48 protein-coding genes and 1 pseudogene (2 of these 49 running past the window's edge) are annotated in these 57,671 nt (G+C 68.9%); 26 read left to right on the top strand and 23 right to left on the bottom strand.

From position 1 onward, the window contains the following. The 4 genes from K2L43_RS00730 to K2L43_RS00715 all read right to left on the bottom strand — a co-directional run. Positions 1–776: the 5' portion of an acetyl-CoA hydrolase/transferase family protein gene (locus tag K2L43_RS00730; protein ID WP_220638298.1), read on the bottom strand. The gene continues 505 nt to the left of window position 1, outside the view; only the first 776 of its 1,281 coding nucleotides appear in the window; its start codon is at positions 774–776; its stop codon lies off the left edge, out of view. A 171-nt stretch (positions 777–947) separates the two neighbouring features. After that, positions 948–1,742 (bottom strand): enoyl-CoA hydratase/isomerase family protein, encoded by a 795-nt coding sequence (locus K2L43_RS00725; RefSeq protein ID WP_220638297.1) that lies wholly within the window; start codon positions 1,740–1,742, stop codon positions 948–950. A 78-nt stretch (positions 1,743–1,820) separates the two neighbouring features. Beyond that, the gene (locus K2L43_RS00720) at positions 1,821–2,714 is read right to left on the bottom strand and encodes a MaoC/PaaZ C-terminal domain-containing protein (RefSeq protein WP_220638296.1); all 894 of its coding nucleotides are present in this window, start codon (positions 2,712–2,714) and stop codon (positions 1,821–1,823) included. A gap of 182 nt (positions 2,715–2,896) precedes the next feature. Beyond that, positions 2,897–3,814 carry an SDR family NAD(P)-dependent oxidoreductase gene (locus K2L43_RS00715; RefSeq protein ID WP_011803589.1) on the bottom strand — a complete coding sequence of 306 codons (918 nt, stop codon included), beginning with the start codon at positions 3,812–3,814 and terminating at the stop codon, positions 2,897–2,899. 193 nt (positions 3,815–4,007) lie between these two features. Here K2L43_RS00715 and K2L43_RS00710 point away from each other — a divergent pair, with 193 nt between their 5' ends. The 8 genes from K2L43_RS00710 (at position 4,008) to K2L43_RS00675 (ending at position 12,686) form a co-directional block, all read left to right on the top strand. Further along, positions 4,008–4,913 (top strand): MaoC family dehydratase N-terminal domain-containing protein, encoded by a 906-nt coding sequence (locus K2L43_RS00710; RefSeq protein WP_088887931.1) that lies wholly within the window; start codon positions 4,008–4,010, stop codon positions 4,911–4,913. 71 nt (positions 4,914–4,984) lie between these two features. Then, positions 4,985–6,145 (top strand): acyl-CoA dehydrogenase family protein, encoded by a 1,161-nt coding sequence (locus K2L43_RS00705; protein ID WP_172209116.1) that lies wholly within the window; start codon positions 4,985–4,987, stop codon positions 6,143–6,145. A gap of 193 nt (positions 6,146–6,338) precedes the next feature. After that, a complete protein-coding gene (locus tag K2L43_RS00700; protein WP_220638295.1) occupies positions 6,339–7,529 on the top strand; it encodes a CaiB/BaiF CoA-transferase family protein in 1,191 nt (396 codons plus the stop codon). A 50-nt stretch (positions 7,530–7,579) separates the two neighbouring features. Continuing rightward, positions 7,580–8,944, top strand: coding sequence for an MmgE/PrpD family protein (locus K2L43_RS00695; RefSeq protein ID WP_220638294.1), 1,365 nt, complete (start codon positions 7,580–7,582; stop codon positions 8,942–8,944). A gap of 88 nt (positions 8,945–9,032) precedes the next feature. After that, complete coding sequence (locus K2L43_RS00690; protein WP_220638293.1) at positions 9,033–10,040, top strand: tripartite tricarboxylate transporter substrate-binding protein; 1,008 nt, start codon at positions 9,033–9,035, stop codon at positions 10,038–10,040. A gap of 63 nt (positions 10,041–10,103) precedes the next feature. Next, a complete protein-coding gene (locus tag K2L43_RS00685) occupies positions 10,104–10,481 on the top strand; it encodes a VOC family protein (protein ID WP_220638292.1) in 378 nt (125 codons plus the stop codon). Between the two features lie 29 nt (positions 10,482–10,510). Further along, on the top strand, positions 10,511–11,380 hold the full coding sequence (locus tag K2L43_RS00680; RefSeq protein ID WP_220638291.1) for a CoA ester lyase: 870 nt from the start codon (positions 10,511–10,513) through the stop codon (positions 11,378–11,380). Between the two features lie 82 nt (positions 11,381–11,462). After that, positions 11,463–12,686, top strand: a complete 1,224-nt coding sequence (locus K2L43_RS00675; RefSeq protein ID WP_220638290.1) for an MFS transporter — start codon at positions 11,463–11,465, stop codon at positions 12,684–12,686. A gap of 36 nt (positions 12,687–12,722) precedes the next feature. Here the strand turns inward: K2L43_RS00675 and K2L43_RS00670 are convergent, their stop codons facing one another. The 8 genes from K2L43_RS00670 to K2L43_RS00635 all read right to left on the bottom strand — a co-directional run bounded on the left by K2L43_RS00670 (position 12,723) and on the right by K2L43_RS00635 (position 20,464). Continuing rightward, on the bottom strand, positions 12,723–13,835 hold the full coding sequence (locus tag K2L43_RS00670; protein ID WP_220638289.1) for a CaiB/BaiF CoA-transferase family protein: 1,113 nt from the start codon (positions 13,833–13,835) through the stop codon (positions 12,723–12,725). 43 nt (positions 13,836–13,878) lie between these two features. After that, positions 13,879–14,661, bottom strand: a complete 783-nt coding sequence (locus K2L43_RS00665; protein ID WP_220638288.1) for an IclR family transcriptional regulator — start codon at positions 14,659–14,661, stop codon at positions 13,879–13,881. Positions 14,662–14,707: 46 nt separating this feature from the next. Then, positions 14,708–15,502: an enoyl-CoA hydratase/isomerase family protein gene (locus K2L43_RS00660; RefSeq protein WP_220638287.1), complete on the bottom strand. Its 795-nt coding sequence runs from the start codon at positions 15,500–15,502 to the stop codon at positions 14,708–14,710. Then, complete coding sequence (locus tag K2L43_RS00655; RefSeq protein WP_220638286.1) at positions 15,499–16,314, bottom strand: SDR family oxidoreductase; 816 nt, start codon at positions 16,312–16,314, stop codon at positions 15,499–15,501. Before K2L43_RS00655 ends, K2L43_RS00660 begins: the two co-directional genes overlap by 4 nt. Before the next feature lie 12 nt (positions 16,315–16,326). After that, entirely contained in the window at positions 16,327–17,325 is a 999-nt protein-coding gene (locus K2L43_RS00650) for a tripartite tricarboxylate transporter substrate binding protein (RefSeq protein ID WP_220638285.1), read from the bottom strand. Positions 17,326–17,425: 100 nt separating this feature from the next. Then, positions 17,426–18,190, bottom strand: coding sequence for a crotonase/enoyl-CoA hydratase family protein (locus tag K2L43_RS00645; RefSeq protein WP_220638284.1), 765 nt, complete (start codon positions 18,188–18,190; stop codon positions 17,426–17,428). Between the two features lie 262 nt (positions 18,191–18,452). Next, positions 18,453–19,220: an SDR family NAD(P)-dependent oxidoreductase gene (locus K2L43_RS00640; protein ID WP_220638283.1), complete on the bottom strand. Its 768-nt coding sequence runs from the start codon at positions 19,218–19,220 to the stop codon at positions 18,453–18,455. A 65-nt stretch (positions 19,221–19,285) separates the two neighbouring features. Next, positions 19,286–20,464 (bottom strand): thiolase family protein, encoded by a 1,179-nt coding sequence (locus K2L43_RS00635; protein ID WP_220638282.1) that lies wholly within the window; start codon positions 20,462–20,464, stop codon positions 19,286–19,288. A 205-nt stretch (positions 20,465–20,669) separates the two neighbouring features. Here K2L43_RS00635 and K2L43_RS00630 point away from each other — a divergent pair, with 205 nt between their 5' ends. From K2L43_RS00630 to K2L43_RS00615, 4 genes are all read left to right on the top strand, one after another. Then, complete coding sequence (locus tag K2L43_RS00630; RefSeq protein WP_220638281.1) at positions 20,670–22,217, top strand: AMP-binding protein; 1,548 nt, start codon at positions 20,670–20,672, stop codon at positions 22,215–22,217. A gap of 76 nt (positions 22,218–22,293) precedes the next feature. After that, positions 22,294–23,436 carry an acyl-CoA dehydrogenase family protein gene (locus tag K2L43_RS00625; RefSeq protein WP_220638280.1) on the top strand — a complete coding sequence of 381 codons (1,143 nt, stop codon included), beginning with the start codon at positions 22,294–22,296 and terminating at the stop codon, positions 23,434–23,436. Positions 23,437–23,480: 44 nt separating this feature from the next. Further along, a complete protein-coding gene (locus K2L43_RS00620; protein ID WP_012655225.1) occupies positions 23,481–24,467 on the top strand; it encodes a tripartite tricarboxylate transporter substrate binding protein in 987 nt (328 codons plus the stop codon). Positions 24,468–24,700: 233 nt separating this feature from the next. Beyond that, entirely contained in the window at positions 24,701–25,720 is a 1,020-nt protein-coding gene (locus K2L43_RS00615) for a tripartite tricarboxylate transporter substrate binding protein (protein ID WP_220638279.1), read from the top strand. A 16-nt stretch (positions 25,721–25,736) separates the two neighbouring features. Here the strand turns inward: K2L43_RS00615 and K2L43_RS00610 are convergent, their stop codons facing one another. The 8 genes from K2L43_RS00610 to norR form a co-directional block, all read right to left on the bottom strand. Next, entirely contained in the window at positions 25,737–26,204 is a 468-nt protein-coding gene (locus K2L43_RS00610; RefSeq protein ID WP_220638278.1) for a PaaI family thioesterase, read from the bottom strand. Positions 26,205–26,341: 137 nt separating this feature from the next. Then, a complete protein-coding gene (locus K2L43_RS00605) occupies positions 26,342–27,337 on the bottom strand; it encodes a tripartite tricarboxylate transporter substrate binding protein (RefSeq protein ID WP_012655222.1) in 996 nt (331 codons plus the stop codon). A 27-nt stretch (positions 27,338–27,364) separates the two neighbouring features. Further along, a complete protein-coding gene (locus tag K2L43_RS00600) occupies positions 27,365–28,933 on the bottom strand; it encodes a class I adenylate-forming enzyme family protein (RefSeq protein WP_220638277.1) in 1,569 nt (522 codons plus the stop codon). Positions 28,934–28,978: 45 nt separating this feature from the next. Continuing rightward, positions 28,979–29,929, bottom strand: a complete 951-nt coding sequence (locus K2L43_RS00595; protein ID WP_047350142.1) for a tripartite tricarboxylate transporter substrate binding protein — start codon at positions 29,927–29,929, stop codon at positions 28,979–28,981. Between the two features lie 179 nt (positions 29,930–30,108). Further along, complete coding sequence (locus K2L43_RS00590; RefSeq protein ID WP_220638276.1) at positions 30,109–31,317, bottom strand: pyridoxal phosphate-dependent aminotransferase; 1,209 nt, start codon at positions 31,315–31,317, stop codon at positions 30,109–30,111. 58 nt (positions 31,318–31,375) lie between these two features. Then, the gene (locus tag K2L43_RS00585) at positions 31,376–32,764 is read right to left on the bottom strand and encodes an L-serine ammonia-lyase (protein WP_172205148.1); all 1,389 of its coding nucleotides are present in this window, start codon (positions 32,762–32,764) and stop codon (positions 31,376–31,378) included. Positions 32,765–32,846: 82 nt separating this feature from the next. Then, positions 32,847–33,896 carry a hypothetical protein gene (locus K2L43_RS00580; protein ID WP_103736914.1) on the bottom strand — a complete coding sequence of 350 codons (1,050 nt, stop codon included), beginning with the start codon at positions 33,894–33,896 and terminating at the stop codon, positions 32,847–32,849. A 144-nt stretch (positions 33,897–34,040) separates the two neighbouring features. Next, on the bottom strand, positions 34,041–35,651 hold the full coding sequence (gene norR / locus K2L43_RS00575) for a nitric oxide reductase transcriptional regulator NorR (protein ID WP_220638275.1): 1,611 nt from the start codon (positions 35,649–35,651) through the stop codon (positions 34,041–34,043). 272 nt (positions 35,652–35,923) lie between these two features. Between norR and K2L43_RS00570 the strand changes: the two genes are divergently transcribed. Beyond that, positions 35,924–38,233 (top strand): nitric-oxide reductase large subunit, encoded by a 2,310-nt coding sequence (locus K2L43_RS00570; protein WP_220638274.1) that lies wholly within the window; start codon positions 35,924–35,926, stop codon positions 38,231–38,233. A 74-nt stretch (positions 38,234–38,307) separates the two neighbouring features. Next, on the top strand, positions 38,308–38,733 hold the full coding sequence (locus K2L43_RS00565) for a hemerythrin domain-containing protein (RefSeq protein WP_047350136.1): 426 nt from the start codon (positions 38,308–38,310) through the stop codon (positions 38,731–38,733). A gap of 232 nt (positions 38,734–38,965) precedes the next feature. On the opposite strand, the gene K2L43_RS00560 is transcribed toward K2L43_RS00565, so the two are convergent. Beyond that, positions 38,966–40,054 (bottom strand): IS5-like element ISDisp1 family transposase, encoded by a 1,089-nt coding sequence (locus K2L43_RS00560; RefSeq protein WP_011803559.1) that lies wholly within the window; start codon positions 40,052–40,054, stop codon positions 38,966–38,968. Between the two features lie 281 nt (positions 40,055–40,335). Here K2L43_RS00560 and K2L43_RS00555 point away from each other — a divergent pair. The 5 genes and pseudogenes from K2L43_RS00555 to K2L43_RS00540 all read left to right on the top strand — a co-directional run. Then, positions 40,336–42,783 (top strand): annotated as a pseudogene (locus K2L43_RS00555) (MASE3 domain-containing protein); the annotation flags it as partial. Between the two features lie 155 nt (positions 42,784–42,938). After that, positions 42,939–43,667, top strand: coding sequence for a bifunctional diguanylate cyclase/phosphodiesterase (locus tag K2L43_RS18920; protein ID WP_255580504.1), 729 nt, complete (start codon positions 42,939–42,941; stop codon positions 43,665–43,667). A 295-nt stretch (positions 43,668–43,962) separates the two neighbouring features. After that, entirely contained in the window at positions 43,963–45,990 is a 2,028-nt protein-coding gene (locus tag K2L43_RS00550) for a ribonucleoside triphosphate reductase (protein ID WP_220638273.1), read from the top strand. A gap of 90 nt (positions 45,991–46,080) precedes the next feature. Further along, a complete protein-coding gene (gene nrdD, locus K2L43_RS00545; RefSeq protein WP_220638272.1) occupies positions 46,081–46,260 on the top strand; it encodes an anaerobic ribonucleoside-triphosphate reductase in 180 nt (59 codons plus the stop codon). Positions 46,261–46,410: 150 nt separating this feature from the next. Continuing rightward, positions 46,411–47,091 (top strand): anaerobic ribonucleoside-triphosphate reductase activating protein, encoded by a 681-nt coding sequence (locus K2L43_RS00540; protein ID WP_220638271.1) that lies wholly within the window; start codon positions 46,411–46,413, stop codon positions 47,089–47,091. Here K2L43_RS00540 and recQ read toward each other — a convergent pair whose 3' ends face one another. Continuing rightward, entirely contained in the window at positions 47,092–48,963 is a 1,872-nt protein-coding gene (gene recQ, locus K2L43_RS00535; RefSeq protein WP_220638270.1) for a DNA helicase RecQ, read from the bottom strand. Between the two features lie 163 nt (positions 48,964–49,126). Here recQ and K2L43_RS00530 point away from each other — a divergent pair, with 163 nt between their 5' ends. The 6 genes from K2L43_RS00530 to K2L43_RS00505 all read left to right on the top strand — a co-directional run bounded on the left by K2L43_RS00530 (position 49,127) and on the right by K2L43_RS00505 (position 56,465). Continuing rightward, on the top strand, positions 49,127–50,161 hold the full coding sequence (locus K2L43_RS00530; protein WP_220638269.1) for a homocysteine S-methyltransferase family protein: 1,035 nt from the start codon (positions 49,127–49,129) through the stop codon (positions 50,159–50,161). A 46-nt stretch (positions 50,162–50,207) separates the two neighbouring features. Beyond that, positions 50,208–50,870, top strand: coding sequence for a glycine zipper family protein (locus K2L43_RS00525; protein ID WP_220638268.1), 663 nt, complete (start codon positions 50,208–50,210; stop codon positions 50,868–50,870). A 152-nt stretch (positions 50,871–51,022) separates the two neighbouring features. Further along, a complete protein-coding gene (locus K2L43_RS00520) occupies positions 51,023–52,678 on the top strand; it encodes an isovaleryl-CoA dehydrogenase (protein ID WP_220638267.1) in 1,656 nt (551 codons plus the stop codon). Positions 52,679–52,789: 111 nt separating this feature from the next. Beyond that, a complete protein-coding gene (locus K2L43_RS00515) occupies positions 52,790–53,989 on the top strand; it encodes a threonine ammonia-lyase (protein WP_011803550.1) in 1,200 nt (399 codons plus the stop codon). Between the two features lie 107 nt (positions 53,990–54,096). Continuing rightward, a complete protein-coding gene (locus K2L43_RS00510; protein WP_012655207.1) occupies positions 54,097–54,258 on the top strand; it encodes a hypothetical protein in 162 nt (53 codons plus the stop codon). Positions 54,259–54,593: 335 nt separating this feature from the next. Next, positions 54,594–56,465: a phosphoenolpyruvate carboxykinase (GTP) gene (locus K2L43_RS00505; RefSeq protein ID WP_220638266.1), complete on the top strand. Its 1,872-nt coding sequence runs from the start codon at positions 54,594–54,596 to the stop codon at positions 56,463–56,465. Between the two features lie 181 nt (positions 56,466–56,646). Here K2L43_RS00505 and K2L43_RS00500 read toward each other — a convergent pair whose 3' ends face one another. Further along, complete coding sequence (locus K2L43_RS00500) at positions 56,647–57,087, bottom strand: hypothetical protein (RefSeq protein WP_088887960.1); 441 nt, start codon at positions 57,085–57,087, stop codon at positions 56,647–56,649. Between the two features lie 123 nt (positions 57,088–57,210). On the opposite strand from K2L43_RS00500, the gene K2L43_RS00495 reads away from it, so the two are divergent. Beyond that, positions 57,211–57,671, top strand: partial view of a LysR family transcriptional regulator gene (locus tag K2L43_RS00495; RefSeq protein ID WP_220638265.1) — the 5' portion only. The gene runs 511 nt beyond the window's last position; the window shows 461 of its 972 coding nt (coding positions 1–461); it begins with the start codon at positions 57,211–57,213; the stop codon falls past the right edge of the window.

The raw sequence follows: 57,671 nt of genomic DNA, 5'->3' as shown, positions 1-57,671 counted from the left end.
CCAATGCCCACGCCGGTGTCCAGGCTCTTCCTGGCGTTGGTGAGCACGCCGGCTTCGGCCAGAGCGGCAATGCCGTCGCCCACTGCACCGCTGTGCAGGCCCAGGTCGCGGTGGCCGTGCAGCGCGGCCAGCACGGCCTCGGGCAGGTTGCCGATGCCCAGCTGCAGCGTGGCGCCGTCCTCCACCCACCCCGTCACATGGCGCGCAATGGCCTGCTCCACCGGGCCGGGCGCGCTGCGGCTCTGGTTCAGCGGCGGGTGCTCGGCGTCGATGAGCAGCGCGAAGTCGCTGGCCTGCAGGTGCAGGCCGCCGTGCGTCCAGGGCACGTCGGGGTGCACCTCGGCGATCACCACACGCGCGCGCTCGATGGCGGCGGGCAGGTATTCCTGCACCAGCCCCAGGCTGTAGCGGCCCTGCGCATCGGGCGGCGACACCTGCAGCAGCACCACGTCGGCCGGCAGCACCCCCGCGCGGATCAGGCCCGGCAGATGGGAATAGTGGCTGGGCAGGATGTCCAGCACGCCGGCCTGGGCCAGGGCGCGGTGCGGCCCGCCCGCGGCATAGCCGAAGAAACCGATGGCGTCGGCCTGCCCGGGCTGCAGCGTGTCCGACGCGCCGATGCCCACGAACACGCGCAGCCGCCCGCCCTGCGCCAGCGCGTGGCGCTGCTGCACCACGGCCCGCGTGAGCGTCAGCGGCTCGGCCGTGGCCTGGCCCCACCACAGGGTGTCGCCAGGGCGGATCAGTGCCTGCAAGCGTTCGGCCAATGCGCCCATATCAGTGCTCCAGGGCGCAGCGCGCCCCCCGCAAGCCATGAAACTGGCGCGCCGGCACCGGTCCGATGGCCGCAGAGCAGGCCATGCCAGCGGACGCCGTGGAGCGGGCTTTGCCCGGCCACTGGCGTCGTCCCCCTGGGGGGATGGCGCCGAAGGCGACACAGGGGGGAGTCATTTCCTGTCCCAGTCGAAGCGCAGCGGCTGCTTGTCCTTGAAGCGTCGCACCGCGTCCTGGTGGTAGTCGGAGCCACGGCACACAGATTGCGCATAGGACTCCAGCTCGGCGATGGTGCGCGCGTCGCTTTCAAAGGACTGGTTCATGATGGTCTTGGCCATGCCGATGGCAGCGGTGGAGGCCTCGCCAAACCGCTGCGCCAGCGCCAACGCGGCCTCGGTCAACGCGGTGTCGTCGTCCACGATGTCAAACACCATGCCCAGTTGCTTGGCTTCCTCGGCATCGACGGTGCGCGCGGTGAAGACCAGCTCCTTGGCCTTTTGCTGGCCCACGATGCGCGGCAGCAGGTGCATCGCGCCCAGGTCGGGGATCAGGCCGATGCGGCCGAACACCGCGCAGAACTTGGCGCGGCGCGTGGCCAGCACGAAGTCGGCTGCCAGCGCCAGGCTCAGGCCCGCGCCGAAGGCCGGGCCGTCCACCGCGGCGATCACGGGCTTTTCCAGGTTCACGAGTTCGGGGAACCACTGGTGCAGCTCGCGCATGCCCTTGCGAAAGGCCAGGCCGGTGCGGCTGGTGTCCAGCATGGCCGAGATGTCGCCGCCCGAGCAGAACGCGCCGCCCGCGCCGGTGAGGATGACCGCGTGCACCTGCGCGTCATCGCGCATCTGCGCGATGGCGGCGGCCAGGGCTGGGCGCATGGCCTGGTTGAGCGCGTTGCGTGCCTCGGGGCGGTTCAGGGTGATGGTGCCGATGCCGTCCTGCACGGCGGTCAACACGGGGGGTGCGCTCATGGCGTGCTCCAGGGTTTTTGATTCAGAACGAGCTCCAGCGCTTACCTATGAAGCGCCGGCAGCTCACTTTTTGATAGCTCACGCCAGTTCGGCGAAGCCGTGGCTCAGCACCACCTTGTCGCGTTCGAGCACACGGGCGCGCAGCTGCACCTGCGTCGGTTGGCCGGGCACGCGCCAGATCTCGGTCACCAACGTCTCCCCTGGGTACACGGGGGCGGCAAAGCGGATGTCCAGCGCCTTGAGGCGCGCGGGATCGCCGCCGCAGCACCGGCGCAACACCGCATGCGCCACCAGGCCGTAACTGGCCAGCCCGTGCAGGATGGGGCGCTCGAAGCCGGCCTTGGCGGCCACGGCCGGGTCGGCGTGCAGCGGGTTGTAGTCGCCCATCAGGCGGTAGAGCAGCGCCGCCTCGGGGCGGGTGGGCTGGGTGTCGGTGAAGTCGGGCGCGCGGTCCTGCGGCGTGGGCTGCAGCGCGGGCAGCGGTGCGTCGCTGGGCTGGCCGTCGCCCTGCTGGCTGTAGCCGCCGTCGCCGCGCAGAAAGGTCACCTGCTGCACGGTGGCCAGCAGCTCGCCGGCGGCGGTTTCCAGGCGCCGCTCCGTCACCATGATGGCGCCCTTGCCCTCGCCCTTGTCGGTCAGGTGCGTGATGCGGTTGTGGCCCACGACCTCGCAGCTCGCGGGTAGCGGGCGGTGCAGGCGCATGCGCTGCTCGCCGTGCAGGAGCTTGACCCAGTCGATGCCCGTGTCCGGCTCGCGCGCCCAGAAGCCCGGGTAGCCCAGCACCACGGCCTGCGACGGCAGGGCGCGCAGGCCGCCTTCCAGCCCCTCGTAGACGAAGGGCAGCGCGCTGGCGTTCAGCGGATCGTTGCCCAGCCCGAGGCTGAGCGCATAAAGCATGGTGTCGCGCTCGGTGTACGTCTGGCGGATCACGCCAAAATCGCGCGCCTTCAGGTGGTGATAGTCAATGGCCATCTCAGTTGTCCATAAGGTTGTGTATTGCCAGCGCGCCATACAACTGGCGCGTCCCCAGGCCAGCGGCCACCGCGCAAGGGCCTGGGCTGGCCGCGCCGCCCCGCCGCGCTGATGGCGTCCCCTTTCCCGTAGCGCGCAGAGAGAAGGGGGAAGGCGCGCAGCGCCTCAGGGGGTTGTCTCTGTCACACAGGATCCCAGGAGAACACGTCGCCCGAGCGCTCCATGGGCACGAACGAGGCCTTGAGCGCGGGCATGCCGTGCTCAGCGATGAACTCGGGCGTCCAGCCTTCGCTGCGGTGCACCGAGCGCAGGGGGCGCGGCTGGCTCATCAGGAAGATTTCGTTGTTGCGCACGGCGAAGACCTGGGCGTTCACGTCCTGGGCCTGGTCCGACAGCAGGTACACGGCCAGCGGGGCGATCTTGTTGGGCGTCATCTGCTGGATCTTGGCCACGCGCGCCTGCTGCTCGGGCGTGTCGGTGGGGATCGAGCCGATCATGCGGCTCCACGCGAAGGGCGCGATGCAGTTGGAGCGCACATGGAACTTCTGCATGTCCAGCGCGATGGACTTGGACAGCGCCACCAGCCCCAGCTTGGCCGCGCTGTAGTTGGCCTGGCCGAAGTTGCCGATCAGGCCCGAGGTGGAGGTCATGTGCACGAAGGCGCCGCTCTCCTGCTCCTTGAAATGGTTGGCGGCCGCGCGGCTCATGTAGTAACTGCCGTACAGGTGCACCTTCAGCACGGCGTCCCACTCGTCCAGGCTCATCTTGTGGAAGAACCGGTCGCGCAGGATGCCCGCGTTGTTGACCACGCCGTCGATACGGCCGAAGTGGTCCAGCGCGCACTGGATGATGCGGCCCGCCGCGGCGGCCTCGGCCACGCTGTCCATGTTGGCCACGGCCTGGCCGCCAGCGGCCTTGATCTCCTCGACCACCTTCTGCGCGGGGCCGGCGTCGGTGCCTTCGCCCGTGGTGGAGGTGCCGATGTCGTTCACCACCACCTTGGCCCCGGCGGCGGCCAGCGCCAGCGCCATGTCGCGCCCGATGCCGCCGCCAGCCCCCGTCACCACCACCACCTTGTCCTGCACCATCTTCTGCGCCATGTCTGTCGTCCTTTGTTTGCGATAGGAAATCAATGGCTGCGAGCATGACGGCAAAGGGCCGCCCGCGCTATTCGGCAATCGCAAGGGCGGGCTTCGGCCCCATGAAAGCGGCGCGAGGACCCCGGGGGCTTCATGGGCGCCGAAGAGGCGCTTTCACAAACGCGGATTGCGCGGGTGTCGGCCAGACCGCACGATGGCGACCATGACCGAACCCACCATCGACACCGCCCAGCTCGCGCACCTGCAGACCTGGCAGGGCCAAAGCGAAACCCTGAGCGACACCCTCACGGCCACGCCCATCGCGGCGTTGTCGGCCACGCTGGACCGCGACGACCCCGCGCCCGCCCCTGGCACCACCGTGCCGCCGCTGTGGCACTGGCTGTACTTCCTGCCGCATGCGCGCCAAAGCGAGATCGGCCCCGACGGGCACCCCAAGCGCGGGGGGTTTCTGCCGCCCGTGCCGCTGCCGCGCCGCATGTGGGCGGGCGGGCGCCTGCGCTGGGAAATGCAGGGGGATGGTGCCAACCCGCTGCAGGTGGGCCAGCAGGTGCAGCGCACCTCCACCATCCAGTCCGTCAAGCACAAGGCGGGGCGCTCGGGTGAGCTGCTCTTCGTGCTGGTGGAGCACCAGTACCGCAACGCGCAGGGCCTGGCGCTCACCGAGGAGCACGACATCGTCTACCGCAGCGCCGCCCAGCCCGGCGACCCGGCGCCCACGCCGCAAAAGCCGCCGCTGGAGGGCCAGGCCGCCTGGTCGCGCACCATCGTGCCCGACGACGTGCTGCTGTTTCGCTACTCCGCGCTCACCTTCAACGGCCACCGCATCCATTACGACCGCAAGTACGTGACCGAGGTCGAGGGCTACCCCGGCCTGATCGTGCACGGCCCGCTGATCGCCACGCTGCTGCTGGACCTGCTGCGCCGCAGCCTGCCCGGCGCGCAGGTGCTCACGTTCGACTTCCGCGCCGTGCGACCGACGTTCGACCTGCACCCGTTCAGCGTGCACGGCAAGCCCTCCAGCGACGGCAAGACCGTGGAGCTGTGGGCCCAGGACCACGAGGGCTGGCTGACCATGCAGGGGACCGCCACGCTGGCCTGAACACTACTAAATTCATAGCTACTAGCGCTTGCTGCATCAGCGCTAAAGAGCAAAAACACTTGAAATCCACCATGATCCACCAGCCCGACCAGTACCAGGAAATCCGCGACGCCGTGCGCGCTCTGTGTGCCCAGTACCCTGACGAATACTTCCGCAAGGTCGATGAGGCCCGCGCCTACCCCGAGGCCTTTGTCGATGCCCTGACCCAGGCCGGCTGGATGGCCGCGCTGATTCCGCAGGAGTACGGCGGCTCGGGCCTGACCATGGCCGAGGCCTCGGTCATCATGGAAGAGATCAACCGCAGCGGCGGCAACTCCGGCGCCTGCCACGGCCAGATGTACGTGATGAACGCCATCGTGCGCAGCGGCAGCGAAGCGCAAAAGCAGAAATACCTGCCCATGATTGCCTCGGGCGAGCTGCGCATCCAGTCCATGGGCGTGACCGAGCCCACCACGGGCAGCGACACCACCAAGCTCAAGACCAGCGCCGTCAGGAAAGACGGCCGCTGGGTCATCAACGGCCAGAAGGTCTGGATCTCGCGCATCCAGCACAGCGATTTGATGATTTTGCTGGCGCGCACCACGCCCGCCGACCAGGTGAAAAAGCGCTCCGACGGCCTGTCGTGCTTCCTGATCGACCTGCACCAGGCGATTGGCAACGGCCTCACCGTGCGCCCCATCCTGAACATGGTCAACCACGAGACCAACGAACTGTTCTTCGACAACCTCGAGATCCCCGAGGACGCGCTGCTGGGCGAAGAAGGCAAGGGCTTCAAGACCCTGCTGGACGGCCTGAACGCCGAGCGCACGCTGATCGCCGCCGAGTGCATTGGCGATGGCTACTGGTTCATCGACCGGGCCAGCAAATACGCCAAGGAGCGCGTGGTGTTCAACCGCCCCATCGGCCAGAACCAGGGCGTGCAGTTCCCGATTGCCGATGCCTTCATCGAGCTGGAAGCCGCCAACCTGATGCGCTGGAAGGCCTGCGAGAAGATTGACGCCCACCAGAACGCGGGCGCCGAGGCCAACATGGCCAAGTACCTGGCGGCCAAGGCCAGCTGGGAAGCGGCCAACGTCTGCCTGCAGACCCACGGCGGCTTTGGCTTCGCGTGCGAGTACGACATCGAGCGCAAATTCCGCGAGACGCGCCTGTACCAGGTGGCGCCGATTTCGACCAACATGATCTACAGCTACGTGGCCGAGCACATCCTGGGCTTGCCCCGTTCGTTCTGACGTGCGACACCCCCCTGTGGCGCTTCGCGCCTTCCCCCCGCTCTCGCAGCGCTACGCGCTGCGGGCAGGGGGACGACGCCCTCGCTGCGGGGCGGCGCGGCCGGCCCAGGCCCTTGCTCGGCGTCCGCTGGTGTGGGTCGCGCCAGTTTCGAACGTCGCGGGCAGCGCCACCGCTCGATAGAAGTCCTGAGATATGAATCCAAACATCCGCCCCCTTGACGGCATCACCGTCGTCTCGCTGGAACACGCGGTGGCCGCGCCGTTCTGCACGCGGCAGCTGGCCGACCTGGGCGCGCGCGTCATCAAGGTGGAGCGGCCCGGCAGCGGCGACTTCGCGCGCGGCTACGACCAGCGCGTGAAGGGCCAGTCGTCGCACTTCACCTGGATCAACCGCAGCAAGGAGAGCCTGGCGCTCGATGTGAAACAGCCGCAGGCCAAGGCCGCGCTGCTGCAACTGCTCAAGACCGCCGACGTGCTGGTGCAGAACCTCGCGCCCGGCGCCGCCGCGCGCATGGGTCTGTCGTACGAAGCCCTGAAGGCGCACAACCCCAAGCTCATCGTGTGCGACATCAGCGGCTACGGCGCCGATGGTCCCTACCGCGACAAGAAGGCCTACGACCTGTTGATCCAGAGCGAGGCGGGGTTCCTGTCCGTCACGGGCACGCCCGAGACGCCATCCAAGTCCGGCATCTCGGTGGCCGACATTGCCGCGGGCATGTATGCCTACACCAACATCCTGTCGGCCCTGCTGCTGCGCGGCAGGACGGGCGAGGGCAGCCACATCGACGTGTCCATGCTCGAAGCCATGGGCGAGTGGATGGGCTATCCGATGTACTACGCCTTCGACGGCGCACCGCCGCCGCCGCGCACCGGCGCATCGCACGCCAGCATCTACCCCTATGGCCCGTTCGTGGCGGGCGATGGCAAGACGGTGATGCTGGGCCTGCAGAACGAGCGCGAATGGAAGGCCTTTTGCGACGCCGTGCTGCAGCGCCCCGAAGTGGCCACGGACGCGCGCTTCTGTTCCAACGGCCAGCGCAACGCCCACCGCGACGCGCTGCAGGCGCTGATCCTGCAAGAGTTCTCCACGCTCAGCGCCGCCCAGGTCGTCGAGCGGCTGGACCAGGCGGGCATCGCCAACGCCCGCGTGAACGACATGGCCGACCTGTGGGCGCACCCGCAGCTGGCCGCACGCCAGCGCTGGAGCGAAGTGGATTCCCCCGTGGGCCGCATCCCGGCGCTGCTGCCGCCCGGCGTGAACAGCGCGTTCGATTACCGCATGGATGCCGTGCCCGCCGTGGGCCAGCACAACGCCGCCATCCTGGCCGAGCTGGGCTGGAGCGCCGAGCAGATCGACGCCCTGCAGGCACCGCAACCTCTTTGACGCAAAAACCATAGCTGCTAGCGCTTGATACGCCTGCCCGGGAGCCCGAAATGAAGCAAGAAACCCAAGTCACCATCCATCCCCTGGCCCAGTTTGCCGCCACGCTGCAGTGGAGCGACGTGCCCGCACCCGTGCAGCGCCGCACCGAAGACCTGTGGGTGGACTGGTTCGGCTCCGTGCTGGCCGGCTGCCGCGCCCGGCCCGTGGCCAGCATCACGCGCTTTGCCCTGTCGCAAGGCCCTGCCAGCGGCCCGGCCGAGGTGATCGGCCACGGCGCCACCAGCAGCCCCATGATGGCCGCGCTGGCCAATGCCGCAGCCAGCCATGTGGCCGAGCAGGACGATGTGCACAACGGCTCGGTGTTCCACCCGGCGGCCGTGGTCTTTCCGCCCGCGCTGGCCGTAGCGCAAAGCATCGGCGCCAGCGGCGCGCAGCTCATGGCGGCCTGCGTGGCGGGCTATGAGGTCGGCATCCGCGTGGGCGAATTCTTGGGCCGCAGCCATTACAAGGTGTTCCACACCACGGCCACGGCCGGCACGCTGGCGGCAGCCGCTGCCGTGGGGCGCCTGCTGAATCTCACGCCCGCGCAGATGCAGCATGCGTTTGGCTCGGCCGGCACGCAGTCGGCGGGGCTGTGGGAATTTTTGCGCACCGCGGCCGACAGCAAGCAGCTGCACACGGCCCACGCCGCCGCGGCCGGCCTGATGGCCGCCTACCTGGCCCAGGACGGCTTCACCGGCGCGCAGGACATCTTCACCGGGCCGCAGGGCCTGGCCGCGGGCATGTCCAGCGATGCCAACCCGGCCAAGCTCACCGAGGGCCTGGGCACCCGCTGGGCCACGGCCGAGACATCGTTCAAGTGGCATGCCTCGTGCCGCCATACGCACCCCGCGGCCGACGCGCTGCAGCAGGTGATGCGCGAGCACGGCCTGGCGCCCGCCGACATCGCACAGGTGACCTGCCATGTGCACCAGGGTGCCATCGACGTGCTGGGGCCGGTGGTCTCGCCCACCACGGTGCACCAGAGCAAGTTCTCCATGGGCACGGTGCTGGCATTGGCCGCACGCTTTGGCCATGCGGGTTTGACCGAATTCGACGAGCAGTTCCTGGCCCCGGACACTGTGACCTTGCGCGAGAAGGTGCGCATGGTGCTGGACCCCGAGGTGGACGCCGCTTACCCGCAGCGCTGGATCGGCAAAGTCACCGTGCAGACGACCGACGGCCGCACGCTGGCCGGGCGCGTGGAAGAGCCCAAGGGCGACCCCGGCAACACCCTCTCGCGCGAGGAACTCACGGCCAAGGCCCTGCGCCTGGCCGCCTACGGCGGCGCGGTGTCCGACGCGCAGGCCCGGGCGGCCGTGCAGCGCCTGTGGCAAGTACAGGAGTGGCCGCGCACGCAGCATCTGCTGGGCTGACCAGTGGTCCCGCCTGCGCCGCGGCCCATGATCCCCCCAGGGGCGCAGAAGACGCCCCTTTCACCACCACCGACAAGGAGACACACGCATGACCGCACGCTTCACCCCGATTTCCCGACGCACCCCCTTCGGCGCCATCGCCGCGGCCTGCGCGGCGGTGGCCTTGGGCGGCCCTGCCGCCGCCAACACCTGGCCTGAAAAGAGCGTCACCCTGGTCGTGCCCTACAGCGCCGGCGGCCCCACCGACGTGGTGGCGCGCCTGCTGGCCGTGCCCATGGGCCAGTCGCTGGGCCAGACGGTGGTGGTGGAGAACACCGTGGGCGCGGGCGGCACGCTGGCTCCCGCGCGCATCGTGCGCTCCAAGCCCGACGGCTACACCATCCTGATCCATCACATGGGCATGGCCACGGCCCCGGCGCTGTACAAGAAGCTGCCCTATGACCCGCTCAAGGACTTCGAGTACATCGGGCAGGTGCTGGATGTGCCCATGACGCTGCTGTCGCGCAAGGACTTCCCGGCCAGCACCTTCCCCGAGCTGCTGGACTACATCAAGCAGAACCAGGACAAGGTGTCGCTGGCCAACGCGGGCGTGGGTGCCGTGTCGCAGCTGTGCGGCATGCTGTTCATGCACCAGGTGGGCGTGAAGCTGACCACCGTGCCCTACAAGGGCGCCGGCCCGGCCATGAACGACCTGATGGGCGGCCAGGTGGACCTGCTGTGCGACCAGACCACGCAGACCGCCCCGGTGATCCAGGATGGCAAGCGCGCCAAGGTGTTCGGCGTGACCACGCCGCAGCGCCTGGCATCCATGCCCAGCATTCCCACGCTGGACGAGCAGGGCCTCAAGGGCTTCGACGTGAAGGTGTGGCACGGCATGTACGCCCCCAAGGGCACGCCCAAGGACGTGATCGAGAAGCTCAACAAGGCATTGAACGTGGCGATCAAGGACGAGAACGTGAAAAAGCGCATCGCCGAGTTGAGCTCTGACCTGGTCTCGCCCGACAAGGCCACGCCCGAAGGCCTGCGCAAGCACCTGGCGGCCGAGGTGGCGCGCTGGGACAAGGTCATCAAGGCCGCCGGCGTGAGCGCCGAGTAATCTCGCCCGTTTTGCCCCGGCTGGCACGCTGCCGGCCAGGGCGCTTGCACCACAAGGCACCCCATGATCGACCGGCTGGACCACCTCGTGCTCACCACCGCCCATGAGGCGCAGTGCGTGCACTTCTACAGCACCGTGCTGGGCATGGCGCTGCAGACCTTTGGCGAAGGCCGCAAGGCCTTTGTGTTCAACGGGCAGAAGATCAACCTGCACATCCAGGGCCGCGAGTTCGAGCCCAAGGCCCAGCACCCCCTGCCGGGCGCGCTGGACCTGTGCTTCATTGCGTCCATCCCGCTGGCGCAGGTGCAGCAGCGCCTGGCCGAGCACGGCATTGCCATCGAGTGCGGCCCGGTGCAGCGCACCGGCGCGCGCGGCCCCATCCTCTCGGTCTACGTGCGCGACCCGGACCACAACCTGATCGAAATCTCGGAATACGCCTGACCCGCGCTGTTCCCGCCTCCCTGCTTCCCATGACCGACTCCGTGCGCCACGCCTGCTCCTTCCTCTTCGTTCCCGCCACCCAGCCCGAGCGGCTGCCCAAGGCCCTGGCCAGCGGCGCCGACCTGGTGATTGCCGACTGGGAGGACGCCGTGGCCCCCGCAGACAAGGAACGCGCCCGCACCGCCCTGGCCGATGCGCTGACCGCCCTGCCGGCCCCGCAGCGCGCACGGCTGCTGGTGCGCATCAACAGCGAGGCAACCCCCTGGTTTGCGGCCGATCTGCAGGCGTTGGCACAACTCACCGCCCAGGGCTTGGTCGGCGCCGTGGTGCCCAAGGCCGAGCGCGCGCAGACCCTGCAGGCCGTGGCCCGGGCCGCCGGGCCGCAGGCTGCGCTGGTGCCGCTGGTGGAAAGCGTGGCGGGCCTGGCGGCCGCCGACGCGCTGGCTGCCGCGCCCCAGGTAGCGCGGCTGGCCTTCGGGCATCTCGACTTCCAGGTGGACGCAGGCATGGCCTGCGCCGAAGACGAGCAGGAGTTGCTGCCCGTGCGCATGGCCCTGGTGCTGGCCTCGCGCCGCGCGGGGCTGGCCGCGCCCATCGACGGCGTGACGGTGGACACGCGCAATCCCGAGCGCATGGGCCGCGATGCCGAGCGCGCGCGGCGCATGGGCTTTGGCGGCAAGCTGTGCATCCACCCGGCGCAGGTGCCAGTGCTGCATGCCGCGTTCGACCCCGATGAGGCTGCCGTGGCCTACGCGCAGCGCGTGCGGCAGGCGCTGGAGCAGGCGGGTGGCGGCGTGTGCGTGCTCGACGGCCGCATGGTCGATGCACCGGTCCTGGCGCAGGCCGAGCAGACCTTGCTGCGCCACGCGCGGGCGCTGCAGCGCCTGGCGAGGGTCTGAAGGCCCGCTCCGGTTTCGTGCCTGCAGCTCTGCCGCGCGCCGGCACAATCACCGGCGTGCCCCTACCGTCATTCTTCCCTCGATGAGACTCTCCCGTACACAACCGCTGTGGGTCATGCTGCTCACGCTGCTGTCGGGCTTTGCGCTGAGCCAGGCTTACCGCACCACCACCGCCATCGTGGCCCAGGGCCTGCAGGCAGATTTCGGCCTGCAGGCTTCCTCGTTGGGGGCGTTTGCCGGACTGTTTGGTTTGTCGTTCGGCATTGCGCAACTGCTGATGGGCATCGCACTGGACCGCTACGGCCTGCGCCGCACGGTGCTGGTGGCTGCGCCCCTGGGCATCGCTGGCGCGGCCCTGTCTGCGCTGGCGCCCAGCTATGGCTGGCTGATGGTCGGTCAGGTGCTGATCGGGGTGGGCTATTCACCCGCCTTCGTGGCCTGCACGCTGTTCATTGCGCGCTATTTCGCGGCCGACCGGTTTGCCTTTTTCTCGGGCCTGAGCATGGGCCTGGGCGGGCTGGGGTTGCTGTTCACCGGCACGCCGCTGGCCTGGGTGGTGCAGCACTGGGGCTGGCGTGCCGGCTTTGGCCTGCTGGCAGGCCTGAGCCTGCTGTCGTGGCTGTTGATTTATGCGCTGGTGCATGAACCGGCACGTGCCGATACCGCACACCGTCCAGCCAGCAGCTGGGGGGAAGCGCTGACGGGCATGGGACGGCTCTTTACCGTGCCACACACCTGGGGCATCGTGATCCTCGGCATGTCGTGCTATGCGGCCTTTTTGTCGCTGCGCGGCCTGTGGCTGGGGCCTCTGCTGATCGACCGCTACGGTTTTTCGCTGGTGGACAGTGGCAACGTGGCGCTGGTGTTGTCGCTGATTGCGCTGTTCACCCCCGCCGCTTTCGGCCGCATGGACCCGGGCCCCGCCCGGCGCCGCACCTGGGTGGGCCGCGCTTCGCTGTCGATGGCCGGCCTGTTCGCCATCATGGCCTGGGTCAACAACGCCCAGGCCATGGTGGCGCTGATGATCGCGATGGGACTGCTGTCAGGCTACAGCATCTTGCAATATGCCGACGTGCGCTCGTCCTACCCCAACGAACAGACGGGACGCGCCCTGTCTCTCTACACCATGGCCATGTTTCTGGGGGTGGCGCTGATGCAATCGCTGACCGGCGCCGTGGCCGCCTGGGCCACCAGCGCCGGGCTGGAGCCCTACCGCGCGGTGTTGCTGTGCATCGCCGCCTGGCTGGCGCTGGCTTCGCTGGCCTTCAGGCTGCTGCCAGCGTCCGCGCTGCTCCAGCAACGGTAACCAGGGCCGCGCGGGAGACTGCCCCGCGCAACGTGCTCAGCGCTGGCGCCACACGGCCCGCGCGCCGGACTGGCCCAGTCCTTCCATGACCGACTGCGTATGCGCGCCGGGCGCGCAGGCCTCGCCCGGCTCGTAGGCTGCACCATCAAAGCGGGGCGCGGGTGCCGCCTGTAGCACCCCCTGGCGTTCGGAATACACACCCCGCGCACGCATGTGCGGGTGCTGCGCCGCCTCGACGGGGCTGAGCACGACGCCAAAACAGGCGTCGGTGGGCTCCAGCAGCGCCTGCCAGTGCGCACGCGGCTGCGCCAGGAACAGCGCGGCCAGCCGCGCGCGCCGCACCGGCCAGGCGGCCTTGTCCCATTGCGACCCGGTGAAATCGGGGTCCTCGGCCAGCCCCAGCACCTGCAGCAGCAGGGTGTAGAACTGCGGCTCGATAGCGCCCACGGTGACGTAATGGCCATCGGCGCAGACATAGGTGTCGTAGAAGGGCGCGCTGTCGTGGATGCTCTGGCCGCGCACATCGGCCACCAGGCCGCTCTGGCGCGCACTCAGCATCAGGTTCAGCATATGGGCCGAGCCGTCCACGATGGCTGCGTCCACCACCGTGCCGCGGCCCGTGGCGCGCGCCTGCACGATGCCCGACAGCAGCCCCGTCATCAGGTACATGGCACCGCCGCCGATGTCGCCGAGCACGGCGAAAGGCGAGACGGGCCGCGCGCCCGCCGGACTGCAGCCCCACAGCGCGCCGCTGACGGCGGCATAGTTCGTGTCGTGCCCCGCACGCGGTGCCAACGGTCCGCTCTGGCCCCAGCCCGTCATGCGCCCGTACACCAGGCGCGGGTTGACCGCCAGGCACTCCTCGGGGCCAAGACCCAGGCGCTCCATCACGCCAGGGCGCATGCCCTCGATGAGGGCATCGGCTTCGGCCACCAGGGCCAGCACCAGCTGGCGACCCTCCTCGGTCTTGAGGTCGGCAAACACCGAGCGCTTGCCGCGATTGAGCAAGGCGCCGGTGGTCTCGCGGCCCTTCGTTTCACGGACTATCGAGATCACGTCTGCACCCAAATCGGCCAGGTGCATCGCACAAAACGGCCCCGGCCCCAGGCCGCCAATCTCCAGTACGCGCACGCTGTCCAGAACCTTCACGATGTCTCCTTGGTAGATGTTGTATGGGTGGCGGGCGCGGGTATCAGGTGAGGCCGGAGGCCCCGAGCACGCTCTCCACCGAGCGCACCAGCGTGCGCAGGCGCGGGCCCAGGTCTGTCTCCAGCCGGGCGTACATGGGGCTGAACACCGGCACCGAGGCGGCGAACACCCAGAGTTCCCCGTCCTGCGGCTGCGACATGGGCACGGCGATGGATTCGATCTCGCGGTGCAGGTCGCCGTGGCTGCGGCAGAAGCCGTGGCGCGCGAAGTCGTCGCGCGCGTCCGTCAGGCGCTGCTCCAGCCACGCGGCGCGCTGCGGGTCGTTGCGCTGCAGGTCCTGCAGGTAGGCCTTGCGCTCATCCTCGGCCATGCCCAGCAGGTAGGCGCGGCCCGTGGCCGTGCGCGACAGCGAGATGGGCACGCCGATTTCCTGGCGGAACACGGTGTTTCCCATGCCGTTGGCCAGCTCCACCATGCACAACCGGCGCTTGTGGCCCACGGCCAGCTGCACCTGCCCCTCGGTCAGGTCGGCCAGCGCCTGCATGTGCGGCCGGGCGAACTGGCGCAGGGCCATGCGCGTGAGCACGGGCGAGGACAACTGCAGCAGGCCCAGGCCCGGCACGTACTTGGACAGCCGCTCCGAATAGCGCAGCAGGCCCAGCTCGCACAGCGTGTCCGTCAGGCGAAACAGCGTGGGCTTGGGCAGGCCGGTCAGGTCCATCAGCTCCTTGGCGCTGAGTTCCTGGCACTTGCTGGAGAAGCACCGCAATATGGAAACGCCACGCACCAGGGCGCTGACCAGTTTGCCGTCCGGATCTGCGTTCACGTTCACATTGACCTCAAAAAGCTTGAGATTTTCACCTGTTTCAAAGTCAGGTCTGCGGCCACTGGAAGGGCATGGGCCTTTTCTCCAGAAAGCAGCGCACCGCCTCGCGGTGCTCGGGCGTGCCCATGGCCAGGGCCTGGGCGTTGGCCTCCTGCTCCAGCAGCGAGGGCAGGTCGCTCGCGGCCAGCGCGAGCGATCGCTTGATCAGGCTCAGCGCCACGGGCGACGCGCCCACAAAGCTGCGCGCAATGGCCTGGGCGCGGGCCTGTAGCGCATCGGGCTCGACCAGCTCGGTGGCAATGCCCAGTTGCAGCGCCTCCTGCGCCGTCACCTCGCGGCCCGACAGCATCAGCTCGCGCGCGCGCTGCACGCCCACCACGCGCGGCAGGGTGTAGAACGCCGCGCAGTCCGGCACCACGCCCACGCGGATGAACGACATGGCAAAGCGCGCGCGGGTGCTGGCAATGATGAAGTCTGCCGCCAGCGCCAGGCTGAAGCCCGCGCCATAGGCCGCGCCATCGACGGCGGCGATCACCGGCTTGTCCAGCAGCATCAAATCTTTGAGCCAGTCGTGCAGGCTGGTCAGGCGCCGGCGCCAGCCGCCGTTGTCCAGCCCGCTGGCGGCGATGTTGCCCAGGTCGCCGCCCGAGCAGAAATGCGTGCCCGCGCCCGTCAGCACCAGCGCGCGGATGGCCGGGTCGGCCTGCACCTGGCGCACCACCTCGGCCATTTCCACGCGCATGGCGGGGTCGAAGGCGTTGCGCTTGGCGGGGTTGTCCAGCACCAGCATGGCCACGCCGTCCTGCACGTCGAAGGCGATGCGCTCAAAAGATTGGCTCATGCCGCGCTCCGGGGCACGTAGGACGCACGCATGTCGCGCCCGCCGCGCAGCGACGAGCCGCCGTCCACGGGGATGACGGCGCCCGTCACATAGCCCGCCTGCGGCGACGACAAAAACAGCGCCATGTGGGCAATGTCTTCCAGCGTGCCCATGCGCTGCAGCGGCACGCTGGCCACGGCATTGGCCAGCGCCTCGGGCGTGGGCGCCAGGCGGCGCATGCCCTCGGTGTCGCCGATCGGGCCGGGCGCAATCGCGTTCACGCGCACACCCACCTCGCCCCATTCCATGGCCAGCACGCGCGTCATCATGTCGATGCCGGCCTTGGCCGCGCAGGCATGCACCTGGTACATGGTGGGGTTGACGCCCTGCGGTGCCGAGATGTTGATGACGCTGGCGCCGGGCTTTTTCAGCAGCGGATAGGCCAGCCGCAGCACGTGGAAGGTGCCGTTCAGGTCGATGTCCACCACGGTCTTGAAACCGTTGGGCGACAGGTCGGCCGCGGGCGCGATGAAGTTGCCCGCTGCGCCGGAGATCAACACGTCGATCTCGCCAAACTGCGCGTGCGACCGGCGCAGCGCGGCCTCCACCGCCGCCGGGTCGCGCACGTCGGCGCTGATGCCCAGCGCCTGCGCGCCCAGCGCGCCCAGCGCGCGCAGCGTGTCTGCCGCCTGCTGCACCTTGTCGGGCGAGCGGCTCATCACCGTCACGTTGGCGCCAGCGCGCGCGAATGCCTGGGCAATGCCCAGGTTGATGCCGCTGGTGCCGCCGGCCACGAAGACGTGGCGGCCAGCGAAGGAGGAGGACTCAGCCATGGCGCTCTCCTTTCAGTCCAGCTGCAGCTTCTGGCTGCGGATCAGCGCGCCCCAGTCCTGCCGGTCGCGCTCCACCATCTGCGAGAACTGCTCGGGCGGCATGCCGCCGGGGCGGCCGCCCAGCTCGCGGTAGCGTTGGACCACGGCCGGGTCCTGCAGCACGGCGATGAGGTTGTCGGTGAGCTTCTTGACGACGGCCGGCGGCGTCTTGGCGGGCACGAAGAAGCCCATCCAGCCCACCTTGTCGAAGTCCTTCATGCCCAGCTCGGTCATGGTAGGCACGTCGGGCAGCTCGGGCTCGCGCGTGGCGCCGGTCACGGCCAGCGCACGCAGCTTGCCATCCTTCACATGGCCCAGCGACCCCGTGAGGTTGTCGAACATGAACTGGGTCTCGCCGGCCACGATGGCCATGGTGGCGGGTGCCGAGCCCTTGTAGGGCACATGCACCACGTCCACCCCCGCACTCTGGCGCAGCAGCTCGCCCATCAGGTGCGTGGTCTGGCCCACGCCCGCGGACGAGAAAGCCAGCTTGCCCGGCTCGCGCTTGGCCGTGGAGACAAGCTCCTTCAGGCTCTTGATGGGCGACTTCACCGGCACGACCAGCACGTTGGCGAACGAGATCATGTCGGTCAGCGCCACGAAGTCCTCGGCCTTGTAGGGGAGCTTCTGGTAGGCGGTGTAGTTGATGGCGTTCGAGCCGGTGTTGCCCACCAGCACGGTGTAGCCGTCCGGCTGCGCGCGCGCTACGAGGCTGCTGCCCAGCGAGCCGCCCGCGCCGGGCTTGTTGTCCACCACGATGGGCTGGCCCAGCCGCTCGCTGAGCTTTTGCGCCATGAAGCGCACGGGCGTGTCGGTGGTGCCGCCGGCCGCGCCGGGCACGACGAAGGTGATGGGGCGTGTGGGCCAGGCGGCGTCGGCCCGTGCGGGGTGCGACGCCGTCAGGGCGGCCAGGCCCAGCAGGGCGGTGGCGCCCGCGAGGCGCAGCGCGTGGCGGCGGGGAGGGAATGGCATGGTGGTGTCTCCTGGGGTCCTTGCGGCACTGTGGCCACTTTTGCTATGAATTAAATAGCTATTAACGCTGGATGGACGGGCGTCAACGCCTCTTTTTCCATCAAACGCCCTTCCAGACCGGCGCGCGCTTCTCGGCAAAGGCCGCAGCGCCCTCGCGCGCGTCCTGCGAGGCGAATACCGGCGCGGTGATGGCGGCCTGGCGCTCGAACATCTCGGCCTGCGACCAGTCGGCCGACTCCTGCGCCACGCGCTTGCTGGCGATCAGGGCCAGCGGGCCGTTGGCGGCCACGGCCTGGGCCAACTCCAGGGCGGCGTCCAGCGCTTGGCCGGTCTCGACCAGGCGGTTGACCAGGCCATGGGCCTGCGCGCGCTCGGCGCTGAACATCTCGCCCGTGAGGATGGCTTCCATCGCCACGTGGTAAGGCAGGCGCCTGGGCAGGCGCAGCAGCCCGCCGGCCGCGGCGGCCAGGCCGCGCTTGACCTCGGGAAGGCCGAATTGGGCCGTCTTGGCGGCGACGATCAGGTCGCAGGCCAGCACGGTCTCAAAGCCGCCGGCCAGGGCATAGCCCTCCACCGCCGCAATCAGCGGCTTGCGCGGGGGCTGCTGCGTGAGGCCCAGGAAGCCCCGCCCCGGCAGGCTGGGGCGCTTGCCCTGCAGAAAGCCCTTCAGGTCCATGCCGGCGCAGAACGTGCCGCCCGCGCCGGTGATGACGCCCACCTGCAGCGCGGGGTTGCGGTCCAACTCGTCCAGCGCCGCCGCCATGGCCTCGGCCATCTCCAGCGTGGCGGCGTTGCGCGCCTCGGGGTTGCTCAGCGTCATGACCAGCACGTTGCCGCGCACTTCGACCCATACCGTGAATGCCATAAAAAAAGTCCTTTCAGTTCTTCACCGCGTTGCCTGACCCGCGCCCCATGAAACTGGCGCCACCCATGCCATGGCAGCCGAGCAAGGGCCTATGCCGGCCGCGCCGCCCCGCAGCGAGGGCTGCGTCCCCCTTCCCGGAGCGCGAAGCGCGCAGAGAGAAGGGGCTGAGGGGCGCGGATCCAAGCCTGCCTGCGCAGGCTTGGACGTCCCCGAAGCGCTGTCGCCTCTGGCGGCTGCACGGAGGGGCGCTCCTCAGGGGTTGTTATCTAGGCGCCATGCGGATGGCCCCATCCAGGCGGATGGTTTCGCCGTTGAGCATGGGGTTCTCGAGGATGTGCAGCGCCGTCATCGCGTACTCGCTGGGGTGGCCCAGGCGCGCGGGGTTGGGCACCGATGCGCCCAGCGACTGGCGCACGGCCTCGGGCAGCTTGGCCAGGATGGGCGTGTCGAACAGGCCTGGTGCGATGGTGCACACGCGGATGAACTTGGAGGCCAGGTCGCGCGCCGCCACGATGGTCATGCCGATCACGCCGGCCTTGGACGAGGCATAGGGAATCTGGCCGATCTGCCCCTCGTAACCCGCCACCGACGCGGTGAGCACGCACACGCCGCGCTCGCCGTCGATCGGCTCGTTCTTGGCCATGGCAACGGCCGCCAGGCGCAGCGTGTTGAAGGTGCCGATCTGGTTCACGCGGATGATGTTGATGTACTTCTCCAGCGAGCCGGGGCTGCCGTCCTTTTCGATCAGGCGCACCGGGCCGCCGATGCCCGCGCAGTGCACCAGCGCGCGGAAGTTGCCGAACGCCTCGGCCGCGGCGATGGCCTGCTGCATCTGGCCTTCGTCGGACACATCGGCCTTCACATAGCGCAGGCGGCCGGCGTATTGCTGTTCCATGGCCTGGCCGCGCTCGTCGTTCAGGTCCACAACCACCACGTTCAGGCCACGCTCCAGCAGCGCGATGGCCGAGGCCTCGCCCAGGCCCGAGACCCCGCCCGTGACGAGGGCGGTCATTCCTTGTTGCAGCTTCATGCTTCTTTCCTCATTATGGCTTGCGACGCCCGTCCATCAAGCGCCAGCAGCTATCAAATCAATAGTTACAGACGTTCGATGATGGTGGCGTTGGCCATGCCACCGGCCTCGCACATGGACTGCAGGCCGTAGCGCTGGCCGCTGTCTTCCAGCGCGTGCAGCATGGTGGTCATCAGGCGCAGGCCCGAGGCGCCCAGCGGGTGGCCCAGGGCGATGGCACCGCCGCGCGGGTTCAGGCGCTCACCGTCGGCCTTCAGCTCCTTCTGCCACGCCAGGGGCACGGAGGCGAAGGCCTCGTTGATCTCGTAGTGGTGGATGTCGTCCAGCTTCATCTTGGCCTTGGCCAGCACGCGCTGGGTGGCGGGGATGGGGGCGGTGAGCATGTACAGCGGGTCGTCGCCCACCACGTCGAAGGCCACGAAGCGCGCGCGCGGGGTCAGGCCGAGCTGCAGCGCACGCTCCTCGCTCATGATCAGCATGGCGGCCGCGCCGTCGGTCATCTGCGAGGCGTTGCCGGCCGTGGTGTTCCACTGGATCTGCGGAAAGCGCGCCGACAGCTCCTCGCTCTCGAACACGGCCTTGAGGCCGGCGAGCTTTTCCACCGTGGTGCCGGCGCGGATGGTCTCGTCCTGCGCCACGCGGCCGGCGGGCGTGTCCATGCCCACGATCTCGCGCGCGAAGCCGCCGCCCGCCTGCGCGGCGTGGGCGCGCTGGTGCGAGCGCGCGGCATAGGTGTCGAGCTCCAGGCGGCTCAGCCCCCACTTGGCGGCCACCAGGTCGGCCGACACGCCCTGGCCCACCAGGCCGGGCGCGTAGAGCGCATCGAAGCGCGCGCCGGTGGTGTTCTTGCCCATGCGCGAGCTGCCCATGGGCACGCGGCTCATCGACTCCACGCCGCAGGCGATGACGATGTCCTGCACGCCGGCCATGATGGCCTGGGCCGCGAAGTGCACGGCCTGCTGGCTGGAGCCGCACTTGCGGTCGATGGTGGTGGAGGGCACGTGCACGGGCAGGCCCGCGGCCAGCCAGGCCAGGCGCCCGGGGGTGTTGGCCTGCTCGCCGGACTGGCTCACGCAGCCGCAGATCACGTCGTCCACGCTGCCGGGATCGATCTTGTTGCGTTCCACCAGTTGCTGCAGCACCTGCGAGAGCAGGTCCACGGGGTGCAGCTGGGCCAGCGCGCCATCGGGCTTGGCCCGGGCCATGGGGCTGCGGATGGCATCGACGATGACGGGATTTTTCATGTTCACTTCATGTGTTTTCTGAAACTTATGATCCATTAAAAGCATTTTTCACGCGTTAGTTTGTGCTGAATACTGCGTTTACCCTATGTTTAATGGGACTCACGCCTGAAAAAATCGCAAAACTCAATTGTTTTGTGAGACTTGCGTTTCGCATTTGACGGCACATCGCCCCTGGCGGTGCGCCTGGAGACCACAGGTGACAGGCATGCAGGATTTCTTTGGCCGCGCACAGGCGGCCCCCGAACGGGTGGTGGTGTTCATGGCCGACCAGGGCCGCAGCTACACCGCCGGCGCGCTGGCGCAGATGGCGCGGCAGATGGCGCAATGGCTCGCGGCGCAGGGGCTGCAGGCGGGCGAGCGCTTCGCCGTGCTGCTGGAGAACCGCGTCGAGATCCTGGCCCTGGTGCTGGCCGCGCGCCAGGCGGGCCTGTATGCGGCCGTGCTCAGCACCCACCTGACGGCGGACGAGGTGGCCTACATCGTGGGCGACAGCGGCGCGCGCCTGGTGGTGGCGTCCGACAAGACGCTGCCCCAGCTCCAGGGCATCGGCCTGCCCTGCTGGACCGTGGACGAGGCCCGGCCGCAGGCCCCGTCGCTGCACGCGGCGCTGGCGGCGCTGCAGGGCCCGCCGGTGGACTTCGCCGACCGGCCGCTGGGGCGCGACCTGCTGTATTCCTCCGGCACCACGGGCCGGCCCAAGGGCGTGCTCAAGCCCCTGTGGCCCGCCGGCCTGCGCGGCCAGGCCGACCCCGAGGCCCAGGGCACGGCGCGCCTCATGGGCATGGGCGAGGACACGGTGTACCTCTCGCCCGCGCCGCTGTACCACGCCGCGCCGCTGCGCTACACGCTGCGCGTGCTGGAGCTGGGCGGGCAGGCTGTGATCATGGAGCGCTTCGACGCGGAAAACGCCCTGGCGCTCATCGAGCGCCACCGCGTCACGCACAGCCAGTGGGTGCCCACCATGTTCGGCCGCCTGCTCAAGCTGCCTGCAGAGGTGCGCCGGCGCCACGACCTGTCGAGCCACCGCATGGCCATCCACGCCGCCGCGCCCTGCCCGGTGGATGTCAAGCGCGCCATGCTCGACTGGTGGGGCGACATCCTGATGGAGTACTACGCCGGCTCCGAGGGCTGCGGCACGACCATGATCGATTCGACCGAGTGGCGCCAGCGCCCCGGCTCGGTGGGCCGGGCCACCACGGGCCGGCTGCACATCGTGGACGACGAAGGCCGGGAGCTGCCCGCGGGCGGGATCGGCCAGGTGTATTTCTCGGGCGGCGGGCAGTTCACCTACCTGAACGACCCGGAGAAGACGCGCCAGGCCATCAACGACCGCGGCTGGGTCACGTACGGCGACATCGGCCACGTGGACGCCGAGGGCTACCTCTTCCTGAGCGACCGGCGCGCCGACCTGATCCTCTCGGGCGGCGTCAACCTCTACCCGCAGGAGATAGAGAACGCCCTGGTCCGCCACCCCGGCGTGCAGGAGGTGGCCGTGGTCGGCGTGCCCCACCCCGACTTCGGCGAGGTGCCGCTGGCGGCCGTGGTGCTGCGCCCGGGCCAGGAGGCCACGCCGGAGACGGCGCGCGCCATCGCCGCGCGGGCCGCCGAGGTGCTGGCCCGGCTCAAGCTGCCGCAGCGCATGGTGTTCGTCGATGCGCTGCCGCGCCTGGAGACCGGCAAGCTGCTGCGGCGCAAGCTCAAGGAACAGTTCCGCGAGCAGCCGCAGGCCGGTTTCGCCCTGCGGGACTCATAAAAAAGTAGCTGCCATCGCTTACCCCATAAGCCCTGGGGCCATATTTCATTCACAAACCTTGGAAAGTCCAACAGCCATGCAAGACCTGATCCAGCGCACCATCTACCGCGAGGACCACGAACAATTCCGCGAGCAGGCGCGGCGCTTTTTCGACAAGGAAATCGTGCCCTTCCACGCCCAGTGGGAGCGCGACGGCATCGTGCCCAAGGAAGTCTGGCGCAAGGCCGGGCGCGAGGGCCTGCTCAACACCATGCTGCCCGAGCCCTACGGCGGCGGCGGCGACTTCGGCCACGCGGCCATCCTGATCGAGGAGGTGGCGCGCACGGGTGCCAGCGGCCTCGGGTTTCCGCTGCACTCGGACATCGTCGCGCCCTACATCCACGCCTACGGCAGCACCGAGCAGAAGGACCGCTGGCTGCCGCGCATGGCCGCGGGCGAGCTGATCGGCGCCATCGCCATGACCGAGCCCGGCGCGGGCAGCGACCTGAAGTCGGTGCTCACCACGGCACGGCGCGAAGGGGACCACTACATCCTCAACGGCAGCAAGACCTTCATCACCAACGGCATCAACAGCGAGATCGTCATCGTCGTCGCCAAGACCAACCCCGAGCTGGGCGCCAAGGGCGTGTCGCTGATCGTGGTGGAAGAGGGCACGCCGGGCTTCTCCAAGGGCCGCAAGCTCGAGAAGATCGGCCTGATGGCGCAGGACACCTCCGAGCTGTTCTTCGACAACGTCAAGGTGCCCGTGGGCAACCTGCTGGGCGAGGAGAACATGGGCTTCAAGTACCTGATGAAGGAGCTCGCGCAGGAGCGCCTGGTGGTCGCCGTGCGCGCGGCCCGCTGCATCGAGTCCTTCCTGCAAAAGACCATCGACTACACGCGTGAGCGCAAGGCCTTCGGCCAGACCGTGTTCGAGTTCCAGAACACGCGCTTCAAGCTGGCCGAGGCCAAGGCGCAGGCCACCATGCTGCGCACCTTTGTCGACGAATGCATGAAGCTGCACATGCAGCGCAAGCTGACGCCCGAGCGCGCCGCCATGGTCAAGCTCAACGCCACGGCGCTGCAGAACAAGCTGCTCGACGAGTTCCTGCAACTGCACGGCGGCTACGGCTACATGACCGAATACCAGGTGGGCCGCGCCTGGACCGATGCCCGCATCGGCCGCATCTACGGCGGCAGCGACGAGATCATGAAGGAAATCATCGCCCGCACGCTGTAGCACGAGCCATTCCCTTTCTACATAAAACCCAAGGAGACAACACCATGGCATTCACCCGGCGCAAGACCCTGGGCCAATGGCTGCCCCTGATCGCCCTGGCCGCCACGTGCGGCGTGGGCGCCGCACAGGCGCAGGACCATTACCCGAGCAAACCCATCCGCGTCATCGTGCCCTATCCGGCCGGCGGCGGCACAGACATCATTGCCCGACTGATCGGCACGCAGCTGTCCCAGCGCCTGGGCCAGGCCGTGGTGGTGGAAAACAAGCCCGGGGCCAGTGGCATCCTGGGCAACGACACCGTGGCCAAGGCGCCCGGCGACGGCTATACGGTGCTCATGGGCATCACCACCGTGGTGCAGATCCCGGCGCTGTACAAGAAGGTGCCCTACAAGCTCAGCGACCTGGCCCCGGTGTCGCAGGTGGCCAAGTCGGCCGACCTGCTGATGGTGCCGCGCAGCTCGGGCGTGACTACGCTGCAGCAGTTCGTGGACAAGGCCAAGGCAGCCCCCGGCACGCTCAACTTCGGCAGCTACGGCAACGCCACCTCGTCGCACATGAACGGCGAGCGCTTCAAGCAAAAGGCCGGCATCGACATCACGCACATTCCCTACCAGGGCTCGGGCCCCGAGATGGCGGCCATGCTGGGCGGGCAACTGTCGCTGGCCTTCGTGGACGCCACGGCCGCCTACCCGCACATCAAGTCGGACAAGATCAACATCCTGGCCATCACCGGCGCACAGCGCCACCCGGCCCTGCCCCAGGTGCCCACCATGACCGAAGCCGGCTACCCCGGCCTGGAAGCCAACGGCTGGTTCGGCATGTTCGTGCCCGCCACCACGCCCAAGGCCATCGTGGACAAGCTGGGCAGCGAGGTGAGTTCCATCGTCAAGTCGCCCGAGCTGAACAAGCGCCTGACCGAGATGGGCCTGATCCCCGTGGGGTCCCTGCCCGACGACTTCAAGGCCCAGATCGACAAGGACGCTGCCCACTGGAAGGCCGTGGCCGAGGCCGCCAAGATCTCGATGGACTGAGATGAAACGACGCCCCCCGAGTCGCTTCGCGCCTGCCCCCGCTCTCGCATTGCTGCCGTGCGGGCAGGGGACGCAGCCCTCGCTGCGGGGCGGCTCGGCGCGGCGCGGGCCTAGGCCGGCATAGGCCCTTGCTTGGTGGCGGCCCTGGCTTGGGGTGCGCCGGTTGCATGGGCTGCGGGCGGTGCGTAGCGCTATGGATAACTGAGAGGCCATACAGGCAAAGGAGACGCGCGATGAATCACGAAGCCCACCCCCTTGGATGGAACCGGCGCCACCTGCTGGCCCTGGCCGCCGCAACCGCGGCGGCAGGCCCGCTGGGCGCACGGGCGCAGGCCGCGCCCGCCGGCTTCGCCACCCGCCCCGTGCGGGTGGTGGTGCCCTTTGCCGCTGGCGGCGCCACCGACGTGATCGCCCGGATACTGGGCGAGCGCATGGCGCAGCGCTTTGGCCAGTCGGTGGTGGTGGACAACAAGCCCGGCGCGGCCGGCCTGATCGCCGGCGAGATGGTCGCCAAGGCGCCGCCCGACGGCATGACCGCGCTGCTGGGCACCACCTCGTCGATGCTGACCAACAAGTACCTGTACAAGAAAACGCCCTACGACCCGCTGACCGAGCTGACCCCGCTGGTGCGCGTGTGCCTCGCGCCGATCGCCCTGGTGGTCACCGCCGACACGCCGGCGCAGAACCTGCGGGACTTCATGGCCTGGATCCGCTCCCAGAAGGGCAAGCTGACCTATGGCTCCTACGGCATCGGATCGCACGGCCAACTGGCCTGCACCACGCTCAGCAAGGTGGCCGGCGCCGACATGACGCATGTGGCCTACAAAGGTGAGGCGCCGATGGTGCAGGACCTGCTGGGCGGACAGATCAAGATCGGCATGGGCAGCCTGCTGTCGCTCAAGGCGCACGTCGACGCGGGCAAGCTGCGCGCGCTGGCCGTGACCGGCCCGCGTCGCGTGCCGCTGCTACCCGAGGTGCCCACCTTCACCGAGGCCGGCTACCCACAGGATGCGCTGTCGATTGTGGGTTGGTTGGCGATTGCCGGCCCCAAAGCCATGCCGGCCGACGTGGCGCGGCAATGGGCCCTGGCCGCCAACCACGCCGTGGCCAGCCGCGAGGGCCTGGCGCGCATCATCGCCGCCGGCTTCGTACCGGTGGACGACGACACGCCCGAGAAGTTCGCCCGCCTGTGGGCCCAGGAAGCCCCTGTCTGGGGCCGCCTGCTGCAAGCTGCAGGCGTTCAACCCAGCTGAGCAGCCCCGCTGGCGCCTAGGCGCTGGCGGATGCAGTGGAGCGGGCGATCAGCTTGAAGCTGCCCGTCGCCATGGCCACCAGCGTGCCGTCCTCGGCGCGCACTTCGCCGCGCACGAAGCTGATGGAGCGGCCGCGCCGCTCGCAGCGCGCGGTGGCAATCAGATCGCCCGCGCCCGCGGCGACGTAATGCAGCGTCAGGTCGATGGTGGCCACGCCATAGGCAGCCGGGTCGTGCGCGCGCGCGGCCGCGGCCAGCGTGCAGTCCAGCAGCGTAGCGATCGATCCGCCGTGGACCTCGCCGCGGCTGTTGGCCTGGTCCGCCTGGAAGCCCATGCGCACCTGGGCCATGTCGTGGCCGATGCGCTCACCGCGCAGCGCCATGGCGCGGGCCATGGCCATGGGCAGGCCAAAGAACATGTCGGGGGCTTCGCCGGCGAAGGGGCTCAGGGGAATGTCGGCGGTGATGGAAGACGGTTGTTGCATGAAGGGGATTGTCAGTGGTTCATGGTGCACCCGCACGGCAGGGCCCAGGCACGGGCGGCCGCGCAAGCGGCCTATGCCGGCCGCGCCGCGCTGGCGCAACCGCGAGCGGGGGAAGCGGCGCAGCGGCTCAGGGGGTGTCAATCCACTCTTGCCCCCGTGGACTTGACCACGGCGGCCCAGCGCGTGATCTCGCGCTCGATGTGCGCCTGCAGCGCCTCGGGGGTGGAGCCCACGGGCTCGTAGCCGCCGGCGGCCAGTTGGGATTGCAGCTGGGGCTGGCGCAGCGCGGCGGCGATCTCGCGGCTCAGGCGCTGGGTGATCTCGGGTGGCGTGCCGGCTGGCGCGATCAGCGCATACCAGCCGGTCACGTCAAAGCCGGCCATGCCCTGCTCCTGCACCGTCGGCACCTCGGGCGCCAGGGCCGAGCGCTGCGGGCTGGTGACGGCCAGCGCATGCATGCGCCCGCCGCGGATGTGCGGCATGGAGGTGGAGATGCTGTCGAACGTGAGGTCGATGTCACCCGCCAGCATGGCGTTGACCACGCCGGCGCTGCCTTTGTAGGGCACGTGCGTCATCTTGACCCCGGCGATGCTGCTGAAGTATTCCGCCGCGAGGTGCCCGGTGTTGCCGTTGCCGGCCGAGCCAAAGGTCAGCTTGCCCGGCGCCGCCTTGGCGGCCTGGATCAGTTCATGGATGTTTTTTGCAGGCAGCTTGCCGCTGGCCGCCACCACCATGGGCAGGTTGGCCACCAGCGACACGGGGGCGAAGTCCTTGCGCGTGTCGTAGGGCAGCTTGGGGTAGAGGCTGTCGTTGATGGCATGCGCGGCCAGCACCATGAACACGGTGTAGCCATCGGGCTTGGCCCGCGCCACATACTGCGAGGCCAGCGTGCCGCCCGCCCCGGGTTTGTACTCCAGCACCACGGGCTGGCCCAGCTGCTGCTGCAACTGCATCGCCAAGGGGCGCCCCAGCAGGTCGGCGCTGCCACCAGGCGGGTAGGGAATCACGAGCTGGATCGGCTTGGCGGGCCAGGCGTCCGCGGCGTAGGCAACGGGCGCCAGCAGGGCGCTGGCGGTCAGGGCCATGCTGGCGAGCAAGGCGCGGCGCAGCCGCGAGGGACGAGGCAGTGACATGGCAGTCTCCGGGTGGTGAGAGGAAAGTCAGCCGGCGATGGGCGCCGCTTGCAGGTACTGCTCGCGCAGCGTGCGCTTGAGCACCTTGCCGATCTCGCTGCGCGGCAGGCGCTCGACCAGCCGCAGGTCGGCCACGCGCTGGGTCTTGCCCACGCGGGTGTTGAGCCATTCGCGCAATTCTTCTGCGGTGTGCTGTGATCCCGAGCGCCCCACCACATAGGCCACGGGTGTCTCGCCCCACTGCTCGGAGGGCACGCCGACCACGGCGCACTCGGCCACCTGCGGGTGCTGGCACAGCACAGCCTCGATGTCGCTCGGGTAGACGTTGAAGCCGCCCGTGATGATCATGTCCTTCTTGCGGTCGCCCAGCACGATGAAGCCGTCCGCGTCCAGCCGGCCCACGTCGCCGCTGCGGATGTAGCGCCGGCCTTCCGCATCGAACCACTCGGCCTCGCGCGTCTTGTCCGGCAGGCGGTAGTAGCCGCTCATCATCCCAGCCGAGCGGCCGACGATCTCGCCCTGCTCGCCCGCAGGCAGTTCGCGCCCCTGCTCGTCGATAAACCGGATGGCGGCGCCCTCACCCGGGCGGCCCACGGTGTGCAGCTTGTGCGGAAAGTCATGGCAGTGCAGTTCGCAGCGCACGCCGCCTTCGGTCATGCCGTAGTACTCGATGAGCCGGCCCGGCCAGCGCCGCAGCACCTCGGCCTTGAGCGCGGCACTGAAGGGCGCGCTGGTGCAAAACTTATGTTGCAGCCGGCTCAAGTCCGTGCGGTCGAAATCCGGGCAGGCCATCAGGCGCTGGTACTGCACGGGCACCAGCATGGTGTGGGTAGCGCCGTGCTGCTGGGCCAGCGCCAGATAGCGCGTGGCATCGAACTTGCGCATCAGCACCAGCGTGCCGCCCAGCGCCAGCGTGGGCAGCGCCGCCACCAGCGTGGTGTTGGAATACAGCGGCGTGGCGCACAGCGAGACGGCATCGGGCCCGTAGCCGTTGGTGACTGCGCGCCGCACATGCGCCCAGCGCATGGCCCACGACTGCACGATGCCCTTGGGCACGCCGGTGGTGCCTGATGAATAGATCACGTTGAACGGCCAGTCGGGCTGCGGCGTGATGGGCGCGGGCGCTGTATCGCCGGGGGCCAGCCATTGAACCCAAGGCTCGCCCGCGTCGGGCGCATCGTCCAGCGCCACGCAGCGCAGCGCAGCGCCCGCATGCAGCGGCCATTGCGCGGCCACCTCGCGGTCGCGCAGCACCAGGCGCGCGCCGCAGTTGTCCAGCATGGCGCCCAGGTGCTCGGCCGTGGCCGAAGGCGCCAGCGGCGCCACGGCCACGCCGGCGCGCAGAGCGCCCAGGTAGGCCAGCACATATTCGACCGAGGTGCCTGCGCAGATGGCCACCACATCGCCGGGTTGCATGCCGTCACGCTGCAGGCTGCGCGCCACGCGGTCCATGCCGGCGTGCAGCGCGGCGTAGTCCAGGCGCTGGCCCTCCAGGACCAGGGCAGTGTGGCCAAGGCGGTGCGCGGCCTGGCGTTCAATCAGTTCGGGCAGCGAGCCGAAGGGCTGGGCCAGCAGGTGTTCGATGTCTGGATGCATGGAATGGGAGAGCAGTGAAAAGACGGGGCGCGCGCCCCGCCCGGGTTATTCGAGGGACAGGCCCGCCGCCTTGACGATCTGTGCCCAGCTCTTGCGTTCCTGGGCGATGAAGGCGTCGTACTCGGCCGGCGTCTCGCCACCGGGCACGCCGCCCAGTTCGGCAAAGCGCTGGCGCACCTCGGGCGTTTGCATGGCCTTGCGCGCCGATTGCTGCAGGCGCTCGACCACCGCATCTGGCGTGCCGGTCGGCGCCAGCAGGCCGAACCAGGCCGTGACCTGCATGGGCACGCCGGCCTCGGCCATGGTCGGCACATCAGGCAGTTGCGCCGAGCGCTCGGCGCTGGTGATGGCCAGCGCGCGGAACTTGCCGGCCTTGATGTGCGGCATGGAGCTGGGCAGGTTGTCGATCATGAAATCCACCTGCTGCCCCAGCAGCGCCGTGACGGCAGGCGCCGCGCCGGGATAAGGCACCAGGGTCACTTCGATGCCTGACTTCTGACGGAACATCTCCGAGGACATGTGGGGGGACTGCCCCACGCCCGAGGTGGACACATTGAGGCGGCGCGTCTTCGCCAGGCTGACCAGCTCCTGCGCACTGCGCACGGGGGAGTCGGCATGGACCACGAGGATGTTGGGCACGGAGATCACGTTGGTGATGCCGCGCAGGTCGCTTTCCTTGTAGCTGAGCTGCTTGTAGAGGCTGAAGTTGATCGCCACCGGGCCGATGTTGCCCATGAGCAGCGTGTAGCCGTCGGGCTTGGCGCGCGCCACCTGCGCGGTGCCGATGCTGCCGCCGCCGCCACCCTTGTTCTCCACGACGATGGAAGTGCCCAGGTCCTTGGCCATCTTTTCGGCCAGCACGCGCGCCGCGATGTCGGTGGTGCCGCCCGCAGCGGCTGGCACGACGATGGTGATGGGACGCTCGGGCCAGGCAGCCCAGGTGGCCAGCGGAAGGGCGGTCAGGCAGAGGGCAAGCAGATGGCTGCGCAGGGGCATGTCGTGTCCTTGTCGTGTGCAATGGGGTTCACCACACGATAAGGGCAGGCTGACGGCGACGGCTCAGGGTTTCATGGGAGACACGCTTCGTGATTCAGCAACCCATGCTTAGGCAGGTTGAAAGGACGGCGGGGACGCGTGTACACGTGGTGACTGCGGCCACCGGCCGCACACGCCTGTCAAGCCGTGGCACGCTGCACGAATCGCGCAAGACGCTCCACGCCCTCACGCAGTCTGGCCCCGTCGGACACCGCGTGGCACCAGCGCAGCCAGCCTTCACCCTCGGGGCCGAAGGCCGCGCCCGGCGCCAGGCCCAAGCCGGCCTCGCTCACCAGATGTTTGGCAAGCGCCAGGGAGTCGTCAAAGCCCGCCAGGCGGAAGAACACGTACATCGCCCCGCCGGCATCGGGCACTTCCACACCCGGCACGGCACGCAGCGCTTGCACCAGCAGCCGGCGGCTTTCCACGAGGCCCGCGCGCAGCTGCGCCACATGCGCCTCGCCCTGCTGCAAAGCCACCGTTGCGGCGCGCTGCACGGGCTCGAAGATGCAGGAGAAGTTGTATTCGATGACCTTGCCCAGGTCGGCCTCCAGCGCCTCGGGCACCACCATCCAGCCCGCGCGCCAACCCGTCATGCACCACGCCTTGGAACAACTGTTGACCGAGATGATGCGGTCGCCCGGTGCGTAGTGGCGCAGGAAAGAAGGTGCGCTGGCCAGCTGCGGGTCGTATACCAGACGCTCGTACACGTCGTCGCTCAGAATCCAAATGCCATGGCGGCGGCAGTGCGCGAGGATCGCCACCAGGCTTTCCTCATCGATGGTCCAGCCTGTGGGGTTGTTGGGTGAATTGAGGATGAGCATGCGCGTGCCCGGCGTGAGCGCATCCAGCAGCCGATCCAGCGCAAGCGTCCAGCGCCCGCCCCGCACCGCCAGTGGCACGCGTTCAACCTGCGCGCCCAGGATGCGCGGCATCTCCAGCAGGTTGGGCCACAGCGGCGTGACGGCCACCACGCGATCGCCCGGTGACAGCAGCATCTGGCAGGTAAGCATCAGCCCGGCATCGCCCGAGGCCACAGCGCCGATGCGCTGGGCGGACACCTCGCGTCCGTGCAGGCCCGACAGATATTGCGCGATGGCCTCGCGCAGGTAGGGCCGGCCCAGATTCTGCGAATAAAAGGTCTCGCCCGAGCCGAGCGACTGCGCCGCCGCATCCCGGATGAACTGCGGCGTGGGCTGATCGGACTCGCCGAACCAGAAGGGCAGCACGTCCGCGCGGCCCATGCCGGTGTTGGCGACTTCGCGGATCAGCGATCCGCCCAGGCTCTGGATGGCGGGCCGCGCCAGGGCGGGCAGGAGGGTATCGGTGGGCGAAGCGGGGTTGTGCATGCGGGTCAGATGGAAAGCGAAAAGGTATGGGAAACAAGGCGCTACGGGTCGTAGCGCGTCAGCACTCCACGATGTTCACCGCGAGGCCGCCGCGCGAAGTCTCCTTGTACTTGGTCATCATGTCCGCGCCGGTCTCGCGCATGGTCTTGATGACCTGGTCCAGGCTCACATGGTGCGTCCCGTCGCCATGCAGCGCCATGCGCGCGGCGTTGATGGCCTTCACCGAAGCCAGGGCGTTGCGCTCGATGCACGGGATCTGCACCAGCCCGCCCACCGGGTCGCAGGTCAGGCCCAGGTGGTGCTCCATGCCGATCTCGGCGGCGTTCTCCACCTGCGCGGGCGTGCCGCCCAGCACGGCGCACAGGCCCGCCGCGGCCATGGAGCAGGCCACCCCCACCTCGCCCTGGCAGCCCACCTCGGCGCCCGAGATGGAGGCGTTCTCCTTGTACAGGATGCCGATGGCGCCAGCCGTGAGCAGGAAGTCGACCACGCCAGCCTCGGTAGCGCCGGGAATGAAGCGCCAGTAGTAATGCAGCACCGCCGGCACGATGCCCGCCGCGCCATTGGTGGGGGCCGTGACCACGCGCCCGCCGGCGGCGTTCTCCTCGTTCACGGCCAGGGCGAACAGGTTCACCCAGTCGATCACCTGCAGCGGGTCCTGCTGGGTGTCGGGCGCGTTCTGCAGCGCCTGGTGCAGCGCGGGCGCACGCCGGCGCACCTGGAAGCCGCCGGGCAGCACGCCGCCCACGCTGCAGCCGCGCGCCACGCAGTCCTGCATGGCGCGCCAGATGGCGAGCAGGCCGGCGTCGATCTCGGCGTCGGTGCGCCAGTGGCGTTCGTTCACGCGCATCACCTGCGCGATCGATCCGCCCTGCGCCGCGGCCTGCGCCAGCAGCTGTTCGCCACTGTGAAAGGGCAGCGGCAGCACCTCGGTGTCGGGCGCGATGGCGGCCTGGCGCTGTGCGTCAGCGGCCGCCTCCTCGCTCACGATGAAGCCGCCGCCCACCGAGTAGTACACCTGCGCGGCCAGCGTGCCGCCCGCCGCATCGAAAGCCTCGAAACGCATGCCGTTGGCGTGCAGTGGCAGCGTGACGTCGGGTACCAGCAGCAGGTCGGCCGCCTCGTCGAATGCCACTTCGGGGCCGTCGGCCAGCGGCAGGCGGCGCCGGCTGCGGATGCGGGCGATGAGCGGCTCGATGGCGTCCACCTCCACGGTGTCCGGCGCATGGCCGGCCAGGCCCAGCAGCACGGCGCGGTCGCTCGCGTGCCCGCGCCCCGTGGCGCCCAGCGAGCCGTAGAGCGTGCTGCGCACGCGCGCCACCTGCGCCAGCACCCCCTCGCGCGCCAGCCGCTGCGCGAACAGCCGCGCAGCGCGCATGGGCCCCACGGTGTGCGAACTGGACGGCCCGATGCCGATCTTGAACAAGTCGAAAACGCTGACGGCCATGGGCAAGACTCCAGAGGGCAAGGGTTACGGTCGTGCGCCATGCTGGCGCGGTCGCGATGGCAAGGGAATCGGGTGTTTCGCCCTAGCCAGGCCCCGTCGGTGCCGCAAGCGGCGCCGGCTGCACGCGCAGCGCCAGGCAGAAGGGCTGCACGCAGGGTGCGCGGCCTTCGTAGGGGCAGCCGGGCGCGCTGCAGGGGGGCTCGGCCGCACGGTCGTGTTCTTGCACACGCGACTGGCCGCTGGCCTGCAGCGCGGCCAGGGCCAGCCAGGGGTCGGTGCGCGCCTGCAGCGGGTCGCGCCCGTACACCACGGCGGCCGCACCGGGCGCCGGCGCCAGGTCCAGCGACAGCCACCCGCTGGTGCGCTGGCCCGCGGCGCCCGGGCCTTGCAGCACCAGCGCGAACAGTCCGGGCGCCAGCGCCTGCGGCGGTCCGGCAAAGCCCACCGGCAGGGCCGCTGGCGCGGTGGGCGCAGACGGCAGCGCAGGCATTGCGGCAGCAGGCAGGCGCAGCGTGAGCGTGAAGCCGCGCGCACCGTCGGGCGTGTACACCATGCCTTGCGCCACGCGCGCAATCTGCAAAGCCGGCAGTCCGGTGCCGCCGGCCGCCGGGTCGGTGCCGGCGGGCCACGGCTGGGCCGCCAGCACACGCGGCGCCGCGCCGCCTGCCGGGCCGAGTTGCTGCACCAGCGTATTCAACAGCCGCAGCAGCGGCGCCCCCACACCCTGGGCAGGCCACGGCGCAGGGATGGCCGCGGCGCGCGCAAAAGCGCCCTCGTCGGCCACGGCATCGGCGGAAAGAGCCGCCGGCCCGTGGGATGCGGCCGCTGCCCTGGACGGTGCAACCGCGCCGCCAGCCATCGCCTGCAGGCCCTGGCGTGCCTGATCGGAAAGGCTTACCCGCTCACGGCCTGCCGGCACGGCAGGCATGGGGGCCAGCGCCGGCGGCAGCAGGTTTGGCGAGAACGGCACAGGGGGAGCGTCGGTCGGCGCGGAGCCTGCTGGCGCGGCCCCCGCCGGGGTGGGCGCTGCCGGCGCGGCCAGCAGCCAGTTCTGCCGCTGCAGCGCAGCCTCGGCCAGCACGCGCACGGCGGGTGCCAGCGGCGGACGGGGCGGGTCGATGGAGGAGGCCATGGCGCCCCAGTGTCGCAGAGCGCGAGCCCCGCGCCAACGGTGGCGGCCTCCCGAGGGGAGGCTTTTTGCTACTCAATTAATAGCTTCTACCGCTTACTGGATAAGCGCTAGAGGCAATTTTGTTTCAAAACCCTGCGCGGAGCCTCATCCCTTGAGGCCCAGCCGCCGCGCGAGCTTGTGCAGGTTGCTGGGGTCCACGTCCAGCATGCGCGCAGCCTGCGCCCAGTTGCCGCCATGCGCCACCAGAGCGGCATTCAGGACCTGGCGCTGGCAGGCATCCACCGCGTCGCGCAGCGTGCCCGTGGGCGCGGCCAACGACAAGGCGCCGCCTGCCGCGGGTGCCATGGGGGCATCGCTGCGGGGCGTGGCCACGGGTTCGTCCAGCGCGTCCAGGTCCAGCAGGCCGGCCTCCAGGGTGACGATCTCGTTGCGGTCCACGCCGCGGCTCAAGGCCTTGAGCGCGGCGCGGCTGATCACGTGTTCCAGCTCGCGCACGTTGCCCGGCCAGCGGTAGCGGCGCAGCGCGGCCTGCGCGTCAGGCGACAGGCGCAGGCTGCGCAGCCCCAGGCGGGCGCGGTTGAGCTCCAAAAAGCGGCCGGCCAGCACCAGCACGTCGTTGCCCCGCTCGCGCAGCGGGGGAATGGGCACGGGGTAGACCGAGAGGCGGTGGTACAGGTCGGCGCGGAAGGCCCCGCTGGCCACCTGCTCGCGCAGGTTGCGGTTGGTCGCCGCAATCACGCGCACGTGCACGCTGCGCGGGCGGTCGGCGCCCAGGCGCTGGATCTCGCCGTTTTGCAGCGTGCGCAACAGCTTGGCCTGCACGGACAGGGGCAGCTCCCCCACTTCGTCCAGAAACAGCGTGCCGCCCTCGGCGGCCTCGAAGCGGCCCGCGCGGTCACTCACCGCGCCCGAGAACGCGCCGCGCACGTGGCCGAACAGCTCGCTCTCGGCCAGAGACTCGGGCAACGCCGCGCAGTTCACATGCACCAGCGGTCGCGCGCGCCGCGGCGACTGGTGGTGCAGCAGCCGCGCGAACAGCTCCTTGCCCACGCCGGTCTCGCCCAGCAGCAGCACGGGCAGCTCGGACGCGGCCACCACGCTCAGCTCATGCAGCAGCCGCTTGAGCGCCGGGCTTTCGCCCACGATCTCCAGCTCGCCGGCGCCGCCGCGCTCGGGCGTCGCCAGGGCCAGGTCGCCTTCGGCCGGGCCGGTCGCGGCCATGCGCAGGGTGCGCAGTTCCTGCTCCAGCCGCGCCACGCGCACCACGGCCTCCACCAGCGGCACCCACTGGCCCAGCCGCTGGCGCGCGGCGGGTCCGAAAGTGCCGGTGGCCAGGGCATCCAGCGTGAGCACGCCCCAGGGCCGCCCCTCCACGTGCAGGGCCACGCCCATGCAGTCGTGCACGGGCAGCGGCTCGCCCACCAGGGTGTCGAGCAGGCCGTCGTAGGGGTCGGGCAACTGGCTGTCGTGCTCGAAGCAGGTCACCTCGCGCCGCGTGAGGATGGCCGCCAGCCGTGGGTGCTGGCCTACGGCAAAACGCCGGCCCAGGGCGTCGCTCACCAGCCCGGTGACGGCCACGGGGCGCAGGCGCTCCTCCTCCAGCCGCAGCAGGGCCACGGCCCCGCAGCCGAACTGCGTGCGCAGCAGGTCCACCAGGCGCTGCAGGCGCACGGCCTGGGGCAGCTCGGCCCCCAGGTCGGCGCACAGCAGCAGGGCGGAGGTGGCGGCCGCAGGCGATGCCTCAACAATGGTCATAAAAACCCTTTAAAGGTGTTTTTTACCCAAATTGACATGGGTCTATTTTACCCACGATGGTGTAAACCCTTGATTTTTCATGGCAGAGCCGCTGGCCCAGGGATTGCGAGAGGGAGGCATCTCTTACCGCGACTGTTCGACCATGCATCGTTACTCCCCCTCCCCCACGGTGTGCCGGGCCCGGCCCGCGCACCCTTGCGAGGGCGCAAGGAAAGTCCCCCCACCCTTCGCCCCGCTGCACCGCTTGATAAACACAATGACGGAGGCCCAACATGGGTAAGTACGCCAAGTATTGGTACACGCTGATAGGCGTGTTGATTGTCACCTTCAGCCTGCTGGGCTTCTACGGCGCAGAGGTCTACCGCACCGCGCCGCCGATTCCGGGGCAGGTGCTGGTGCAGGGCAGCGACAAGCCGCTCTACACCAAGGACGGCATCCTCGACGGCCAGACCGCCTGGCAGTCGGTGGGCGGCATGCAGCTCGGCTCCATCTGGGGCCACGGTGCCTACCAGGCGCCCGACTGGACGGCCGACTGGCTGCACCGCGAGCTGACAACCTGGCTCGAACTGGCCGCGCAGAAAGACCATGGCAAGGCGTTTGCCGATCTGGACGTGGGCCAGCAGGCAGTGCTGCGCGACCGGCTCAAGACCGAGTACCGCACCAACACCTACGACAAGGCCAAGGACACGATGGTGATCTCGCCGCTGCGCGCCGAGGCCATCGCCATGACCGCCCAGTACTACGACAAGCTGTTCAGCAACGACCCCGCGCTGCACAAGACGCGCGAGAGCTTCGCCATGAAGGAGAACACCCTGCCCAGCGCCGAGCGCCGCGCGCAGATGGCCGGCTTCTTCTTCTGGACCGCCTGGGCAGCCGCCACCGAGCGCCCCACCGACGTGGGCGGCGGCAACGGCGCCACCTACACCAACAACTGGCCGCACGAGCCCCTGGTCGGCAACCAGCCCACCGGTGAGAACCTGGTCTGGTCGGTGATGAGCGTGGTGGTCATGATGGCCGGCGTGGGCTTCCTCGTGTGGGGCTGGGCCTTCCTGCGCAAGCACGACGAGCAGGACCCCACCCCTCCCCAGCACGACCCGCTTTCCCGCGTGGCCCTGACGCCTTCGCAGCGCGCCCTGGGCAAGTACCTGTTCCTGGTGGTGGCGTTGTTCACCGCACAGGTGCTGCTGGGTGGCTTCACCGCGCACTACACGGTGGAAGGCCAGCAGTTCTACGGCATCGACGTGTCACAGTGGCTGCCCTACTCGCTGGTGCGCACCTGGCACCTGCAGGCCGCACTGTTCTGGATTGCCACGGGCTTCCTGGCGATGGGCCTGTTCCTTGCGCCGGTGGTCAATGGCGGCAAGGATCCCAAGTACCAGAAGCTCGGCGTGGACGTGCTGTTCTGGGCACTGGTGGTGGTCTGCGTGGGCTCGTTCATCGGCAACTACTTCGCCATCGCGCAGATCATGCCGCCCGAGTGGAACTTCTGGCTGGGCCACCAGGGCTATGAGTACGTGGACCTGGGCCGCCTGTGGCAGATCGGCAAGTTCGCCGGCATCGCCTTCTGGCTGGTGCTGATGGCCCGCGCCATCTTCCCCGCCCTGCTGGCCCCCAACGGCCAGGACAAGAACCTGCTGGCACTGCTGACCTCCTCGGTGGTGTGTATCGGCCTGTTCTACGGTACCGGCCTGTTCTACGGCGAGCGCACCCACATCTCGGTGATGGAGTACTGGCGCTGGTGGGTGGTGCACCTGTGGGTGGAAGGCTTCTTCGAAGTGTTCGCCACCACGGCACTGGCCTTCATCTTCTCGACCCTGGGCCTGGTGTCCTACCGCATGGCCACGGCTGCCAGCCTGGCATCTGCCTCGCTGTTCATGCTGGGCGGCGTGCCCGGTACCTTCCACCACCTGTACTTCTCGGGCACCACCACTCCGGTGATGGCCGTGGGTGCCTCCTTCAGCGCGCTGGAAGTGGTGCCGCTGGTGGTGCTGGGCCATGAAGCCTGGGAACACTGGAGCCTGCAGCACAAGGCCACCTGGATGAAGAACCTGAAGTGGCCGCTGATGTGCTTCGTCGCCGTGGCCTTCTGGAACATGCTGGGCGCCGGTGTGTTCGGCTTCATGATCAACCCGCCGATCTCGCTGTACTACATCCAGGGTCTGAACACCACGCCGGTGCACGCCCACGCCGCACTGTTCGGGGTGTATGGCTTCCTGGCCCTGGGCTTCACGCTGCTGGTACTGCGCTACGTGCGTCCCCAGATGGTGTTCAACGAGCGGCTGATGAAGACCGGCTTCTGGTGGCTCAACGCCGGCCTGGTGCTGATGATCGCGACCAGCCTGCTGCCGATCGGCCTGTTCCAGTTCCACGCCAGCGTGGCCCACGGTACGTGGTACGCCCGCAGCGAGGAATTCCTGCAGCAGCCGTTCCTGGAGACCCTGCGCTGGGTGCGTACCTTCGGTGACCTGGTGTTCATCACCGGCGCCCTGTGCGTGACCTGGCAGGTGGTGAGCGGCGTGCTGTTTGCCCCCCGCGCCCCGGCCGCCCCGAGCACCGGAGCCCTGGCAGGCGCCAACCGCTGACGCACCGCGGATACCGGGTGCGCCGCCCCCCGCGGCGCGCCTGGTCCCACCCTCGGACCTTTTGAAGAACCGCCATGAACATCGACCGCTTCAAGCACGAGCACCGGGACATCCTGGGCCAGATCGCCACCCTGCGCCAGCTGGCACACAGCGGCGTGGAGCACAACGCGACGGCGATTGCGCAGGGCATCGTGGCCATGAGTTCCACCATCAAGCTGCACCTGGCCGTCGAGGACCGCCTGCTGTACCCCGCGCTGCGCCAGGGCGCCGACGCGGAACTGGCACGCCTGGGCGAACAGTTCCAGCGCGAGATGGGGGCGATTGCCGCGGCGTACATGGACTTCGCACGGCGCTGGAACACGCCGGAGCGCGTGCGCACCGACGCCGAGGGTTTCCGTGCAGATGCCAACACCGTGCTGCGCCATGTGTACGAACGCATGCAGCGGGAAAACCGCGACTTCTACCCGCGCATCGAGGCCGAGGAGGCCCTGGCGCATTAAGGCCCACTCTATTTTTCATAGCTGTAAGCGCTTACCTGTAGAGCGCTGCAGCTCGAAAACGTTTCCATCGGCAAGGCCTTAGCAGGCCGTTGAAAAAGTGCTTTTCGAACGCATCAGGGACGCTGAGTGCGAAGACACGAGCTGCCCAGACGCGTCTGCGCAGCGATTGCAACGGCCCATCTGGCCGGTTTGCAGGCCCTCCCGCCCATTTCGGGCGCACGTATCCCTGGGCTCACGCATGATGCGCGTCCCACCAGCCGCCGATGCTGCCCATTCGCACAAGGTTGTAGGTGGCAAAGCACAGCAGCGCCTGGCCCGTGAGCTTGGCCTGACCGATCAGCTTGGTCTTTGCCAGACCACCGACGGTCTTGATCCAGCCAAAGGCCTCTTCGATGCGCTTGCGCACCTTCAGGCTGGTCTTGTAGCCCTCGTGCCGTGTCACTCGCGCATCCACCGCCGAGTGTTTGTCCTTGGCCGCCACGTGGGGCGTGACTTTGAGCTTTCTGCAGCCTTTGATGAAGGCCTTGCTGTCGTAGCCCTTGTCGGCACCGACCGTGGCCCGTTTGTTCCTGTTGCCCCGACGCTCCAACATGGCCAGCGCCGCCTCGCGCTCGGCCGTGCCGCTGGCGTGGGTGATCTCGACATCCACGATCAGCCCGTTGCGGTTCTCCATGAGGATGTGCCCCATGTGGCACAGGCGGGATTTGTCGCCCTGGCTCTTCTTGAACAGCCGGGCATCGGCGTCCGTGGTGCTCTCGTGGGTGTCGTTGCAGCGCTCCTGCCCCTTGAAGTCCACCTCGGGGTTGCGCCCAGGCGGCGTGCCGCTGTCGTCGTCTTTGCGCTTGAAGCTCTTGTGCGAGGCCCAGGCGTCAATGAGCGTGCCGTCCACGCTGAAGTGCTCGTCGCTGGCGAGCTTGCCCCACTGGGCACTGAGCTTGACGCGCTCGAAGAAGGCGCGGGCGAGGTCTTCGTTGAACAGACGTTCGCGGTTGGCGCTGAAAGTGGAGTGGTCCCAGACCTTGTCTTCGATGTTCAGGCCCACGAACCAGCGGTACAGCAGGTTGTAGTTGATCGCTTCGACCAACTGGCGCTCGCTGCGGATGGAGAACAGGATCTGCAGCAGCAAGGCCTTGAGCAGCATCTCCGGTGGCACCGATGGGCGGCCACGGCGGGCGTACACCGCTTCGAACTCGCGGTTCATGGTTGCCAGCAGCGCATCAACCACCGCGCGCAACTTGCGCAGCGGGTGTGCCTGCGGCACGCGCTCTTCAAGGCTGATGTAGCTGAACATCGCCCCCTGGAAATCTTGACTGCCTCTCATCGTCCTCGTCTGGGTCGTTCACCGATGGCTTCAGATCGTAGCGGCCAACGCGGGCGTCGGCGGGGGATTTTTCAACGGCCTGTTAGGGGCGCCTTGCTTTTCAGCCGGCCTTGTGCCGGCTTTTTTTTTGCGCCGCGCGGGCCCCTCCGCGGCTGCCGGCGGGCTTGTCGTTTTTGGGGGCGATCGCCCGCACAATCACTGCCGTGATGTAACGTCTGCCTACATTTGCACGGGGTACCGCGTCCACGCGCCCCTGGCATCGACCCACCACCACGCCGCACATGATGCACCCCGCCCACCGCCAGGAGTTCCGCCAGTCCCTCATCTGGTTCGCCGTGCTGCTGGTCAGCCTGTGGCTGTTGAAGACCCTGCCCGCGCCGGATGCCGCGCGCGGCATGGCGGGCTACCTGCCGCTGCACACCGCGATGGAGGTCGTGTCCATCGGCGTGGCGGCAATGGTGTTCAGCATCAGTTGGGCCACGCAAAGGTACCGGCCCAACGGGCGGGTGCTGGTCCTCGGCCTGGGGCTGCTGGGCGTGGCGGTGCTGGACCTGACCCACAGCCTGTCCTACGCCGGCATGCCGGACTTCGTGACCCCCAGCGACCCGGAAAAGGCCATCAACTTTTGGCTGGCCGCGCGCGCGCTGGCGGCGCTGGCCCTGCTGTGGGCCGCGTTATGGCCCCACCGCTGGAATGAATGGCTGGGCCGCCGCTCGCGCTACGCGGGGCTGTTGTGGGTGGCGCTGCTGGTGGGCGCGGTGCACTACGTGCTGCTGGGGCATCCGCAGTGGCTGCCCCGCACCTTCACGCCCGAGGCAGGGCTCACGCCCTTCAAGGTCCGTTTCGAATACGCGCTGGCAACCGCGTACGTGCTGGCGGGCGTGGGCTTCCTCACGCAACTGCGCCATGCGCGCGAGTTCGGTCTGTCGCACCTGGCGCTGGCATCGTTCACCATGGCCATGAGCGAGATCTTCTTCACGCTCTACGCCAACGTGACCGATGTGTACAACGTCGCCGGCCACTTCTACAAGATCCTGGCCTATGGCTTCCTGTACCGCGGCCTGTTCGTGGAAACGGTGCAGATCCCGTACCTGGACCTGCGCGCCGCCGAGGCCCGGCAGCGCGCCACGCTGAACACGCTGCCCGACCTGCTGTTCGAGGTGGACCGCAAGGGGGTGTACCTCGCGGTGCACGCCAACGAGACCAGCAAGATCCTGACCCCGCTGCCCCAGTTGCTGGGAAAAACGCTGGACGAGGCGCTGCCGCCGGCGGCTGCCGCGCAGTGTTTCGAGGCACTGGCGGAGGCTGAACGCACGGGCATGAGCCGCGGCCAGCGCATCACGTTGCCGCTGCCCCTGGGCGAGCGGCATTTCGAGCTGTCCGTCTCCCGCAAATCCGCGGTCGCGGGCCAGCCCGACACCTTCCTGATGCTGTCGCGCGACATCACGCCCACCGTGGAGAACGAGGAGCGCATTCGCTCCGAGGCCGGCCTGAACGCCGCCCTGCTGGACCTGCAGCAGCACGACATCCACCAGCCCGAGGCAGACCTGCTGCGCCGCGGCCTGGCGCATGTCCAGACCCTGACCGGCAGCGCGCTGGCCGTGCTGTACTTCGTGCACGACGACGCACGCGGCACCTCACTGGCCGCCTGCTCGCACGAGAACGCCCCGCCCGACATGCCGCCGTGGGAAACCGCCCTGCGCGAACGCCGCGCCGTGGTGACGAACGCGCCGCACGATGCGGCGGCTGGGCGCGCACCGGGCGGCGCGACGGCCCGCTGGGCTTGCGTGCCCGTGGTGGAAGGCGGCAGGCCGCGCCTGCTGCTGGGCGTGGCCGGCAAGGCGCGGGACTATCACCCACGCGACGCACAGGCGCTGCAGACCGTGGCCGACGCCCTCTGGAAGCACACGGCCCAGCGCCGCCAGGAGGCCGTCATCCACCGCCTGTCGGAGGCGCTGGACCAGAGCCCCAGTCCGGTGGTCATCACCGACATCGACGCCAGCATCGTCTACGTCAACAAGGCCTTCAGCGAAGTCAGCGGCTACGGCGCACAAGAGGTGCTGGGCCGCAACCCGCGCGTGCTGCAGTCGGGACTGACGCCGCGGACCACCTATGCCGATATGTGGACCAAGCTGCCGCGCGGCCTGCCCTGGCAGGGCGAACTCATCAACCGCCGCAAGAACGGACAGGTCTATACGGAAAACGCCTCGCTTTACCCCGTTCGCGACGTGTTCGGCGAAGTGACGCATTACGTCGCGCACATGGAGGACATCACGCAGCGGCGCGAGGCGGAGGAGCGCATCCGCGCCCTCTCCAACTATGACACGCTGACCGGCCTGCTCAACAAGAAAGCCTTCGACGAACAGTTGACGCAAGCCATCGACCGCGCCGACGCAAGCCACGAACGGGTGTCGGTGCTGTGGTTCGACCTGGACAACTTCAAGCTGGTGAACGAAACCCTGGGCCACGCGGCCGGTGACGAGTTGCTGTTGGAGATGGGCAACCGGCTGCGCGCCTGCCTGGCGCCGCACATTCCCGTGGCGCGCTATTCGGGCGACGCTTTCACGGCCATCGTGCCCCTGGCGGACCAGGCGGCGGTGGCGCTGCTGGCGCAGGATGCGCTGGCGCAGCTGCAGACCACACTGCAGATCCAAGGCCATGCCGTATCCGTCAGCGCGTCGGCCGGCATCGCCGTCTACCCCGACGACGCGCGCACCGCCAGCACCTTGGCGTCCGCCGCGGAAGTGGCGATGTACCGCGTCAAGCAGGACGGGCGCAACGGGCTGCGCTTCTTCGCACCCGAGATGCAGGCGCACACGCAGCGTTCGCTGGAGCTGGCCGCCGGCCTCAAGGACGCGCGGCGCACCGCGGCGAGCTGTTCCTGGTGTTCCAGCCCCAGCGCACGCTGGGCAGCGGCGCGCTGGCGGGCGCCGAGGCGCTGCTGCGCTGGCGCCATCCGCGCTGGGGGCTGGTGTCTCCGGCCGAGTTCATCCCGATCGCCGAGCAAAGCGGCTCCATCGTGGCCATCGATTTCTGGGTGGTGGAGCAGGTGGCGCAGCAGTTGCGCGCCTGGGATGCCGCGGGCCTGCCGCCGCTGGTGGTGGCGGTGAACGTATCGGCTGCGCAGTTCGCGCGGCCGCACTTCGTCGAGGAGCTGGTGCGCATCCTGCAGCGCATGGACGTTTCGCCCCAGCGCATCGAGGTGGAGTTGACCGAGGCCGTCGCGCTGAAAAACCCGGAACAGGCCGAGACCACCATCCGCCGCCTGCATGAGGTGGGCTTTCGCGTGGCGCTGGACGACTTCGGCACAGGCTATTCCTCCATGAGCTACCTCAAGCGTTACGCCATCGACAAGCTCAAGATCGACCAGTCCTTCGTGCGCGAACTCGCCCACCAGGCCAGCGACCAGGCCATCGTGACGGCCATCATCAAGATGGCCCACAGCCTGCGCATGGCCACCATTGCCGAAGGCGTGGAGACGGCCGAGCAGGCCGCGTTGCTGCAGGCCTGCGGCTGCGACGAAATGCAAGGCTACTGGTACAGCCGGCCGCTGGAGCCCGCCGCGTTCGAGGCCTTTGTGCGCAATGCGCAGGCCGGCGTCGAGTTGGCCTGACACGCGTCGCGCCGCACGCAACCCGGTTGCTACTGTTTTAATAGCTTCCAGCGCTTATCCCTCCAGCGCCAGAAGGCCAAACGGCGTCAAACCCTCCACGGCGCCCCGATCCCCCGCCCAGCCTCTCGGGCGCGGGCCTGCTGCGGCCCCACCCCGTGGCGCTCGGGCCACAAGCCGCGCACCGCAGCCCCCCTCTGCACAGGCCCTTTTCTGCCCTGCGGTTTGTGCCTGATCAAACTACCTATAGTGTTTGATAGGTATGGTGAACACTATATGTAGTGTTTGAAGGGTTGCCATGACACCACCATCTCCGATCGTCGCCAGCCTGCCGCGCGACGTCATCCAACGCAACGGCGAGCGCACACCTTTCGATGCTGTGCGCATCCAGTCGGCCATCGCACGGGCCGGCCAGGCCACGGGCGAGTTCGGCGAGGACGAGGCCCGTCTGCTCACGGCGCAGGCCACCAAGGTGCTGATCCACCGCTTCCATGGCGAGGCACCGGCCATCGAGCAGATCCAGGACGTGGTGGAGCAGACGCTGATCGCCGCCAACCATCTGCAGACCGCGCGCGCCTACATGGCCTACCGCCAGCGCCACGCCACCCTGCGCGCCGACCGGCAGACGCTGGTGCATGTGGAAAGCTCCATCAACGAGTACCTCACGCGCGCCGATTGGCGTGTGAACGCCAACGCCAACCAGGGCTACTCGCTGGGCGGGCTGATCCTGAACGTGGCAGGCAAGGTGACGGCGAACTACTGGCTCTCGCACGTCTACGCGCCCGAGATCGGCGAGGCGCACCGCAATGGCGACATCCACATCCACGACCTCGACATGCTCAGCGGCTACTGCGCGGGCTGGTCGCTGCGCACGCTACTGCACGAGGGGCTGAACGGCGTGCCGGGCAAGGTGGAGGCGGGGCCCCCGAAGCACATGAGCTCCGCCGTGGGGCAGATCGTGAACTTCCTCGGCACGCTGCAGAACGAATGGGCCGGCGCGCAGGCGTTCTCGTCGTTCGACACCTACATGGCGCCCTTCGTGCGCAAGGACGGCATGGACTACGCCGCCGTGCGCCAGTGCATCCAGGAGCTGGTCTACAACCTCAACGTGCCCTCGCGCTGGGGCACGCAGACGCCGTTCACCAACCTCACCTTCGACTGGACCTGTCCCGAGGACCTGCGCGAGCAGGTGCCGGTGATCGGCGGCGTGGAGATGCCGTTTTGCTACGGCGAGCTGCAGGCCGAGATGGACGTCATCAACCGCGCCTACATCGACGTGATGACCACGGGCGATGCCAAGGGCCGCGTGTTCACCTTCCCGATTCCCACGTACAACATCACGCCCGACTTCCCGTGGGAGAGCGAGAACGCCGTCGCCCTGTTCGACATGACGGCCAAGTACGGCCTGCCGTACTTCCAGAACTTCATCAATTCCGAGCTGTCGCCCAACATGGTGCGCTCCATGTGCTGCCGCCTGCAGCTGGACCTGCGCGAGCTGCTCAAGCGCGGCAACGGCCTGTTCGGCAGCGCCGAGCAGACCGGCAGCCTGGGCGTGGTCACCGTCAACTGCGCGCGCCTGGGCTATCTGCACGCGGGCGACGAGGCGGCCCTGCTGGCGGCGCTGGACCGCCTGCTGGAACTGGGCAAGCAGAGCCTGGAGGTCAAGCGCAAGCTCATCCAGCGCCTGATGGACCAGGGCCTGTTCCCGTACACCAAGCGCTACCTGGGCACGCTGCGCAACCACTTCAGCACGCTGGGCGTGAACGGCATCAACGAGATGGTGCGCAACTTCACCGGCGGCGCGCACGACATCACCAGCGACTGGGGTCACCAGTTCGCCCTGCGCCTGCTGGACCATGTGCGCGCGCGCATCGTGCAGTTCCAGGAAGAAACCGGCCACCTCTACAACCTGGAGGCCACGCCCGCCGAAGGCACCACCTACCGCTTTGCCAAGGAAGACAAGAAGCGCTGGCCCGCCATCCTGCAGGCCGGTACGGCCGAGCAGCCCTACTACACCAACAGCTCGCAGTTGCCCGTGGGCTTCACCGACGACCCGTTCGAGGCGCTGCAGCGGCAAGAGGCGCTGCAGGGCAAGTACACCGGCGGCACGGTGCTGCACCTGTACATGGGCGAGCGCATCTCCAGCGGCGCTGCCTGCCGCGAGCTGGTGAAACGGGCGCTCACCCACTTCCGCCTGCCCTACATCACCGTCACGCCCACCTTCTCCATCTGCCCCACGCACGGCTACCTGGCCGGCGAGCACAAGTTCTGCCCGCGCTGCGACGAGGAGCGCCTGGCCGCCAAGCGCGCGCGGCTGGCGGCGTGATTTGAACGAAATTTGCCTCTAGCGCTTATGCAACAAGCGCCAACAGCTATTGTTTTTGAAGTTCTTCCACCACCAACCCAGGAGTTTGTCATGACCCACTTTTCCGCCACCGAGAACACCGCCCTGGCCACCGCCGTGCAGCTGACCGACGCCGAGCGCCAGCCCTGCGAGGTCTGGACGCGCGTCATGGGCTACCACCGCCCCGTGGCCAGCTTCAACACCGGCAAGCAGGGCGAACACAACGAACGCCAGTTCTTCGCCGAGAAATGAGCAACCCCCTGTGGCGCTGCGCGCCTTCCCCCTTCTCTCGCCTCGCTGCGCGAGGCGGGAAGGGGGACGCCACCAGCGCGGCGGGGCGGCCCTTGCGCGGTGGCCCTGGCTCGGGTTGCGTCTCGGCATAGGCCGTGAGCCATAGACACCGTGAGCGAGCCGTCTGTATCCACTCCCCGCCTGCGCATTGGCGGGTTGACACCGCTGACCACCATCGACTTTCCCGGCAGGCTGGCCGCCGTGGTGTTCTGCCAGGGCTGCCCCTGGCGCTGCGGCTATTGCCACAACGCCGGGCTGCTGGACGCGGCCGCACCCGCGCCGCACCGCTGGAGCGAAGTGGAGCAACTGCTGCACACGCGCCGCGGCCTGCTGGACGGCGTGGTGTTCTCGGGCGGCGAGCCCACGCTGCAGGCCGCCCTGCCCGACGCCCTCGCGCGCGTACGCGCCCTGGGCTTTGCCACCGGCCTGCACACGGCCGGCATGTACCCCGAACGTCTGCAGGCCCTGTTGCCGCTGCTGGACTGGGTGGGCCTGGACATCAAGGGGCCGCCGGCACATTACGACGCCATCACTCGCACGCCGGGCAGCGGCGACCGCGCCTGGGAGTCGCTGCGCTGCGTGCAGGCCAGCGGCGTGGACTACGAGTGCCGCACCACCTGGCACGCGGGACTGTTCGACACGGCGGCCCTGCAGGCGCTGGCCGAAGAGCTGGCCGCACAAGGCGTGCGCCAATGGGTGCTGCAGGAATGCAGCACGCCCGCCAGCGTGCCCTGGGCCCGGACGGCGCCGCCCACGCAGTGGCCGCTGCCCACCAGCCTGCGGTGCGCCTGATCAGCCGGCCGCGGCCCCGGCGCCGCACACCCGCAGCACTTCGGCGCCGTACGCCTCCAGCTTTTTCGCACCCATGCCGCTGATGCCCTGCAGATCCTCTAGCGTGGACGGGTTGCGCTCGGCAATGGCGGCCAGCGTGGCGTCGTGGAAGATCACGTAGGCCGGCAGGTTGTGCTCGCGCGCCACCTCGGCGCGCCAGGCCTTGAGGTTGATGAAGCGCACCTGGGCGTCCTGTCCCAGGTTGGCCGCTGCCACCGGCGGGGCGCTGGCGCGGCGCGGCTTCTTGGGGCCGGCTGCGGCCGTGGCCTCGCGCAGCAGCACGCTCTGCTCGCCGCGCAACACGGGGCGCGATCCCTCGGTCAGCGCCAGCGTGTCAAAGCTGTGGCCGCCCTCGGTCGTGACCTTGTGCAGTCCCACGGCGCCGGCGGCCAGCAACTGGCGCAGCACGCCGCGCAGCTGCGCCTCGGAATACTGTGCGCCCAAGCCGAAGGTGGAGAGTTTTTCATGGCCGAACTGCTGGACCTTGTCCGTGGCCTTGCCGCGCAGGATGTCCATGATGTGGCCCGTGCCGAAGGTCAGGCCGCTGGCCTCGTGCACGCGATAGATGGTGGACAGGAGCTTGCGCGCGGCATCCGTGCCGTCCCACACGGCCGGCGGGTTCAGGCAGTTGTCGCAATTGCCACAGGGCTCGGATGTCTCGCCGAAGTAGCCCAGCAGCCGCACGCGCCGGCAGTCCGTGGCCTCGGCCAGGGCCAGCAACGCATCCAGCTTGCCGCACATCACGGCCTTGAACTCCTCGCCCGCGGGGCTCTCGTCGATCATGCGGCGCTGGTTCACCACGTCCTGCAGGCCGTAGGCCATCCACGCGTCGGCGGGCAGACCGTCGCGGCCCGCGCGGCCCGTCTCCTGGTAGTAGCCCTCAATGTTCTTGGGCATGTCCACATGGGCCACAAAGCGCACGTCGGGCTTGTCGATGCCCATGCCGAACGCGATGGTGGCCACCATCACGATGCCGTCCTCGCGCAGGAAGCGGTCCTGGTTCTGCTGGCGCACCTCGGCGGGCAGGCCCGCGTGGTAGGGCAGCGCCGTCAGGCCCGCATCGCACAGCGCCTGGGCCAGTTCCTCCACGCGCTTGCGGGACTGGCAATAGACCACGCCGGCCTCGCCCAGGTGCTCGCGGTCGATGAAGCGCATGAGCTGCGTGAGCGGCTCCTTCTTTTCCTCGATGCGGTAGCGGATGTTGGGCCGGTCGAAGCTGCTGACGAACTGCCGCGCCTGCTGCAGCCGCAGGCCCTGCACGATGTCCTCGCGCGTGAGCGCGTCCGCCGTGGCCGTGAGGGCAATGCGCGGCACGCCCGCATAGCGCTCGTGCAGCACCGCGAGCTGGCGGTACTCGGGCCGGAAGTCGTGGCCCCACTGGCTCACGCAATGCGCCTCGTCGATGGCGAACAGCCCCAGTTGCCCGCGCGCATGCAGACCGTCCAGCAGCGTGAGAAAGCGGTCGGTGGTCACGCGCTCGGGCGCGGCGTACAGCAGCGTGATCTCGCCGCGCGCCAGGCGCCGCTCCACGTCCTGCGTCTGCTGCCAGTCCAGCGTGGAGTTGAGGAAGGCCGCCTCCACCCCCGCCTCGTGCAGCGCACCCACCTGGTCGTGCATCAACGCGATCAGCGGCGAGACCACCACCGTCACGCCCAGCCCCGCATCGCGCCGCACGATGGCCGGCACCTGGTAGCACAGGCTCTTGCCGCCCCCCGTGGGCATCAGCACCAGCGCGTCGCCGCCGGCGATCACATGGTCGATGATGGCCTGCTGCGGGCCACGGAACTGCTCGTAGCCAAAGACGTCGTGCAGGACGAAATGCGCGGGGGACAAACCGGTGGACTCTCTTTTTGATAGCTGTCAGCGCTTATTGGATAAGCGCCAAAGGCACTTTTGGCCTATAAAACGCGGCCATGCGGAGGGCCCCACCATGGCGCAAAGCCCGTTATTGTGCGCCCGCCACCGCGGGCGGCGCCGGCTTCCTACAATCGGCCCCATGACCCTGCCCCACTACACCCGCGCGCAAGCGCTGCCCGCCATCCTGGAACAACGCATCGCCATCCTCGACGGCGCCATGGGCACGATGATCCAGCGCTTCAAGCTGACCGAGGCGCAGTACCGGGGCGAGCGCTTCAAGGACTTTGCGCGCGACGTGAAGGGCAACAACGAGCTGCTGAGCCTCACGCGCCCCGACGTGATCCGCGACATCCATGAAGGGTATCTCGCGGCCGGCGCCGACCTGATCGAGACCAACACCTTCGGCGCGACCTCGATCGCGCAGGACGACTATGGGCTAGCCGAGCTGGCCTACGAGATGAACCTGGAGAGCGCCAAGCTCGCGCGCGCGGCCTGCGACAAATTCAGCACGCCCGACAAGCCGCGCTTCGTCGCCGGCGCCCTCGGCCCCACGCCCAAGACCGCCAGCATCAGTCCCGACGTGAACGACCCCGGCGCGCGCAACGTCACCTTCGAGCAACTGCGCGCGGCCTACCACGAGCAGGCGCGCGGCCTGATCGAGGGCGGCGCCGACGTGCTGCTGGTCGAGACCATCTTCGACACGCTGAACGCCAAGGCCGCGCTGTTCGCCATCGACGAGGTGTTCGAGGAAACCGGCGAGTGCCTGCCCATCATGATCAGCGGCACGGTGACGGATGCGTCCGGCCGCATCCTCTCGGGCCAGACGGTGACGGCTTTCTGGCACAGCGTGCGCCACGCGCGGCCGCTGTCCATCGGCCTGAACTGCGCGCTGGGCGCGGCGCTGATGCGCCCCTACATCCAGGAGCTCAACCGCGCCGCGCCCGACACCTTCATCAGTTGCTACCCCAACGCCGGCCTGCCCAACCCGATGAGCGACACGGGCTTCGACGAGACGCCCGAGGTCACCAGCCGCCTGGTGCACGAATTCGCCGCCGAGGGGCTGGTCAACATCGTGGGCGGCTGCTGCGGCACCACACCGGACCACATCGGCGCCATTGCGCGCGCCGTGGCGCCGGTGGGCACGCGCCGGCTGTTCCAGACCGAAGCCGCCTGAGCGCACGCCGCATGCGCCCAGCCACCGACTGAGAGGACCCGGCGACATGCACCGCACCCCCCGCACTTCTTTCCCCGCAACTCCCCGCCGGGCCACCGCCACGCTGGCCCTGTGCGTGGCCGCGTGCCTTGCCGTCACCGGCTGCGCCACGCCACCCTCGCCCCCGGTGGCGCCCGACCCCGCCCTCGATGCGCGCGCCCGTTACGACGCCGACCTGCAGGACTGCCGCGACCGCGCGCAGCAGGTGGGCGTGCTCAGCGAGACGCTGGACGCCGTGGTCCAGGGCGCGCTGGTGGCGGCGTTTCTCGCCTGGGGACTCGGGCGCAGCGACACCGGCGTGCGCGACTGGGCTCTCACGGGCGGCGCACTCGCGGGCGGCTCGCAGGGACTGCAGGCGCTGGAGCGGCGGCGCCAGCTGGTCGCGCACTGCATGGCCGTGCGGGGCCACCGCATCAGCCCGCTGGCAGTGGCCGGGCCGCAGCCGGGCGCCGCGCCGTCCGTGCCCGTGGCACCGGCGGCGCCGCCGCGCCCCTCGGGCGCCGATGCCTACAGCGCCGAGCGCCTGGCACGCGAGCAAGCCTGCCATGCCCAGCCCGTGGCCGCGCTCGCCGCCAAGGGGCCGGGCTTTGAGACCTACAGCGTGCCGTGCAGCAACGGCGACGCGCTGGCGATCCGCTGCGAGTTCGGCAACTGCCGCGTGCTGCGCTGAGAGAACTCCTGTTTTCATAGCTGTTCGCGCTTGCCAGTTGGGCGCTATGGGCCTATTTGGCTTTGAACGTCGCCCTCTTCCGCGCTCACCCTCTTACCCGGACGGCGCAAGGCTCCTAGACTGGTCCCACGACAACACGGAGGCCACGCACCATGGACTGGACCACCCACCAGGTCTTCAACCAATACCCCGAGCTGAACGACTACCACCCGCTGGCCACCGACGCAGCGCTGTGCGAGGCGCTGGAGCGTGCGGGCGCCGGCTGGGCGCACCCGGCGCTCGACGCCTACGCCGCACGGCTGGGCATGGCCGAGACCTACGCCCTGGCCGAGCAGGCCAACCGCCACACGCCGCAGTTGCAGCGCTTTGACACGCGCGGGCAGCGCATCGACGCGCTGGAGTTCCACCCCGCGTGGCACCAGCTCCTGGCGCTGTACCGCGGCGAGGGGCTGATCTCCCGGCCCTTCCAGGACGAGCGACCGGGCCGCTGGGCCGCATGGGCGGCGGGCTTTTACCTGCACGGCCAGGTGGAACAGGGCACGCTGTGCCCCGCCACGATGACGCAGGCCGCCATCCCGCTGCTGCGCAAGGAGCCCGCGCTGTGGCAGTCGCTGCAGTCCCGGCTCTACAGCACCGCCTACGACCCGCGCGACCTGCCCGTGGCGGACAAGGCCAGCATCTGGCTGGGCATGGGCATGACCGAGAAGCAGGGCGGATCGGACGTGCGCGCCAACACCACCGTGGCGACACCCATCGGCACGGGCGGGCGCGGCGGCGAATACCGGCTGCGCGGACACAAGTGGTTCTTCTCGGCGCCGCAGTGCGACGCGCACCTGGTGGTGGCGCGCACCGGCGAGGGCGGCCCGTTCGCCTGCTTCTACGTGCCGCGCTGGCGCCCGGACGGCAGCCGCAACGCCGTGCGCGTGCAGCGCCTGAAGGACAAGGTGGGCAACCGCAGCAACGCCAGCAGCGAGGTGGAATTCGAGGACGCCTGGGGCCTGCTCATGGGCGAGGAAGGCCGGGGCATCCCCACCATCATCGAGATGGCCAGCTACACGCGCCTGAACTGCGTGGTGGGCAGCGCCGCCATCCTGCGCCAGGCCACCGTGCAGGCGATCCATTACGCGCGCCGGCGCCACGCCTTCGGCAAGGCCCTGGCCGAGCAGCCGTTGATGCGCGCGGTGCTGGCCGACCTGGCGCTGGAGAGCGAGGCCGCGCTGCACCTGGCCATGCGACTGGCCCAGGCGTACGAGGACGACAGCACGCCCGCCCAGCGCGCATGGAAGCGCGTGATGACGCCGGCCGCCAAGTTCTGGGTCTGCAAGCGCGCGGTGGAGCTGACCGGCGAGGCCATGGAGGTGCTGGGCGGTAATGGCTACGTGGAGGACGGCGTGATGGCACGCCTGTTCCGCGAGGCGCCCGTCAACTCCATCTGGGAAGGCTCGGGCAACGTGATGTGCCTGGACGTGCTGCGCGCCCTGCAGCGCGAGCCCGAAGCAGCACACGCTTTGCTGACCGAGCTGCACGCCGCGGCGCAGGGCGAGCCGCGCATTGCCGCTGCCGCGCGCGAGCTGCAGGCCCTGTTGGCCACACCGGCTGAGCAGTTGGAAGGCCTGGGCCGCGTGCTGACCCAGCGCCTGGTGCTGCTGGCCCAGGCCTGCCTGCTGCGCCAGCAGGCCCCCGCGGCCGTGGCCGATGCGTTCATCGCCACGCGGCTGGCGGACAGCGGGGCCGGCCGCGTGGCGGGCGCTATCGACACGCGCGGCCTGGATGTGGCGGCGGTTCTGGCGCGCGCGTTTCCGGGATAGTGGACGGGGCCTTCAGAGCAAAACGGCTTCTAGCGCTCGTCCACCAAGCGCAACCAGCTATTTTTACAATAGCAAAACTGCTTCACCTGGCGCGCTGCGCCACAATGCACCATGCTGACCTTCCAAGACATCCAGCACGCCGCTGAGCGCCTGCGCGGCCAGGTACTCGAAACCCCCTGCGTCGAATCGCGCACGCTCTCGCAGATCGTGGGCGCACAGGTGTTCCTCAAGTTCGAGAACCTGCAATTCACCGCCTCGTTCAAGGAACGCGGCGCCTGCAACAAGCTGAGCCAGCTCACTCCCCAAGAACGCGAGCGCGGCGTGGTGGCCATGAGCGCGGGCAACCATGCCCAGGGCGTGGCCTACCACGCGCAGCGCCTGGGCCTGCGCGCCGTGATCGTCATGCCGCGCTTCACCCCCGGTGTGAAAGTGGAGCGCACGCGCGGCTTTGGTGCCGAGGTGGTGCTGCACGGCGACACGCTGGAGGAAGCCCGCCAGCACGCCTACCAGTTGGCGGAGCAGCAGGGCCTGACCTTCGTGCACCCCTATGACGACGAGGCCGTGGCCGCCGGCCAGGGCACGCTGGTGCTGGAGATGCTGGCCGCCCAGCCCGACCTGGATGCGCTGGTGGTTTCGGTGGGCGGCGGCGGGCTGCTGGCCGGCATGGCAACGGCGGCGCGGGCCATCAAGCCGAACCTGGAGATCATCGGCGTGCAGACGGCGCGCTTCCCGGCCATGGTGAATGCCATCAAGGGCACGCACCACGCGCAGGGCGCGTCAACCATCGCCGAGGGCATCGCCGTGGGCCAGCCCGGAAAGATGACGCAGGAGGTCATTGGCCGGCTGGTGGATGACCTGCTGCTGGTGGACGAAGGCGACATCGAGCAGGCGGTGCTGATGCTGCTGGAGATCGAGAAGACGCTGGTGGAAGGCGCGGGGGCCGCCGGGCTGGCCGCGCTGGTGCGCCACCCCGAGCGCTTTCGCGGCAAGAAGGTGGGGCTGGTGCTCAGCGGCGGCAACATCGACCCGCTGCTGCTGGCGGCCATCATCGAGCGCGGCATGGTGCGCTCCGGCCGGTTGGCGCGCATCATGGTCAGCGCACGCGACGTGCCCGGCGTGCTCGCCCGCATCACCGCCCTCGTGGCCGAAGCGGGCGCTAACATCGAAGAGGTGCACCACCAGCGCGCCTTCACCGTGCTGGCCGCGCAGAACGTGGAGATCGAACTGGTGCTGCAAACGCGCGGCAAGGCCCACATCCAGCAGGTGCTGGACCTGCTGCGCGCCGCGCAGATGGAAGCCGAGCTGCGCTGAGAGCGCCGTGCCGCACGCGCGTGCGGGTAAGGCCCGTGCACGCGCGGGGGCGTTGTGGCTACACTTGTCCCCCATCAAGGCACCAGACCCCACAGGAGACCGAACCCATGGCCCATGACCATCCCATCGCCCCCAACGCCGCCGACGTCGAGGCCGCCACGGCCACCGATGCCGCCGAGTCCGTGGTGCATCTGATTCCCGTCGTGATCCCTGCGGTGGGTGCGGCCATGATCTTCCTGCTGGCCTTCATTGCGGTGTACATGGCCTGAACGCACCGCCCGCTCGCCACCCAGCCCCGCCTCTGCGGGGCTTTGTTTTTTGGTGATCGCGTTTTGCACCGACGCCATGACACGCATAACGTCATGTGTTTTTTGCATGATTTAACCCCCTGTCCGACAGACAAATCGGGGGCGTCTTCATAAAATCGTCACCCCAGCCGACCTGTGCAGGGGTGCCGCCGCGGTACCCCCGTTTCGCCAGCCGACTGAGTCCCAGCGGTTTTTTCAAAGGCAGCGCGCAGATCGGTTCAGCGCGGGCCTGTGCGTCGTGACCCGGTTCGCTTCCTTTGAAAAGACTGTTTTTCAACTTCAAAGAAGCCTTCCCGATGAACGCACCCACCATGCCCGTCCTGGACATTCAGGCGCCCGCATACGTCAAGAACGCCAAGCTGATCGCCTGGGTGGCCGAAATGGCCGCGCTGTGCAAGCCCGCCCGCATCCACTGGTGCGACGGTTCGCAGCAGGAGTACGAGCAGTTGTGTCAGCAACTGGTGGATGCCGGCACGTTCAAGAAGCTGAACCCCGCCAAGCGCCCGGGCAGCTACTTGGCGTGGTCCGACCCGTCGGACGTCGCGCGCGTGGAAGACCGCACCTACATCTGCTCGGAGAAAAAGGAAGACGCCGGCCCGACCAACAACTGGATGGCCCCGGCCGAGATGCGCGCCACGCTGCAGCCGCTGTTTGACGGCTGCATGGCTGGCCGCACCATGTACGTGGTGCCCTTCTCCATGGGCCCTCTGGGCTCGCACATCGCCCACATTGGCATCGAACTGACCGACAGCGCCTACGTGGCCGTGAACCAGAAGCTGATGACCCGCATGGGCAAGGCCGTCTATGACGTGCTCGGCACCGATGGCGAGTTCGTGCCCTGCATGCACACCGTGGGCGCCCCGCTGGCCGCAGGCCAGAAGGACACCACGTCCTGGCCCTGCAACCCCCAGGTCAAGTACATCGTCCACTACCCCGAGACCCGCGAGATCTGGTCGTACGGCTCGGGCTACGGCGGCAACGCACTGCTGGGCAAGAAGTGCCTGGCGCTGCGCATTGCCTCGACTATGGGCCGCGACCAGGGCTGGCTGGCGGAGCACATGCTGATCCTGGGCGTGACCAACCCCGAGGGCAAGAAGTACCACGTGGCCGCCGCTTTCCCCAGCGCCTGCGGCAAGACCAACTTCTCCATGCTGGTGCCGCCGGAAGCCGGCTTCGCCGGCTGGAAGGTCACGACCATCGGTGACGACATTGCCTGGATCAAGCCCCATGCCGACGGCAAGATGTACGCCATCAACCCCGAAGCCGGCTACTTCGGCGTGGCCCCCGGCACCAACATGCACACCAACCCGAACTGCATGCGTTCGCTGGACAAGGACGTGATCTTCACCAACGTCGCCCTCACCGACGATGGCGATGTGTGGTGGGAAGGCATGGAGAAGGACACCGGCAAGCTCCCGGACCACCTCATCGACTGGCAGGGCAAGGACTGGACACCGCAGATCGCCAAGGAAACCGGCGCCAAGGCCGCGCACCCCAATTCGCGCTTCACGGTGGCCGCCACCAACAACCCGGCCCTGGACCCCGAGTGGGACAACCCTGCCGGCGTGGCCATCGACGCCTTCATCTTCGGCGGCCGCCGCTCCACCACCGTGCCGCTGGTGACCGAGGCCCGCAGCTGGATGGAAGGCGTTTACATGGCCGCGACCATGGGCTCCGAGACCACCGCCGCCGCCTTTGGTGCGCAGGGCGTCGTGCGCCGCGACCCGTTCGCCATGCTGCCGTTCTGCGGCTACAACATGAGCGACTACTTCCAGCACTGGCTCGACATGGAACACAAGCTGGAGGAGTCCGGCCACCAGCTGCCCAAGATCTTCTGCGTCAACTGGTTCCGCAAGGGCGAGGACGGCAAGTTCGTCTGGCCCGGCTATGGCGACAACATGCGCGTGCTCAAGTGGATGCTGGACCGCATCGAGGGCACGGCGCAAGGCGAGCCGACCATGTTCGGCATTGCTCCGCAGTACGCCGAGATCAACTGGACCGGCCTGGACTTCAGCACCGAGCAGTTCAAGATGGTGACCAGCATCGACAAGGCTGCCTGGGCCGAAGAACTGAAGCTGCACACCGAGCATTTCGACAAGCTGGCCTACCACCTGCCTCAGGAACTGCTGGCTATCAAGGCCGCGCTGGAGAAGCGTCTGGCGGCCTGACCGCCCTGCCTCGGCTCGGCTCGGCATGAATTCAGCCGGGCCTACACCACAACCCCGCGACCACGTCTGTGGCGCGGGGTTTTTTCATGAATGTGCCCCGGACGAAGCTGCCGCGCACATAGCAAAAAGGGCACCCGAAGGTGCCCTGTTGTCGGTTGGCGCGGGGTCGCCGCGCGGCCGTTCAGCGGTAACGGCGCAGGTCGTCCACCGCGATGCCGTTCATCGCACGGCTCAGGTCGGCCATGATGCGGGCGTCGCGCAGTGCGGCATTCCAGGTGCGCTCGTCCTCTGCCGCACGCCGGTGCGCATCCGACCAAGCCTTGGCAGCGGCACGCAGGCCCAGCACCGCGCTGCGCGCAGGTGCCGCCAGCAACGCCATTCCTGCGAAAGCTATCACCCACATCACCATCCAGCCGGCCAGCATGTGGCCATCGTTCCAGGTGTCCATGACCTGGTTGGCCACGACAAGCAGCGCGGCGACCAGCGCCGCCAGCAGCAGCGACGTTGCGCCGCGGGTGCCGTCAAAGCGGGCAGCGGTTTGCTTCAGATGGCTTGCGGCCTCTTCAATGCGTGCAATGCCGTGGTGCTGGACAGGAACATCGATGTGTACAAACTTCGTCATGATGCGACTCGTACGCCACTGTTGGCGAAATTGCCGGGCGGTGCAGCAATACTAGGGTTTACCCTGGTTTGTGTCTAATTTATATGTTGAATCACCCATATTCATCCGTGTGATGATTGCGGCATGCAGCCATTGAACTTTCGCACGCTGGATCTCAATCTGCTGCGCGTCTTTGACGAGGTCATGGCCGAGCGCAACCTGACCCGCGCCGCCGAGAAACTGGCCATCACACAGCCCGCCGTGAGCAACGCACTGCGCCGGCTGCGCGAGGTGCTGGGCGACGAGCTGGTCACGCGGCGCGGCCACGGCGTGGAGCCCACGCCGCGGGCACTGGCCCTGTGGCCCGCCGTACGGCACGCATTGGCACAGTTGCAGGAGGCACTTTCCCCCGGGCGCTTTGACCCGGCGTCCGCACAGACGACCTTCGTTCTGGCGATGGCCGACGCCACGGGTGCCACGCTGATCCCGCCACTCATCGAGATCGTGGAACGCGAGGCCCCCGGCGTCTCGCTGCGCGTGGTGCCGCTGACCACGCGCGACCCGCGCCGCCTGCTGGACGACGAGAGCGCCGACATGGCCGTGGG

Source organism: Diaphorobacter sp. MNS-0 (assembly GCF_019602835.1).
Classification (GTDB): Bacteria; Pseudomonadota; Gammaproteobacteria; order Burkholderiales; family Burkholderiaceae_C; genus Diaphorobacter; species Diaphorobacter nitroreducens.
The sequence above is the reverse complement of the archived record's forward strand: the minus strand, read 5'-3'. Positions and strand labels throughout refer to the sequence as shown.

Coding starts and splice junctions, on each gene's coding strand:
- K2L43_RS00570 (WP_220638274.1), top strand. CDS start 35,924: ATGGGTAAGTACGCCAAGTATTGGTACACGCTGATAGGCGTGTTGATT.
- K2L43_RS00600 (WP_220638277.1), bottom strand. CDS start 28,933: ATGCATCCAGACATCGAACACCTGCTGGCCCAGCCCTTCGGCTCGCTG.
- norR (WP_220638275.1), bottom strand. CDS start 35,651: ATGACCATTGTTGAGGCATCGCCTGCGGCCGCCACCTCCGCCCTGCTG.
- K2L43_RS00700 (WP_220638295.1), top strand. CDS start 6,339: ATGAATCCAAACATCCGCCCCCTTGACGGCATCACCGTCGTCTCGCTG.
- K2L43_RS00520 (WP_220638267.1), top strand. CDS start 51,023: ATGGACTGGACCACCCACCAGGTCTTCAACCAATACCCCGAGCTGAAC.
- K2L43_RS00510 (WP_012655207.1), top strand. CDS start 54,097: ATGGCCCATGACCATCCCATCGCCCCCAACGCCGCCGACGTCGAGGCC.
- K2L43_RS00680 (WP_220638291.1), top strand. CDS start 10,511: ATGACCGACTCCGTGCGCCACGCCTGCTCCTTCCTCTTCGTTCCCGCC.
- K2L43_RS00550 (WP_220638273.1), top strand. CDS start 43,963: ATGACACCACCATCTCCGATCGTCGCCAGCCTGCCGCGCGACGTCATC.
- K2L43_RS00615 (WP_220638279.1), top strand. CDS start 24,701: ATGAATCACGAAGCCCACCCCCTTGGATGGAACCGGCGCCACCTGCTG.
- K2L43_RS00725 (WP_220638297.1), bottom strand. CDS start 1,742: ATGAGCGCACCCCCCGTGTTGACCGCCGTGCAGGACGGCATCGGCACC.
- K2L43_RS00715 (WP_011803589.1), bottom strand. CDS start 3,814: ATGGCGCAGAAGATGGTGCAGGACAAGGTGGTGGTGGTGACGGGGGCT.
- K2L43_RS00525 (WP_220638268.1), top strand. CDS start 50,208: ATGCACCGCACCCCCCGCACTTCTTTCCCCGCAACTCCCCGCCGGGCC.
- K2L43_RS00685 (WP_220638292.1), top strand. CDS start 10,104: ATGATCGACCGGCTGGACCACCTCGTGCTCACCACCGCCCATGAGGCG.
- K2L43_RS00660 (WP_220638287.1), bottom strand. CDS start 15,502: ATGAGCCAATCTTTTGAGCGCATCGCCTTCGACGTGCAGGACGGCGTG.
- K2L43_RS00595 (WP_047350142.1), bottom strand. CDS start 29,929: ATGCCCCTGCGCAGCCATCTGCTTGCCCTCTGCCTGACCGCCCTTCCG.
- K2L43_RS00675 (WP_220638290.1), top strand. CDS start 11,463: ATGAGACTCTCCCGTACACAACCGCTGTGGGTCATGCTGCTCACGCTG.
- K2L43_RS00720 (WP_220638296.1), bottom strand. CDS start 2,714: ATGGCCATTGACTATCACCACCTGAAGGCGCGCGATTTTGGCGTGATC.
- K2L43_RS00630 (WP_220638281.1), top strand. CDS start 20,670: ATGCAGGATTTCTTTGGCCGCGCACAGGCGGCCCCCGAACGGGTGGTG.
- K2L43_RS00705 (WP_172209116.1), top strand. CDS start 4,985: ATGATCCACCAGCCCGACCAGTACCAGGAAATCCGCGACGCCGTGCGC.
- K2L43_RS00635 (WP_220638282.1), bottom strand. CDS start 20,464: ATGAAAAATCCCGTCATCGTCGATGCCATCCGCAGCCCCATGGCCCGG.
- K2L43_RS00500 (WP_088887960.1), bottom strand. CDS start 57,087: ATGACGAAGTTTGTACACATCGATGTTCCTGTCCAGCACCACGGCATT.
- K2L43_RS00655 (WP_220638286.1), bottom strand. CDS start 16,314: ATGGCTGAGTCCTCCTCCTTCGCTGGCCGCCACGTCTTCGTGGCCGGC.
- K2L43_RS00580 (WP_103736914.1), bottom strand. CDS start 33,896: ATGGCCTCCTCCATCGACCCGCCCCGTCCGCCGCTGGCACCCGCCGTG.
- K2L43_RS00590 (WP_220638276.1), bottom strand. CDS start 31,317: ATGCACAACCCCGCTTCGCCCACCGATACCCTCCTGCCCGCCCTGGCG.
- K2L43_RS00505 (WP_220638266.1), top strand. CDS start 54,594: ATGAACGCACCCACCATGCCCGTCCTGGACATTCAGGCGCCCGCATAC.
- K2L43_RS00710 (WP_088887931.1), top strand. CDS start 4,008: ATGGCGACCATGACCGAACCCACCATCGACACCGCCCAGCTCGCGCAC.
- K2L43_RS00640 (WP_220638283.1), bottom strand. CDS start 19,220: ATGAAGCTGCAACAAGGAATGACCGCCCTCGTCACGGGCGGGGTCTCG.
- K2L43_RS00690 (WP_220638293.1), top strand. CDS start 9,033: ATGACCGCACGCTTCACCCCGATTTCCCGACGCACCCCCTTCGGCGCC.
- K2L43_RS00515 (WP_011803550.1), top strand. CDS start 52,790: ATGCTGACCTTCCAAGACATCCAGCACGCCGCTGAGCGCCTGCGCGGC.
- K2L43_RS00625 (WP_220638280.1), top strand. CDS start 22,294: ATGCAAGACCTGATCCAGCGCACCATCTACCGCGAGGACCACGAACAA.
- K2L43_RS00695 (WP_220638294.1), top strand. CDS start 7,580: ATGAAGCAAGAAACCCAAGTCACCATCCATCCCCTGGCCCAGTTTGCC.
- K2L43_RS00610 (WP_220638278.1), bottom strand. CDS start 26,204: ATGCAACAACCGTCTTCCATCACCGCCGACATTCCCCTGAGCCCCTTC.
- K2L43_RS00605 (WP_012655222.1), bottom strand. CDS start 27,337: ATGTCACTGCCTCGTCCCTCGCGGCTGCGCCGCGCCTTGCTCGCCAGC.
- K2L43_RS00585 (WP_172205148.1), bottom strand. CDS start 32,764: ATGGCCGTCAGCGTTTTCGACTTGTTCAAGATCGGCATCGGGCCGTCC.
- nrdD (WP_220638272.1), top strand. CDS start 46,081: ATGACCCACTTTTCCGCCACCGAGAACACCGCCCTGGCCACCGCCGTG.
- K2L43_RS00565 (WP_047350136.1), top strand. CDS start 38,308: ATGAACATCGACCGCTTCAAGCACGAGCACCGGGACATCCTGGGCCAG.
- K2L43_RS00560 (WP_011803559.1), bottom strand. CDS start 40,054: ATGAGAGGCAGTCAAGATTTCCAGGGGGCGATGTTCAGCTACATCAGC.
- K2L43_RS00530 (WP_220638269.1), top strand. CDS start 49,127: ATGACCCTGCCCCACTACACCCGCGCGCAAGCGCTGCCCGCCATCCTG.
- K2L43_RS00645 (WP_220638284.1), bottom strand. CDS start 18,190: ATGGCATTCACGGTATGGGTCGAAGTGCGCGGCAACGTGCTGGTCATG.
- K2L43_RS00620 (WP_012655225.1), top strand. CDS start 23,481: ATGGCATTCACCCGGCGCAAGACCCTGGGCCAATGGCTGCCCCTGATC.
- K2L43_RS00650 (WP_220638285.1), bottom strand. CDS start 17,325: ATGCCATTCCCTCCCCGCCGCCACGCGCTGCGCCTCGCGGGCGCCACC.